51 protein-coding genes, 1 tRNA gene, 1 pseudogene and 1 riboswitch (2 of these 54 cut by a window edge) are annotated in these 57,032 nt (G+C 73.1%); of the genes and pseudogenes, 23 read left to right on the plus strand and 30 right to left on the minus strand.

Annotated features, from left to right (window positions below; genetic code table 11):
* The 3 genes from JEK78_RS02055 to JEK78_RS02065 form a co-directional block, all read left to right on the plus strand.
* On the plus strand, positions 1-47 hold the final stretch of the coding sequence (locus tag JEK78_RS02055; protein ID WP_200262381.1) for a hypothetical protein. It extends 136 nt beyond the left edge of the window; 47 of the gene's 183 nt are visible here — the last part of the coding sequence; its start codon lies beyond the left edge, outside the window; the stop codon is at positions 45-47.
* A 65-nt stretch (positions 48-112) separates the two neighbouring features.
* Complete coding sequence (locus tag JEK78_RS02060) at positions 113-310, plus strand: hypothetical protein (RefSeq protein ID WP_200262382.1); 198 nt, start codon at positions 113-115, stop codon at positions 308-310.
* A 77-nt stretch (positions 311-387) separates the two neighbouring features.
* Positions 388-582 (plus strand): hypothetical protein, encoded by a 195-nt coding sequence (locus tag JEK78_RS02065; protein ID WP_200262383.1) that lies wholly within the window; start codon positions 388-390, stop codon positions 580-582.
* A gap of 204 nt (positions 583-786) precedes the next feature.
* Here the strand turns inward: JEK78_RS02065 and JEK78_RS02070 are convergent, their stop codons facing one another.
* The 3 genes from JEK78_RS02070 to JEK78_RS02080 all read right to left on the minus strand — a co-directional run bounded on the left by JEK78_RS02070 (position 787) and on the right by JEK78_RS02080 (position 4,126).
* Positions 787-1,986, minus strand: a complete 1,200-nt coding sequence (locus JEK78_RS02070) for an MBL fold metallo-hydrolase (protein ID WP_200262384.1) — start codon at positions 1,984-1,986, stop codon at positions 787-789.
* A 189-nt stretch (positions 1,987-2,175) separates the two neighbouring features.
* Positions 2,176-2,961 carry an SGNH/GDSL hydrolase family protein gene (locus JEK78_RS02075; RefSeq protein WP_200263945.1) on the minus strand — a complete coding sequence of 262 codons (786 nt, stop codon included), beginning with the start codon at positions 2,959-2,961 and terminating at the stop codon, positions 2,176-2,178.
* A 181-nt stretch (positions 2,962-3,142) separates the two neighbouring features.
* Positions 3,143-4,126, minus strand: a complete 984-nt coding sequence (locus JEK78_RS02080) for a M23 family metallopeptidase (protein WP_200262385.1) — start codon at positions 4,124-4,126, stop codon at positions 3,143-3,145.
* A 4-nt stretch (positions 4,127-4,130) separates the two neighbouring features.
* A riboswitch (cyclic di-AMP (ydaO/yuaA leader) is annotated at positions 4,131-4,288 on the minus strand.
* A 475-nt stretch (positions 4,289-4,763) separates the two neighbouring features.
* Between JEK78_RS02080 and JEK78_RS02085 the strand changes: the two genes are divergently transcribed.
* Entirely contained in the window at positions 4,764-5,561 is a 798-nt protein-coding gene (locus JEK78_RS02085; protein ID WP_200262386.1) for a tyrosine-protein phosphatase, read from the plus strand.
* 24 nt (positions 5,562-5,585) lie between these two features.
* Here JEK78_RS02085 and JEK78_RS02090 read toward each other — a convergent pair whose 3' ends face one another.
* The 17 genes from JEK78_RS02090 to JEK78_RS02170 form a co-directional block, all read right to left on the minus strand.
* Complete coding sequence (locus tag JEK78_RS02090) at positions 5,586-5,705, minus strand: DUF6126 family protein (protein WP_200262387.1); 120 nt, start codon at positions 5,703-5,705, stop codon at positions 5,586-5,588.
* The gene (locus tag JEK78_RS02095) at positions 5,702-6,325 is read right to left on the minus strand and encodes an XRE family transcriptional regulator (RefSeq protein ID WP_242483233.1); all 624 of its coding nucleotides are present in this window, start codon (positions 6,323-6,325) and stop codon (positions 5,702-5,704) included. Before JEK78_RS02095 ends, JEK78_RS02090 begins: the two co-directional genes overlap by 4 nt.
* 115 nt (positions 6,326-6,440) lie before the next feature.
* Entirely contained in the window at positions 6,441-7,826 is a 1,386-nt protein-coding gene (locus tag JEK78_RS02100; RefSeq protein WP_200263946.1) for an aspartate aminotransferase family protein, read from the minus strand.
* Positions 7,827-8,426: 600 nt separating this feature from the next.
* The gene (gene hpnH, locus JEK78_RS02105; RefSeq protein ID WP_200262389.1) at positions 8,427-9,452 is read right to left on the minus strand and encodes an adenosyl-hopene transferase HpnH; all 1,026 of its coding nucleotides are present in this window, start codon (positions 9,450-9,452) and stop codon (positions 8,427-8,429) included.
* A gap of 5 nt (positions 9,453-9,457) precedes the next feature.
* Positions 9,458-10,099 (minus strand): 1-hydroxy-2-methyl-2-butenyl 4-diphosphate reductase, encoded by a 642-nt coding sequence (locus JEK78_RS02110; RefSeq protein WP_200262390.1) that lies wholly within the window; start codon positions 10,097-10,099, stop codon positions 9,458-9,460.
* Positions 10,099-12,111 (minus strand): squalene--hopene cyclase, encoded by a 2,013-nt coding sequence (gene shc / locus JEK78_RS02115; RefSeq protein ID WP_200262391.1) that lies wholly within the window; start codon positions 12,109-12,111, stop codon positions 10,099-10,101. Before shc ends, JEK78_RS02110 begins: the two co-directional genes overlap by 1 nt.
* Positions 12,112-12,227: 116 nt before the next feature.
* Positions 12,228-13,301 carry a polyprenyl synthetase family protein gene (locus JEK78_RS02120; protein ID WP_242483234.1) on the minus strand — a complete coding sequence of 358 codons (1,074 nt, stop codon included), beginning with the start codon at positions 13,299-13,301 and terminating at the stop codon, positions 12,228-12,230.
* Positions 13,302-13,357: 56 nt separating this feature from the next.
* Positions 13,358-14,812 (minus strand): hydroxysqualene dehydroxylase HpnE, encoded by a 1,455-nt coding sequence (hpnE, locus tag JEK78_RS02125; RefSeq protein ID WP_200262393.1) that lies wholly within the window; start codon positions 14,810-14,812, stop codon positions 13,358-13,360.
* A complete protein-coding gene (gene hpnD, locus JEK78_RS02130; protein ID WP_200262394.1) occupies positions 14,809-15,762 on the minus strand; it encodes a presqualene diphosphate synthase HpnD in 954 nt (317 codons plus the stop codon). The genes hpnE and hpnD overlap by 4 nt, the downstream gene beginning before the upstream one ends.
* Complete coding sequence (gene hpnC, locus JEK78_RS02135) at positions 15,759-16,667, minus strand: squalene synthase HpnC (RefSeq protein WP_200263947.1); 909 nt, start codon at positions 16,665-16,667, stop codon at positions 15,759-15,761. Before hpnC ends, hpnD begins: the two co-directional genes overlap by 4 nt.
* Before the next feature lie 359 nt (positions 16,668-17,026).
* A complete protein-coding gene (locus JEK78_RS02140) occupies positions 17,027-17,815 on the minus strand; it encodes an ABC transporter ATP-binding protein (RefSeq protein WP_200262395.1) in 789 nt (262 codons plus the stop codon).
* Positions 17,808-18,710, minus strand: a complete 903-nt coding sequence (locus JEK78_RS02145; protein ID WP_242483348.1) for an ABC transporter permease — start codon at positions 18,708-18,710, stop codon at positions 17,808-17,810. Before JEK78_RS02145 ends, JEK78_RS02140 begins: the two co-directional genes overlap by 8 nt.
* Before the next feature lie 123 nt (positions 18,711-18,833).
* Positions 18,834-19,706, minus strand: coding sequence for a glycosyltransferase (locus JEK78_RS02150; RefSeq protein ID WP_200263948.1), 873 nt, complete (start codon positions 19,704-19,706; stop codon positions 18,834-18,836).
* A 5-nt stretch (positions 19,707-19,711) separates the two neighbouring features.
* Positions 19,712-20,491: a CDP-alcohol phosphatidyltransferase family protein gene (locus tag JEK78_RS02155; RefSeq protein WP_200262397.1), complete on the minus strand. Its 780-nt coding sequence runs from the start codon at positions 20,489-20,491 to the stop codon at positions 19,712-19,714.
* The gene (locus JEK78_RS02160; RefSeq protein ID WP_200262398.1) at positions 20,469-21,530 is read right to left on the minus strand and encodes an iron-containing alcohol dehydrogenase family protein; all 1,062 of its coding nucleotides are present in this window, start codon (positions 21,528-21,530) and stop codon (positions 20,469-20,471) included. Before JEK78_RS02160 ends, JEK78_RS02155 begins: the two co-directional genes overlap by 23 nt.
* Entirely contained in the window at positions 21,518-22,270 is a 753-nt protein-coding gene (locus tag JEK78_RS02165; RefSeq protein ID WP_200262399.1) for a phosphocholine cytidylyltransferase family protein, read from the minus strand. Before JEK78_RS02165 ends, JEK78_RS02160 begins: the two co-directional genes overlap by 13 nt.
* A complete protein-coding gene (locus JEK78_RS02170; protein ID WP_200262400.1) occupies positions 22,267-24,069 on the minus strand; it encodes a DUF5941 domain-containing protein in 1,803 nt (600 codons plus the stop codon). The genes JEK78_RS02165 and JEK78_RS02170 overlap by 4 nt, the downstream gene beginning before the upstream one ends.
* A gap of 429 nt (positions 24,070-24,498) precedes the next feature.
* Here JEK78_RS02170 and JEK78_RS02175 point away from each other — a divergent pair, with 429 nt between their 5' ends.
* The 4 genes from JEK78_RS02175 to JEK78_RS02190 all read left to right on the plus strand — a co-directional run bounded on the left by JEK78_RS02175 (position 24,499) and on the right by JEK78_RS02190 (position 29,603).
* Entirely contained in the window at positions 24,499-25,425 is a 927-nt protein-coding gene (locus tag JEK78_RS02175; RefSeq protein WP_200262401.1) for a cation diffusion facilitator family transporter, read from the plus strand.
* A gap of 271 nt (positions 25,426-25,696) precedes the next feature.
* Positions 25,697-26,290 (plus strand): isopentenyl-diphosphate Delta-isomerase, encoded by a 594-nt coding sequence (gene idi, locus JEK78_RS02180; RefSeq protein WP_200262402.1) that lies wholly within the window; start codon positions 25,697-25,699, stop codon positions 26,288-26,290.
* Positions 26,291-26,405: 115 nt separating this feature from the next.
* A complete protein-coding gene (locus JEK78_RS02185; protein WP_200262403.1) occupies positions 26,406-27,170 on the plus strand; it encodes an enoyl-CoA hydratase-related protein in 765 nt (254 codons plus the stop codon).
* Between the two features lie 75 nt (positions 27,171-27,245).
* Positions 27,246-29,603, plus strand: coding sequence for a Tex family protein (locus JEK78_RS02190; RefSeq protein ID WP_200262404.1), 2,358 nt, complete (start codon positions 27,246-27,248; stop codon positions 29,601-29,603).
* A gap of 46 nt (positions 29,604-29,649) precedes the next feature.
* Here the strand turns inward: JEK78_RS02190 and JEK78_RS02195 are convergent, their stop codons facing one another.
* The 3 genes from JEK78_RS02195 to JEK78_RS02205 are packed head-to-tail and all read right to left on the minus strand — an operon-like array spanning position 29,650 to position 34,230.
* Positions 29,650-31,827 carry a 3-hydroxyacyl-CoA dehydrogenase NAD-binding domain-containing protein gene (locus JEK78_RS02195; protein ID WP_200262405.1) on the minus strand — a complete coding sequence of 726 codons (2,178 nt, stop codon included), beginning with the start codon at positions 31,825-31,827 and terminating at the stop codon, positions 29,650-29,652.
* A gap of 34 nt (positions 31,828-31,861) precedes the next feature.
* Entirely contained in the window at positions 31,862-33,076 is a 1,215-nt protein-coding gene (locus JEK78_RS02200; RefSeq protein ID WP_200262406.1) for an acetyl-CoA C-acetyltransferase, read from the minus strand.
* Positions 33,073-34,230 (minus strand): CaiB/BaiF CoA-transferase family protein, encoded by a 1,158-nt coding sequence (locus JEK78_RS02205; RefSeq protein ID WP_200262407.1) that lies wholly within the window; start codon positions 34,228-34,230, stop codon positions 33,073-33,075. Before JEK78_RS02205 ends, JEK78_RS02200 begins: the two co-directional genes overlap by 4 nt.
* 304 nt (positions 34,231-34,534) lie before the next feature.
* Between JEK78_RS02205 and JEK78_RS02210 the strand changes: the two genes are divergently transcribed.
* The 3 genes from JEK78_RS02210 (at position 34,535) to JEK78_RS02220 (ending at position 37,731) form a co-directional block, all read left to right on the plus strand.
* Entirely contained in the window at positions 34,535-35,713 is a 1,179-nt protein-coding gene (locus JEK78_RS02210; protein WP_200262408.1) for a saccharopine dehydrogenase NADP-binding domain-containing protein, read from the plus strand.
* A gap of 238 nt (positions 35,714-35,951) precedes the next feature.
* Positions 35,952-36,368: an SsgA family sporulation/cell division regulator gene (locus JEK78_RS02215; protein WP_200262409.1), complete on the plus strand. Its 417-nt coding sequence runs from the start codon at positions 35,952-35,954 to the stop codon at positions 36,366-36,368.
* 391 nt (positions 36,369-36,759) lie between these two features.
* Complete coding sequence (locus tag JEK78_RS02220) at positions 36,760-37,731, plus strand: acyl-ACP desaturase (RefSeq protein WP_200262410.1); 972 nt, start codon at positions 36,760-36,762, stop codon at positions 37,729-37,731.
* A 102-nt stretch (positions 37,732-37,833) separates the two neighbouring features.
* Here the strand turns inward: JEK78_RS02220 and JEK78_RS02225 are convergent, their stop codons facing one another.
* Together JEK78_RS02225 and ligD are read right to left on the minus strand one after the other, a co-directional pair.
* Positions 37,834-38,088, minus strand: a complete 255-nt coding sequence (locus JEK78_RS02225; protein ID WP_200262411.1) for a WhiB family transcriptional regulator — start codon at positions 38,086-38,088, stop codon at positions 37,834-37,836.
* 218 nt (positions 38,089-38,306) lie between these two features.
* A complete protein-coding gene (ligD, locus tag JEK78_RS02230; protein WP_200262412.1) occupies positions 38,307-39,374 on the minus strand; it encodes a non-homologous end-joining DNA ligase in 1,068 nt (355 codons plus the stop codon).
* 75 nt (positions 39,375-39,449) lie between these two features.
* Here ligD and JEK78_RS02235 point away from each other — a divergent pair, with 75 nt between their 5' ends.
* Positions 39,450-40,508 carry an ATP-dependent DNA ligase gene (locus JEK78_RS02235; RefSeq protein WP_200262413.1) on the plus strand — a complete coding sequence of 353 codons (1,059 nt, stop codon included), beginning with the start codon at positions 39,450-39,452 and terminating at the stop codon, positions 40,506-40,508.
* Between the two features lie 82 nt (positions 40,509-40,590).
* On the opposite strand, the gene JEK78_RS02240 is transcribed toward JEK78_RS02235, so the two are convergent.
* Entirely contained in the window at positions 40,591-43,299 is a 2,709-nt protein-coding gene (locus JEK78_RS02240) for an AAA family ATPase (protein WP_200262414.1), read from the minus strand.
* Between the two features lie 404 nt (positions 43,300-43,703).
* Here JEK78_RS02240 and JEK78_RS02245 point away from each other — a divergent pair, with 404 nt between their 5' ends.
* Both JEK78_RS02245 and JEK78_RS02250 read left to right on the plus strand, forming a co-directional pair.
* Positions 43,704-44,654, plus strand: a complete 951-nt coding sequence (locus JEK78_RS02245) for a beta-ketoacyl-ACP synthase III (RefSeq protein ID WP_200262415.1) — start codon at positions 43,704-43,706, stop codon at positions 44,652-44,654.
* 355 nt (positions 44,655-45,009) lie between these two features.
* Positions 45,010-45,097, plus strand: a tRNA-Leu gene (locus tag JEK78_RS02250).
* A gap of 92 nt (positions 45,098-45,189) precedes the next feature.
* On the opposite strand, the gene JEK78_RS02255 is transcribed toward JEK78_RS02250, so the two are convergent.
* Entirely contained in the window at positions 45,190-45,531 is a 342-nt protein-coding gene (locus JEK78_RS02255; RefSeq protein WP_200262416.1) for a hypothetical protein, read from the minus strand.
* A gap of 262 nt (positions 45,532-45,793) precedes the next feature.
* Here JEK78_RS02255 and JEK78_RS02260 point away from each other — a divergent pair, with 262 nt between their 5' ends.
* Both JEK78_RS02260 and JEK78_RS02265 read left to right on the plus strand, forming a co-directional pair.
* Complete coding sequence (locus tag JEK78_RS02260; protein WP_200262417.1) at positions 45,794-46,996, plus strand: cytochrome P450; 1,203 nt, start codon at positions 45,794-45,796, stop codon at positions 46,994-46,996.
* Positions 46,997-47,034: 38 nt separating this feature from the next.
* Positions 47,035-47,232, plus strand: a complete 198-nt coding sequence (locus JEK78_RS02265; RefSeq protein ID WP_200262418.1) for a ferredoxin — start codon at positions 47,035-47,037, stop codon at positions 47,230-47,232.
* Positions 47,233-47,411: 179 nt separating this feature from the next.
* Here JEK78_RS02265 and JEK78_RS02270 read toward each other — a convergent pair whose 3' ends face one another.
* Both JEK78_RS02270 and JEK78_RS02275 read right to left on the minus strand, forming a co-directional pair.
* Positions 47,412-47,945, minus strand: a complete 534-nt coding sequence (locus JEK78_RS02270) for a very short patch repair endonuclease (RefSeq protein ID WP_200262419.1) — start codon at positions 47,943-47,945, stop codon at positions 47,412-47,414.
* Positions 47,946-48,101: 156 nt separating this feature from the next.
* Positions 48,102-48,857 (minus strand): CDP-alcohol phosphatidyltransferase family protein, encoded by a 756-nt coding sequence (locus tag JEK78_RS02275; RefSeq protein WP_200262420.1) that lies wholly within the window; start codon positions 48,855-48,857, stop codon positions 48,102-48,104.
* Between the two features lie 108 nt (positions 48,858-48,965).
* On the opposite strand from JEK78_RS02275, the gene JEK78_RS02280 reads away from it, so the two are divergent.
* The 5 genes and pseudogenes from JEK78_RS02280 to JEK78_RS23745 all read left to right on the plus strand — a co-directional run.
* Complete coding sequence (locus JEK78_RS02280) at positions 48,966-49,937, plus strand: zinc-binding alcohol dehydrogenase (RefSeq protein WP_200262421.1); 972 nt, start codon at positions 48,966-48,968, stop codon at positions 49,935-49,937.
* A gap of 174 nt (positions 49,938-50,111) precedes the next feature.
* On the plus strand, positions 50,112-50,510 hold the full coding sequence (locus JEK78_RS02285) for a 6-carboxytetrahydropterin synthase (RefSeq protein WP_200262422.1): 399 nt from the start codon (positions 50,112-50,114) through the stop codon (positions 50,508-50,510).
* The gene (locus tag JEK78_RS02290) at positions 50,507-51,709 is read left to right on the plus strand and encodes a glycosyltransferase family 4 protein (RefSeq protein WP_242483235.1); all 1,203 of its coding nucleotides are present in this window, start codon (positions 50,507-50,509) and stop codon (positions 51,707-51,709) included. The genes JEK78_RS02285 and JEK78_RS02290 overlap by 4 nt, the downstream gene beginning before the upstream one ends.
* The gene (locus tag JEK78_RS23155) at positions 51,706-52,893 is read left to right on the plus strand and encodes a hypothetical protein (protein ID WP_242483236.1); all 1,188 of its coding nucleotides are present in this window, start codon (positions 51,706-51,708) and stop codon (positions 52,891-52,893) included. The genes JEK78_RS02290 and JEK78_RS23155 overlap by 4 nt, the downstream gene beginning before the upstream one ends.
* A 197-nt stretch (positions 52,894-53,090) precedes the next feature.
* Positions 53,091-53,825 (plus strand): annotated as a pseudogene (locus tag JEK78_RS23745) (lysylphosphatidylglycerol synthase transmembrane domain-containing protein); the annotation flags it as partial.
* Positions 53,826-54,148: 323 nt separating this feature from the next.
* On the opposite strand, the gene JEK78_RS02300 reads toward JEK78_RS23745, so the two are convergent.
* Positions 54,149-54,895, minus strand: coding sequence for a creatininase family protein (locus tag JEK78_RS02300; protein WP_200262423.1), 747 nt, complete (start codon positions 54,893-54,895; stop codon positions 54,149-54,151).
* A 98-nt stretch (positions 54,896-54,993) separates the two neighbouring features.
* On the opposite strand from JEK78_RS02300, the gene ribA reads away from it, so the two are divergent.
* On the plus strand, positions 54,994-55,653 hold the full coding sequence (gene ribA, locus JEK78_RS02305) for a GTP cyclohydrolase II (RefSeq protein WP_200262424.1): 660 nt from the start codon (positions 54,994-54,996) through the stop codon (positions 55,651-55,653).
* A gap of 191 nt (positions 55,654-55,844) precedes the next feature.
* Positions 55,845-57,032: the 5' portion of a tetratricopeptide repeat protein gene (locus JEK78_RS02310; RefSeq protein ID WP_200262425.1), read on the plus strand. 915 nt of this gene lie beyond the right edge of the window; the window shows 1,188 of its 2,103 coding nt (coding positions 1-1,188); its start codon is at positions 55,845-55,847; its stop codon lies off the right edge, out of view.

Genomic DNA, 57,032 nt, shown 5'->3' on the forward strand with positions numbered 1-57,032 from the left:
GGGGGCTGTCGTTCGGCGCGGCGGCGGTCGTGGAAGCCGCCGGCTGATCGGCGGCCGGTCCGAAGAGGGTCGGGGTCCCGCGGAGGGACTCGCGGCACCGAAAGGAGGAGTCTTGTTCGAGGACAGCGGGACCGCGTACGTGGCGAACGCGCCTTCCGGTTCGCTGGAGGAGCGGAACCAGGGGTATGTCGTACCCCGGTTCGTCTCCCCCGTGTCGGCGACACCGGGGGTCGTCGGATGTCTGGCCCTGGTGAGCGGAGTCGGCCTCAGCGTCGCGGGACTCGCCGCCTTGACGAATGCCGTCGGGTGAGTCCGTCGACGTGATCGGCGAGGGAGGACGCGAACCGTCGACGACGGTCGCGGAAAGTGAAGGGATGAGCAGCCTTGTTGGAAAAGGACACGATCGGGGATTCGTCCGCGGAGATCGCCGGCCCCTTGGAGGAGACCGCCCACGGGTGCGTCCTGCGTAAGGCGGTCACACCCGTGTCCGCGACGCCCGGTATCGCGGCGATCGGCACCGTGCTGGCCGTGGTCGGGCTCGGCACCATGGCGGCGTCCGCCGTCGTGGAGGCCATCGGCTGACCGAACGGGCCCGGGGCGGGGGACGTCTGCTGAGCCGGAGGCTCCGCCCTGGAGCCGGGCCTCCACCGGGACCCGGCGGGCCGACGTGCGCTCTCCGACCCGGGTTCGCACGTGCGTCGGCCCACGCCGGTCGAGGCATCCGGTCGGACCGGTCCGTAGGCCGCGGTCACGGCCGGTCGCCGACGCGCGAATCGCCCCTCGGCGTCAACGCCCCCCGGCGAGATCGAGATCCCCCTCGCTCCGGTCGGGCCCGCCCTCGGTCGCCGCGGGGTTCCGCCAAGGCCGCGACACGGGATCGGAGACCGCCCGCCACCACGCCTCCACGGGCAACCCGCCCGATGGTTCGAAGGGCTCGCCCGGTCGCGGGAACGCCGCCGCCTGGCCTGCCTCCTCGGCCGCGTCGCGCGTCCACTCGCCCGGCTCGGCCCAGGCGTGCGGCGCGAGGTTGAAGGTTCCCCAGTGGATCGGCAACAACACCCCGGTGTTGGTGGCCCCTCCCTGAAGATCGAGGTGAGCGCGGAGCCCCTCGTCGGGAGTCATGTGGATGTCGGGCCAGAATTCGGCGTAGGCGCCGATCTGGATCATGGTGGCGTCGAACGGTCCGTGCGCGGATCCGATGTCCCGGAAGCCGTCGAAGTAGCCGGTGTCGCCGCTGTGGAAGAGGCGGTGCTCCGCTCCGACGACGACCCAGGAGGCCCACAGGGTGTGCCCCGTGTTGCGCAGGCCCCGGCCGCAGAAGTGACGGGCCGGCGTCGCCGTGAGCGTGAGGTCGCCGACGTGGGTCGACTCGTGCCAGTCGAGTTCGCGGATCCGGTCGGCGGGGACACCCCAGTGTTCCAGGTGGGCGCCCACCCCGAGCGGCACGGCGAAGATCGCCTGGCCGTCGGCAAGCGACCGGATCGTGCCCATGTCCAGGTGGTCGTAGTGGTCGTGGGAGATGACGACCACGTCGACGGAGCCCAGCGCCGAGGGCGGGACCGGCATGGGGTGGAGTCTGCGCGGACCGATGAACGGGAAGGGCGAGCAACGCTCCCCCCAGACCGGGTCGAAGAGCACACGGCGATCGCCGATCTCGGCCAGCACGCTGGAGTGGCCCATCCAGGTGAGCCGGAGCCCGCTCTCGGCGGGCGTGGCGAGGTCGGCGAGCGTGGTGGTGTGGACCGGTATCGCCTCCCGGGGGGAACGACGACGTCGCGCCTCGGAGTCCAGGTAGAGCTTGGCGAGATCCCGCGAGGACGAGCCCGTCGGGCGGGTGCGCGCCGGGCCTCCGGGGTTCCGGAAGGCTCCGTCGGCGAAGTTCGGCGACCGACGGACGCGCGAGAGGCGCTCGCCTCGGGGTTCGACGCCCAGGGCCGCGGGGCGGGGCAGGCGGAACCCGGGGCTCGCGGGACGGAAGGCTGGCACGGTACCTCCAGGGCGGGTCGTACTGCTGGCGCGCACCCGGACACGTGTGCCGAGTGGGCACACGTGTCCGGGTTCGACCGAATGTACGCCAGAGGAGGAGTCCGCTGCCGAGTGGACCGAGGTCGCGGGTCGTTCGCAGGCCCGTCGCCGGAGCCTCCCGCGCCGCCGCGCGACCGCGCCGGGTGGTCGTCAGGCCACGGCGGCGATCCGGCTCCGGATGTCCTCGGGCGACACCGCGCCTTTCGGCGAGACGTGGTCGCCCGAGGACTCCCCTCGCAACCGACGCCCGATCCACGGGACGAGGTATTCGCGGGCCCACTGGACGTCGTCGCGCCGCACGTCCAGCGTGCCGCGAGGCGGAAGACGCGGCCAGGGCTGCTCCGGGTCGGCCGGGACAGGCAGGCCCAACGCCTGTCCGGCGCGGAGCGCGACCCGGGTGTGCCCCTCGGCCGACAGGTGGAGCCGGTCGGCGTCCCACGCCCTGCGGTCCTGGGTGCTTCGGAGCGACCACAGGTCCAGCACCGGGCAGCCGTAGCGGTCGGCGACGGCACGGACGTGTCCGTTGTACGTCGCGATCTTGCCGCGCAGGTGCCGCAGCACCGGAACGCCCCTGGTGTCGAACCCGGTAGTGACCAAGACCGTGCCCGCCGCGGCGGCGAGCGAGGCGATGGCCCGCTCGAAGCGGGCGGCCAGTTCGTCGGGGTCGCCACCGGGTCGGATGATGTCGTTGCCACCCGCGCAGAAGGAGACAAGGTCCGGTGCGAGATCGACGGCGCGCGGTACCTGCTCCTCCACGATCCGGTCCAGCAACCTGCCGCGCACGGCCAGGTTGGCGTAGGTGAACTCTCCCTCGGGCCGCCGGTCGGCGAGGAGGACGGCCAGGCGGTCGGCCCAGCCCACGAACGCCCCGTCGGGGCCGGGGTCGCCCACGCCCTCGGTGAAGCTGTCCCCCACCGCCACGTACGACCCGATCACTGCTCTGCTGTCGTTCTTCGAATCGTCTGACACTCGGACCATGATTCACCGAGAACCGCGACCTACGCGACCGTAGGCAGGGGGTGACACACGGTGAGAAGCGCCACTTCCGCGGCACGCGGCGGGCACGGCTACGGCCGGGCCCCGTGCGAGGCCCGGCCGTGAGCTGGTGGGACGCCGGTCAGAGGGAGACGCCCTGCGACCGCAGGAAGGCGATCGGGTCGACGTCGGAGCCGTAGTCCGGCGTGGTGCGGATCTCGAAGTGCAGGTGCGGGCCGGTCGAGTTGCCGGTGGAGCCCGAGAGGCCGATCTCCTGGCCCGCGGTCACCGACTGCCCCACCGACACGGAGATCGAGGACAGGTGCGCGTACTGGGCGTAGTGCCCCTCGTCGAGCTTGATGACGACCTGGTTCCCGTAGGCTCCCGCCGAGCCGGCCGAGACCACGGTGCCGGAGCCGACGGCCTTCAGGGACGTCCCGGTCGGGACGGAGAAGTCCGCGCCGGTGTGGTAGCCACTGGACCACAGGCTGCCGGCCTGGCCGTAAGCCGTGCCGACGGTGCCGCCCGGCACCGGGGAGACGAAGGCCGCGGAGTCGGCGACGCCCGCGGTCTGCGCCGGGGTCTCCTCCGCGGCGGGCTCCGCCGCCGGCTGCTCGGCCGCCTGGTCGGTGGATTCCTCGGCCTCCTGGGACGGCTCGGCCGTGGTGGGCGCGGCGGACTCGGTGGCCTCGGGGGCGGGCGCCTGGGCGGCGTCGGAGGAAGACGCGCCGTCCAGGGTGAGCTTCAGACCCGGGTGGATGAGCGAGGGGTTCTCGCCGACGGCCTCGCGGTTGTCCGCCCAGAGCCGCTGCCAGCCTCCCCGGACGTCCTGCTCGTGCGCGATCTTGGCGAGCCAGTCGCCGGAGCGCACGGTGTAGACGCGCTCGTGCGAGGACCGGTCGCCCTCTTCGGAGGCGCGGCGGTTGTCGCGCGAGGTGCTCTCGGCCCGGTCGCTCGCGCCGGAGTGGGCGACCTGACCGGTCGCGGGGGACTGCGCGGGGGCCGCGTGCGCGGTCACCGCCCCGACGAACGGCAGGGCGAGCGCGGCGCCACCGGTGCCGGCGACGACGATGGCACGGGTGAGACGGGTGGACTTGGTACGACGGTGCTTACCCCGGACGGGCATGGTGAGTTCCTCTCCGGCGCCTGCGAGGTGAGCTGTCGGGTGCGGACTGGAGATGTCCGGCCGTGCGCGGCACGACTTGACCCCTAGCCTGTTCCGGAGACCGGGACAGGCGGTGTTGCCTGTGGGTCCCCCGCTCCTGCCGGGTACGGGTGATGAGACGAGTTGGGTGGCGCTCCGGTCGGCGGCAGGATTAGGCGTCCGTCCGGATCGGTCGTGAACGTAAGGGACCGAAAGACACAGGAACAAGCCCGAGTCTCACAGGACACGGCCCGGACATGATCCAACCTCGACGCGGCCCGTCACACTCCGTCGACCTGCCCACCGCCCCGACCCCTCAACTCCCGCCGCCACCGCGCCTATTGCGTGCTCATGACAAGCAACGCACGGTCACCATATGACGCTCCTCACCCACTCCCGGCACACGCCCCCTCACTGTAGGGCGAGTTGACCCGAAAGGTTCAATTCAGACAGAACAACCAAAAGCCTTTCCGCTACCCAATAGGGGTGCGTGAAGCAGTCGCGGCGGTGGGGCGGAGCCGGGCGGGGAAGGGTCCCGCCCCGGGCGGCACATGCCGTATCGTCGAATCGGTGCCCGTCGGCCGGAACGCGCCGGCGGCAGGGAGAGGGAGGAGCCCCCTTGACTCAGCAGGTCCCCCCGACCGAGCCCGAACTCGCCGGTGTGCGCAACTTCCGCGACGTGGGCGGGCTGCCGACGACGGACGGCCGGAGGGTCCGGCACGGTGTCCTCTTCCGCAGCGGGCACCTGGCACACGCCACCGAGGCGGACGCCGCCTTCCTCGACTCCCTCGGCCTGCGCACGATCTTCGACTTCCGGAACGCCGCCGACCAGAAGCTGGAGGGGCCGGACGTCACGCTGCCCGGTGTGCGCAACGTGAACCTGCCGCTGTCCGACCCCGCCGAGGGCGCCGACTTCTGGAAACTGGTTCGCGACGGGGACCTGGTCCGGCTGCGCGAGACCCTCGCCGGCGGCAAGGGCGCCGACCGGATGATCGCCTCCTACCGGATGATCATCAAGGAGCGGACGATCGAACACTCCCGCGTCCTGCACGCTCTCGCCGAGGACGGCGTGCCCGTCCTGATGCACTGCGCGGCCGGCAAGGACCGAGCGGGCCTGTCGATGGCGGTCACCTTGTTGGCCCTGGGTGTGGAGCGGGAGGCCATCGAGGCGGACTACCTCAAGTCCGGCGCGGCGCACCGACGCTACCGGGTGCGCCTGGGCAACGCGGCCCGTCCCTCGGACGCTCTGGAGGTCATGGAGCTGCTCAACCCCTTCTTCGACGCGCGAGCGGAGTACCTCGCCGCCGCGTTCGACACCGTGGAGGAGACCTGGGGCGGCGTCGAGCCGTACCTGGAGCGGGGGCTGGGCCTCGCTCCGGAGACCCGGGCCCGGCTCCACGAGCGCCTCCTGGTCTGAGCGCTCCACCGAGTTCGGGGCGCTCTACTTCGCCCCCACCTCGAAGAGCAGATAGACGAAGGCGGCGAACACGTGCCCCACGGCGATGTAGATGATCAGGCGCACCCACAGGGCACGGGGGAACTTCTCCTCGAAGTCGCTCATGTCGCCTCTCCGGTGGTGTCCCCCAGGCACAGGGTGGCCGCGGGGCTCTGTAGCAGGGTGTGGACGAACAGCAGGTCCGCTCCGTCCGGGTCGGGGGCCACGATCCGGTGGGGGGTCAGGGACTCGAAGTGCGCGCTGTCGCCGGGATCGAGTCGGTGGACGGCGTCGCCGAGGCGCAGCGCGAGCCGGCCCCGCAGCACGTACAGCCATTCCTCGCCGGGGTGCACGCGGACCATGTCGCCCTGGGCCGCGTAGGGCACACGCACCCTCAGGGCCTGCATCCCGCGACCTGGCGCACCGGCCTGCCAGTACGTCCAGCCCCCGGCCGGGGCCGGCACGCTCTCCGCCGCGCGAACGACGGCCTGCCGGTCTCCGCCCCGCTCACCGAGCAGGTCGGAGACGGTCGTACCGTAGATCCGGGCCAGGCCGAGCAACATGGGGAGTGAGGGTTGGCGGCGCCCGGTCTCCAGGCGCGACAGGTGCGCGGGCGACAGCCCCGCGGCGCGTGCCGCCGACTCCAGGGTGAGCGCGGCTCGACGGCGGAGCTCCCGCAGCCGGGGAGCGACCGCGGAAGCCGACTCGGCAGGGTCGTCCGGCGATCCGGGTGCGGAAGGGTTCATGCGCTCCATTGGAACCCTTTCCTGCCTCGGAGGCAATTCGCGTGCCTCCGAGGCAAAGCGCGCTCGCGGCGCGGCCGGCCGCGCACTCCGGGCGGCCTCTTCGGCGGAGGTGCGCCTACCTCTGGGCCACCGCCTGCTTGACCAGCGTCCTCCCGAAGTCCCAGAGGAGGCCGGCGCCGTCGTGCGCGTCGTCCATGACCTCGACGAAGGCGCCGACGAAGCGCTCCACCTCGGGTTCTCCGATGATCAGCGGCGGGATGAGCTTGATCACCTCCAGCCGGTCGCCGGACACCTGGGTGAGGACTCGATGGCGCTGGAGCAACGGGGCGACCACCATCTGCGCGAAGAGCCCTCGCCGGGCGGTCTGGAGCACGGCCCAGCGGCTGCGGAGCCGCATAGACCTCGGCCTGCCGAACTCGATGCCGATCATCAACCCTCGGCCTCGCACCTCGGCGAGCAACTCGTAGCGGTCCACCAACTCGGCGAGCCGGGACTTCAGCAGACCCCCGACGGTCGCCACGCGCGAGACGAGTCGTTCGTTCTCGATCACCGACAGCACGGCGAGGCCCGCCGCCATCGCCTGCGCGTTGGACCCGAAGCTGGCGGAGTGGACCAACACGCGGTCGAGCGAGGAGTACACCTTCCTGAAGATCCACTCGCGTCCCAGGGTGGCGCCGATCGGGACGTAGCCGCCGGAGAGCGCCTTGGCGACACAAACCAGATCCGGCTCCACCCCGTCCTCGTGCTGGTAGGCGTAGAAGGCACCGGTGCGCCCCAGACCCGTCTGCACCTCGTCCACGACGAGCAACGCCTTGTGCCGGCGCAGTAGTTCCTGGGCGCCTCGCAGGTAGCCGGGGGGCGCCTCGTGCACGCCTTTGCCCTGGATCGGCTCCACGATCAGTGCGGCGACGTCGCCTTGGGCGAGTTCCCGCCCCAGGGCGTCCAAGTCGCCCAACGGAACGGGGGTGTCGGGGAGCAGGGGTGTGAAACCCCGCCGAAATCCGGGCTCGCCGTTGACCGAGAGCGATCCGGCGGTCAGCCCGTGGAACGCGTGCGCACAGTACAGGACACGTGGCCTGCCCGTGGCGTACCGGGCGAACTTCAGGGCGCACTCGACGGCCTCCGTGCCGCTGTTTCCGAAGAACACGCGGTCCAGGTGGGGGCTGTGTGCGAGGAGACGTTCGGCGAGCAGACCCGGCAGCGCCTGGCAGTCGAAGCGGGTCAGGTCTGGCAGCGAGGCGTCCAATACATCGTGGAGGGCCTTGCGGACGACCGGATGGTGCCGACCGAGGCCCATGACCCCGAACCCGGCCAGCATGTCCAGGTACTCGTTGCCCTCGGCGTCCCACAGTCGAGCACCCTCGGCACGCTCGTAGACCCGGTCGAATCCGATGGTGCGCAACAGCCGCGGAAGCTGCGCGTTGAGGTGGCGGCCGTGCAACTCGTACCCCTCGGCGCCGCGCTCGGCCAACAGCGCGCCGAGGTCGAACTCCTTGGTCATCATGCCCTTCCTTCGCTCTTCTCCTCGACCCGACGCCCCGGCCGGGTCGGGCTCGGCGCCGTCCGCCGCCTCCCGAGCGCTCGCCCCTCCGGCGCCGCGCGGACCGGCGCCGGCCGACCACGCGCACATGGAGACCGCGCCGGGGCCGTCCCGAGGGGACCCTTCCCTCCGGACCGGCGCGCGGAACGGCACGTGACCCACCGGGGGGGCTTCAGGCCCGCGACGAGGGAGGGCGTAGAGCCCGCGAAGTACGCCGGCGGTCTCGTGCCGAGGCACCGGAGGCGTCACCCCCTCGGTCGAGGCGGGCTGCCGACGCCTCCCGGCGGGGGTCCCGGACGCCGTCGCGTGCCGGGCCCGCGTGCGCGGACGGATACGACGCGCGGAAGCGGTCGTGGCCGCGGCGGGGCCCCGGCCGGCACACGCACGACCCGCCTCGCGTCGCGGAGCGGAGGGCGTTCGGCCGGGTGCGCGATCTCGGCGGCCGGGCGAGGCACCCCTGCCGGCGGGGCAGGGGCCCGCCGGGTCCCTCGGCGAGGTCGGCGCCGCGCCGTCCGACGCGCCCGGCTCAGCGCCCCCTCGCAGGGGGCGGCGGTCACGGGGTCACGTGCGCCCCTTCGACGAGACCGTCTCCCGCATCGCCCGCAACGATTCGCGCAGCGACCCCATGGTGGCGAGCACCGCGGTGGGCTCGTAGCCGCAGTGCGCCATGCAGTTGGCGCATCTCGGGTCCTTCCCCCGGCCGTAGCGGTCCCAGTCGGTGCTGTCGACCAGTTCCCGGTAGGTGGAGACGTAGCCGTCGCTCATCAGGTAGCACGGGCGTTGCCAGCCGAACAGCGAGTAGTTGGGAATGGCCCAGGCCGTGCAGGGAAAGTCGACCTTGCCCTCCAGGAAGTCCAGGAAGAGCGGGGAGTGGTTGAGGCGCCAGCGGCGGCGGTTCCCTCCGGCGAATGCCTTGCGGAACAGTTCCCGGGTCTGTTCGACGCCGAGGAAGTGTTCCTGGTCGGGCGCCTTCTCGTAGGCGTAGGCGGGCGAGATCATCATCTCGTCCACCGCCAGGTCGTCGTTGAGGTAGTCGAGGACCTCGATGACCGTCTGGGGCGTGTCGGTGTTGAAGAACGTCGAGTTGGTGGTGACTCGGAAGCCACGCTCCTTGGCCTCCTTGATGGCGGCCACCGCCTCGTCGAACACGCCTTCCTTGGCCACCGACTCGTCGTGGCGTTCGCGCAGGCCGTCGATGTGGACGGCGAACGCGAAGTACCGCGAGGGGGTGAACTTGTCCATCTTGGCGCGGAGCAGCACGGCGTTGGTGCAGAGGAAGACGTACTTTCTGCGATCGACCAACTCGCTTACGATCTGATCGATCTGAGGGTGCATCAGTGGCTCTCCGCCCGCGATCGAGACCATCGGGGCTCCGGACTCCAGAACCGCGCCGACGGCCTGCGCCACCGGCATGCGTTGCTTGAGCACGCCGGCCGGGTGTTGGATCTTGCCGCAGCCCTCGCACTTCAGGTTGCAGGCGAAGAGCGGCTCCAGTTCGACGATGAGCGGGAACTTGTCGCGCCGACGGATCTTCTGTTCGGCCAAGTAAGTAGCGACCTTGATGGACTGACGCAGCGGCATGGCCATCGGGCTCACCTCCTGGGGAGCGGCAGGGAACGGTGCCATTCGAGGAATGCGGGAAGGACGGAACGAAGAACCCGGAAAGCCGATATTCCACCGCGCACCGTGCCGATCCGTACGAGCTCGTGTTCCGGAGCGTCCACGACCACCCGGACGGCCGCAACGGCGCGCGCGCCCGTGCGCACGGCGCACAGGAGCGTGGCCGCCGACTCCATGTCGACCGCGATGGCACCGGTCGCCCGGAGGGCTGCCCGGCCGGGCCCCCGGACGACGTGGTCGGAGCCGGTCAACGGGCCGGTGTGGACGGCCCGGCCCGGCGCCAGCCGGACCAGTTCCCGGACCAGGAGGTCGGTGCCGACACAGGCGACGCCGCCTCGCGGATCGCGGGTCTCCTCCGCGACGACCAGATCGCCGGGGTGCATGCCGGGCACGAGTCCGGCGCAGAACCCGGTGGCCAACACGGCGGCTCCGGTCGACGCCGGTTCGGCCAGGGCCCGGGCGACGGTCCGTTCGGCCGCCCGGGGCCCCATCCCGGTGCGCACGACCGTGCCCCGGATTCCCGGCCCCGCGCCGCCGGCCGCGCGCAGGGCGAGGCGCTCGATCCCGAGGGCACAGGCGATCAGCAGCGGGGCCGGGGAGGCCTCCCCGGCCATCAGCCGCTCTTGGACGCGCGAGCCGCGCTTCGCTCGGCGGACCGCAGCACGGCCGGTTCGCCGTGCAGGTACCTGCCGAGCGCCGTGAGGGGGAACACCTGCCGGTAGAGGTGGTAGTTGATGGAGAAGTCCCAGGGGAAGCCGGTGCCGGTGAAGTACGGCTCGTCCCAACTTCCGTCTGCCCGCTGGGTCGCGACCAGCCACGCCACCCCGCGCCGAACGGCGGCGGACTCCCGCTCGCCGGCGGCCAACAGCGCCATCAGCGCCCACGACGTCTGCGACGCCGTGGACGGGACGCCCGCGTCCCACTGGTCCTTGCCACGGTAGGAGCGCAGGTCCTCGCCCCACCCACCGTCGTCGTTCTGGACGGACTCCAGCCAGGCCACGGCGCGCCGGATCGCGGGATGCGAGACGGTCAGGCCGGCCGCGACCAGCGCGGGCACGACGGACCCCGTACCGTACAGGTAGTTGACCCCCCAGCGTCCGAACCAGGAGCCGTCCGGCTCCTGTTCCGCGAGCAGCCAGGCGACGCCACGTCGGGTCCTGGGGTCGTGGGCCAGGCCCTCGACGGCGAGCATCTCGACCATGTGCCCGGTCACGTCGGCCGAGGGCGGGTCGACGACCTCGCCGAAGTCGCAGAACGGCAACCGGTTGGGGAACGAACTGGTGTTGTCGACGTCGAACGCCCCCCAGGCGCCGTTCCGCGACTGCATGCCCAGGCCCCAACGCACGCCGCGGGCGACCGCGCGCTCCACCCGGTCCGGGTCGGGGTGGCGCACCCGACGAAGAGCCAGCACCACCTCCGCGGTGTCGTCGAGGTCCGGGTAGTTGTCGTTGTGGAACTCGAAGGCCCAGCCGCCGGGGGCGAGCCCGGGTCGCCGAACCGCCCAGTCGCCCGGACGCAGCACCTGCTTGCCGAGCATCCAGTCCGCGGCCCTCACCAATCGCGGGTGGTCAGCGGGAACCCCGGCGTCGACGAGCGCGACGGTCGCCAGGCAGGTGTCCCAGACGGGCGACTGGCAGGCCTCGATCATCCGGGCGCCGTCCTCCCTCCACACCGCGAACCGGTCCAACGATCTCAGCCCCTCGCGCATCACCGGGTGTTCGAGGTCGTAGCCGAGAAGACGCAGCGCGATGAGCGAGTACACCGCGGGCGGCTGGATTCCACCCCAACAGCCGTCGTTCTCCTGGCGCTCGACGATCCAGCGGGCCGCCCCGCGCATCGCCGCCCGCCGCACCGGCGGAGGGACCACTCGACGGAGCGCGTGCAGCCCCTTGTCCAGGCGCTGGAAGGCACCCCGCCAACTCACCGCCGGCGCCAACGGCCGGGCGGGGGCGGGGCTGTCCGGGTCGGTGTGGAGCTCGTCGAGCGCGAAGGGCGCGGGACACACCGGGCGCTTCGCCGAGACGATCGTCAGAGGGACGATGGTCTGCCGGGCCCAGCAGCCGAAGTCGTAGATGTTGAGCGGGATCCAGCGGGGGACCCAGAGGAGTTCGGGAGGAAGCTCGGGCAGGTCCTGCCATCGCCACCAGCCGAAGAGCGCGAGCCAGATCCTGGTGAAGACCCGGCATTCGGCGATCCCGCCGCGCGCGCGGATCCAGGCCGCGGCCCGCGACATGTGCGGATCCTCCGGGTCGTCGCCCGCGAGCCGCAGGGCCACGTACGCCTCGACGGTCGTCGAGAGGTCGCCCGGTCCGCCGTGGAACGTCGCCCAGGTGCCGTCCTCGCGCTGTCGTCCCCGGATGAAGAGGGCGGCCGCCCGGGTCGTCTCCTCGTCGAGGACGCCGAGGAAACGCCGAAGGAGGAGGTCCTCGGCGTCCATGGTGACGTTGGTCTCCAGATCGCCCTTCCACCAGCCCTCGGGCTCCTGCCGGGAGAGCAGGAACTCCGCGGCCCGCCGGACGGCGTCCGCGGCGGCGGGCCGGACGGGAGCGGTGCTGTCGTTCTCGCCGGTCACGGGGGCACGGGGCGGGATGGTGGCCCCGGCGCTTCCGTCGGTCGTCGCTGTCATGGCTTCCCCTTCGTGCAGTGTGCAAGTGGTGCGTCTGCTGTGGGTCCGCCGTCGGCCGGTGCGCTTGCCCGCGTCACCGGCCGGCGACTACGCGAGGGGTATCAGGCCGATGGTGATCATCTCTTCCGTACGACGACGAAGTCGGCGAGCGCCGCGAACCGGTGCCGGACCTCGGCCGGCATGTCGACGGTGTCGAGGGCTTCGAGGGCGATGGCGTGCTGACGGCGCGCCTCCCGCGCGGTCCAGTCCCGGCCGCCCGCCTCCTCGATGAGCGCGGCCCGCGCCGCGAACTCCTCCTCCGAGAAGTCCGCGACGCCGGGCTGGTCCGCGTCGGAGGCGAGGATCCGGCCCAGCCGTTCCGCGGCCGGACCCTCGGCGGCGAGCGCGGCCACCACCGGCAGGGACTTCTTCCGCTGGCGCAGATCGCTCCACGCGAGCTTGCCGGTGGCCGCCGGGTCGCCCCAGATGCCGAGGAGGTCGTCGACGGCCTGGAAGGCGAGGCCGAGGTGGTACCCGTAGCGCTCCAAGGCGTCGGCCGTGTGCTCGTCCGCGCCGCCGAGGACAGCGCCGACGGAACTTGCGCAGGCCAGCAGGGCTCCGGTCTTGTTCCCCTCCATCTCCAGGCACTCCTCGACACTGACGCGGTCGCGGTGTTCGTAGGAGATGTCCTGGGCCTGCCCGTCGATCAGGGCGCGGGTGGCGGAGGTCAGCCGTCGCACGGCCCGGGCGGCCTCCGTGGTGCCGTCCTCCAGCAACACCTCACCGGCCAGGGCGAACAGGGCGTCACCGACCAAGATGGCCTGCGCGGGCCCGTGCAGCTTCCAGACCGTGTCGCGGTGGCGGCGCTGCTCGTCGCCGTCCATCAGGTCGTCGTGGAGGAGGGAGAAGTTGTGCACCAACTCCACCGCCACGGCTCCTGGCACGCCGGTCTCGGCGGGGGCGCCCGCGGCTTCGGCGGAGAGCAGCGCGAGCGCGGGGCGGACCGCCTTGCCGCCGTCGCCCTCGACGGGGTCTCCGTGCTCGTCGATCCAACCGAAGTGGTAGGCGGCGACCGTGTCCATGGGGGGCGCCAGCCGGTCGACGGCGGCCCGCAGCACCGGCGTGGCCAGGGTCCGGCCGCGCTCCAGCAGCGCGGTCACGTCCACGCCGGTCCGTGGGTCGGCCGTCTCGGCCGGGGACGCAGTGGGCACAGTCTCTCCTTCAGTCGCGGTGCCGGGAGCACGGGCGCTTCCCCGCGGACCGGGGTTCACGCCGCCTCCTCGAAGTCGGGGAGCGGTTCTCGGGACCGGCCCAGCGCGGCGAGAGCCGCCGCCGCCGCCGTGACGCCGCTGCGGACCGCGCTTTCCATGGTCGCGGGCCAACCGGTGGCGGTCCACGCCCCGGCCAGACACAGACCGGGGGCCCTGGTGCGAGCACCGGGCCTGAGGCGCTCGACGCCCGGCGCGGGCGCGAAGGTCGCGGTGCGCTCCCTGGTCACGAAGAAGTCCACGACCTCGGCGCTACGGGCTCCGGGCAGCACCTTGCGCAGCTCCGGCAGGTACCGGTCCCGCAGCGCGGCCACCGGTCGGTCGATCTCGTCCCGCGCGGCGGACTGCGACAGCGCCAGATACTGCCCCCGCCTCAGACCCGAGGCCGAGGTCCGGTCGAAGACCCACTGCACCGGTGTCCCCAGGGCGGCGAGGAACGGCGCCTCCAGGACCTTCCGGTCGAAGACCACGTGGACGTTGAGGATGGGCGACGTGCCGATCCTCGACAGCCGGCCGGGCTCCTCGACGGCGCCCTCGGGCAGCAGCCCGAGGGCCTCGCGCTGCGGCACGGCGAGGACCACGGCGTCCGCGAGGATCTCGCCGTCGGGAACCCGCACCCGCCAGCCCCCGCCGTCCCGGGCCTCCAGCCCCACGACACGCGTACGCGTCCTCGCGCGCGCGCCCACCGACTCCAGCGCCCCGCGAGCCAGCCGGTCGTGCAGTTCGCCCAGCGGCACGCGCGCCCAGCCGATGTCGGCGGCCCCGGGGTCGGACAGCAGCCCGGTCCTGAAGACCATCGCGGCTAGTGACAGCGAGGTGTCCCGCGCCGCCGCGTTGAGCGTGGCGACCCCGACCAGGTCCCAGAGGGCCGCGACGGCACGGTCCGACTGCCCGTGCGCGGCGAGCCAACTGCCGAAGTCCCGCGTGTCCAGGGCAGGGTCCCGCGGATCCAGCCCCTTGAGGGCGAGGGCGGCACGCCCCACGCGTGCCCGGTCGGCGAGCGAGAGGTGGGGGTAGGCGGCGAGGCTGCGGCCCAGGTGCAGGGGGACCGGGAGGCGGTCCCGCCGCAGTCTCCCCAGCCTTCGCCCCTCGGGGCGGGCGACGTCCACCACCGGCACGTCGAGACGCGGTTGAAGCGGCGCCAGCCCGTCGCCCCCGACGCGGCGCAGAAACCAGCGGTAGGCGGTACAGCAGCGCAGGTACACGTGTTGGCCGTTGTCGACGCTCAACTCGCCGCGACGGAACGAGCAGGCCAACCCCCCCAGCCTCGGGCGACTTTCCAGCAGGGTGACGCGCAGCCCCGCGTCGCCGAGGGCCAACGCCGCGGCCGTGCCGGCCAGGCCGCCGCCGACGACCACCACGTGACCGGCGGCCGAGCCGGGGGAACCGGAGCCGGCGCGCCCGGCACCGGACGCGTCCGGCGTGGCGGCGCTCCGGTCGCGGACCGGGGTCATCGCGCTCCCCTCCGGACGGTCCTGCGCGCCATGTGCCTGGCGTCGAGTCCGGACAGCCCGCGTACGGCGACGAGGGCCTTCTGCCGTCCGGGCAGGGAGACCCGACCGCGAAGCACGGCGGCGGGGTCGCGCTCGATGCGGTCCAGAAGACGGCGGTAGATGCCCGCCATGGCGGCCACGCACGCGCCGCTGCGGCGATCGAGCAGGGGGAGCAGCCGGTAGCCCTCGGCGAAGAGGGCGCGGGCGCGGCGCACCTCGAAGCGCACGAGGCCGTCGAAGTCCGAGCCCTCCGGCGGGAGCGGGCCCGCGAACCCGGCGGAGCAACCGAATTTCGCCAGGTCGTCCCCGGGCAGGTAGACACGTCCGTCCTCGGCGTCCTCCCGGATGTCGCGGAGGATGTTGGTGAGTTGCAGCGCCAGGCCGAGCGTGTCGGCGTACTCGGGGGCCCGCTCGGCGCCACGGGCGCCTCGCTCGGTGCCGAAGACACCCAGGCTGAGACGGCCGATGGCCCCGGCCACGCAGCGGCAGTAGGCCCTGAGGTCGCCCCAGGTCTCGTAGGTCTCGCCCCGGACGTCCATCTGGACTCCGTCGATGAGTTCGTCCAGGCCGCCGAGCGGGATCGGGAAGGCCCGGGCCGCGTGCGCGAGGGCGACCGCGACGGGGTCGGTGTCGTCCTCCCCGACGGCCCCGTCCCGGACGCGTCCCAGCAGGGAGCGGGTCTCCTCCAGACGCGCCGCCTTGACCTCGGTGGGGAGCGGGCCGTCGCCGATGTCGTCGACCCGGCGCGAGAACGCGTACAGCGCCGACATCGCGCGGCGCTTGGGCGCCGGCAGCAGCCTGATGCCGTACGCGAAGTTGCGCGCCTGCTGCCCCGTGACGGTCTCGCAGTAGCCGTAGGCGGCGAGTACCGGCGCGGACACGTGTACGGGCGGCTCCACGGCCCGGATCACCCCTTCCCTCGCAGGATCGCCCCGGTCTCGCGCAGCAGCGCGGCCCTGCCCGCCTTGGGAGGGCCGGGGAGCACGTCGTATCCGGCGGCGGCGACGGCCCGCAGGGCCGCTCGACCGCCGGCCACGAAACCCGCGAGCAGCAGGCGCAGCCTGCCTTGGACACCGCGTACCAGCGGCACCCCCTCACCGAGGAGTTCCTCGGCGAGGCGCGCCTCGTGGGCGATCAGGGCGCGTACCGGGGCGCCGGCCGTCCGGGCCGCCAGGTCGGCCTCCTCGACGCCGAAACGCTTCATGTCGTCCGCGGGGAGGTAGATCCTGTCGCGCCCGAGATCCTCCGTGACGTCCTGGAGGTGTTCGACGATCTGGAGCGCGGTGCAGACGGCGTCCGAGCGACGCACACGCTCGGGTGTGTCCGTTCCGGTGACCGCGAGGACGAGGCGACCGACCGGCTGCGCGGACAGGCGGCAGTAGGCGAGGAGGTCGTCGTGGGTCCGGTAGCGCCTGACGGTCTGGTCCTGCCGGTTGGCCGCGACGAGGTCGAGGAACGGCTCGGGGGCGAGGCCCCGGCGGCGGACGGTGGGCAGCAGCCGGCGCAGCAGCGGATGGCGCGGCGGCTCACCGTTCGCGTCGAACACCCGACGCAGGTCGGTCTCGAAGGCGTCGAGGAGTGCCGGTCGGTCGTCTGCCCGCTCCGGCGCGACGCCGAGCGCGCGGGCGTCGGCACCGCCGGGTGCCAGGTCGCCGTCGCCGATGTCGTCCACGAGCCGGGCGAATCCGTACACCGCCATCAGATCGTGGCGCCAGGCACGCGGGAGGAAGAAGGGAGCGACGGGGAAGTTCTCGTGCGCGGCCTTGGCGAGGGTGTGGTGTCCGGGGTCGGCGGCACGCGCCGCGCCGGCCTTCATCGCCGACTGCCCGGGGGCCGGACGGCGCACGCTGAGCGGCGGTGGGGGGTATCCGTAGCCATTGCCGTCACATCTTCCGTTCTACACTGCCGACCCAATACACACTATTTCGGACACGCCGCCCGGCCGACCGTGCTCCCGGCGCGACTCGGGGTGGGCAGGCGTTATCGCCCCATGTGCCGCGTTCGAGGACCGGTACAGCTTACGTCGTGGTGTCGACGGTGGGCGCGCGGGGCACCCCGCCCGGCCACCCCCACCGCCCTGCCGGCCTCAAGTCCGTTCCGGGCGCGACTCGTTGCCCCGTCGAAGCCGGCGGTTCGGGCACGGAGGCGGTGCGGTCGCGGCGGTCGCCGCCTCGGTCACTTGGCCGTGAACTTCTCGTACTCCTTGAGGACCTCGTCGGTCGGTCCGTCCATCCGCAGCTCGCCCCGCTCCAACCACAGCACACGGTCGCAGGTGTCGCGGATGGACTTGTTGTTGTGACTGACCAGGAAGACGGTCCCGGCCGATTCCCGCAACTCCCTGATGCGCTTCTCCGAGCGCTTCTGGAATTTGCGGTCTCCCGTGGCGAGCGCCTCGTCGATCATGAGCACCTCGTGGTCCTTGGCCGCCGCGATGGAGAAACGCAGGCGAGCCGCCATGCCGGAGGAGTACGTGCGCATCGGCAGGCTGATGAAATCGCCCTTCTCGTTGATGCCGGAGAAATCGACGATGTCCTGATAACGGGCCTTGATCTGCTCACGGGACATCCCCATGGCAAGCCCGCCCAGTATGACGTTGCGTTCGCCGGTCAGATCGTTCATCAGGGCAGCGTTCACGCCGAGCAGGGACGGCTGACCCTCCGTGTAGACGCGGCCCCGCTCCGCCGGCAGCAGGCCGGCGACGGCCCGCAGCAGGGTGGACTTGCCGGAGCCGTTGGAGCCGATCAGTCCGATCGCCTCGCCCCGGTAGGCGACGAAGGACACCCCTCGCACCGCGTGGACCTTCCGTACCCCTCGGGCCGCGTCGTCGGAGCGCCGCCGGAGTATCCGGCTCAGAGCGGCGGTGGCGCTGCCCCGCCCGCCTCCGGCGCCGTTGACCCGGTACACGATGTGCAGTTCGTCGGCGATGACGGTGGGCACCCGCCCGCCCCTCTGGGTCTCAGCCACGGCCGTACCTCTCCTCCGCCTTCCAGAAGTACACGAAGCCGCCGACGGCGACCAGCACGGCCCAGCCGAGCGCCCCGGCCCAGGCGTGCGCGGGGAGGTATTCCTCGCCGTAGCCGTCGATCAGGGCGAAGCGCATCAGGTCCATGTAGATCGCCGCGGGGTTCCACTGGAGCACATCGCCGAGCCAGGCGGGCTTGTCCCGCAACATGATCGGGATGGAGAACATCACGCCCGACCCGTACATCCAGGTACGCAGGACGAAGGGCATCAGCTGGGCCAGGTCGGGGATCTTGGCGCCCATCCGCGCCACGATCAGCGCCAGGCCGGTGTTGAAGAGGAACTGCAGGGCCAGCACGGGTACGACGAGCAGCCACGACGGTCGGGGGTAGCTTCCGAAGCCGACGGCCACCGCGACCAGGATGACCATCGAGAAGAGCAGTTGCTGGAGCTGTTGCAGGGAGAAGGAGATCGGCAGTGAGGCACGGGGGAAGTGCAGCGCCCTGACCAGCCCGAGGTTCCCGGAGATCGCCCGGACACCGGCCAGCACCGAGGACTGGGTGAAGGTGAACACGAACACCCCGGTCACCAGGAACGGGATGTACACCTCCCGCTCCAGCCCCCGGTCGGCGTTCAGGATCAGGCCGAAGATCAGGAAGTACACCAGCGCGTTCAGCAGGGGCGTGACCACCTGCCACAGCTGGCCGAGCTTGGCCTGGCTGTACTGCGCGGTCAGCTTCGCCCGGGAGAAGGCGAGGATGAAGTGGCGCCGCCCCCAGAGCTGCCGGACGTACTCGCCGAGGGGCGGGCGGGCACCGCTGACGGACAGGCCGTGCGCGGCGGCGAGGTTCGCCGCCCTTCGGCTCCCGCCGGGCACCGTGGGCGCGGTCGTCGTGATCGCGCCGTCGTGCGTTGTCTCACTCACCGTGGAAACTTTCGTCTTCGAGATGCGCGGCCAGTGCGGGCATGGCCGACCCGCGAACCGGGGTCGGCCCTCCCCGAACGCCCGAACACGAGCTTGTCAGATCACCGGCGGCCGGCCCAGTCGGGTCAGCCGCCATACCGTACGCCACTTCATCGGACGGCGATCACCGCAGGGGGTGGTCCAGCCCTCGCGGAAGCCGCCCAGCCACGCCTTGAGGGCCGGGCGGGTGGGACGGCGTACCAGGGTGAGCAGCGCCCACACCGCGAGGTAGACGGGGACCAGCGGGGCGGGCAGGTTCCGGCGGGCCAGCCACACCCGGTTGCGGGCCACCATGCGGTGGTAGACCCCGTGCCGGGAGGGGTCCGTCGTGGGGTGGTGCAGCACCATGTCGGACCGGTAGTCGATCATCCAGCCCGCGTCGAGGGCGCGCCAGGCCAGATCGGTCTCCTCGTGGGCGTAGAAGAAGGCGTCCGGCAGCCCGCCGACCTGTTCCAGGACCCGGGTGCGCACGGCGCAGGCCCCCCCGAGGAAGGTCGTGACCCGGGAAGAGCGCAGGGGGTCGTCGGCGCGCAGTCGGGGGACGTGCCGCCGCTGTGTGACACCGGTCGCCGGGTCGGCGATGCGGAAACTGACGATGCCGAGCCGGGGGTCGGCGGTGAACGCCGCACGGCACAGCTCGGCGGTGTCGGAGCGGGCCAGCAGCCCGTCGTCGTCCAGGAAGAGCACGATGTCGACGTCGCGGCCGGCGGGCCCGAAGGCCTCCACCCCGACGTTGCGACCGCCGGGGATGCCGAGGTTCTCGGGCAGTTCGACGGTGCGGACGCCCTTGGGGACCTCGGGCACCGGGGAGCCGTTGCCGACGACGACGACATCGACGGGGTCGCCCTCCTGCCGGGCCACCGAGTCGATCAGGGATCGGAGTTCATCGGGCCGGTTGCCCATGGTGATGACGACGGCCCCGATCCTCACCGCGCTCACCGCAGCCTGCTGGAGGCCAGGACGGACACCAGGTGCAGGAGGGTCTGGAGCAGGGCGATCCCCGCGAGGACCGCGACGCCGAGGCGGGTGAAGAACAGTCCGCCGTGGACGGCGTCCGCGATCGCCAGCGCCAGGATCAACAGGGAGGCCTCGATTCCGAGGATCAGCCGGTGGAACTTCAGCGCGGCGGCGGCCCGGCGCGCCAGGGCCATCCCCGACGAGCGCGGTTCGGCCGCAGACTCCCGGACCGGGGGAAGGCCGACCTGGTGCCGGGCGACCCCGACCAGGTCCGTCTCCGCCTTGATCAGGACGGCGCCCAGGGCAGCCAGGGTGCCCAGGAAGGCCCACAGCCACTCGACACGGCCGGCGCCCCACACGTCGGCGGCCCGCAGCCCGAGGCCCACCAGGACGGCCGCGTCGGTCAGATAGGCCCCCACCCGGTCCAGGTAGACGCCGGAGGTGGAGTACTGCGCCCGCCAGCGGGCGATCTCGCCGTCGACGCAGTCCAGCAGGAGGTACAGCTGGACCGCGAGCACTCCCAGCACGGCCCCCGGCACACCGGGCACCAGCAGCGCGGGGGCCGCCAGGACACCGCAGACCGTCATCAGAAGCGTGAGCTGGTCGGGCGTGACCCGGGTGTTCACCAGGAGACGATCGACGCGCAGCGACACCTCCCGCATGTAGAGGCGCCCCGCCCAGTGCTCGCCGCTGCGGCGGTCCTTGACCCCCGCGGGGTGGACGACCGGGCGGAGTTCAGCTACCGATGGCCTTGACATAGTCGGCGTAGACGTCCTTGATCTCGTCGGTCTTCAGGGCGAGGTGCTCCAGGATCGTGTAGCGGCCGGGCCGCGTCTCCGGGGCGAACTCCACGGCCCGCACGAACTCGTCCGCCGAGAAGCCGATCTCCTCCGGCCGCACCGGCAGCCCGTGCCGACGGAGCACCTCCGCCATGTACGCCGACTCCTCATGGGCGCCGCGCAGGAACATGGCGAAGCAGGCACCCAGCCCGCACTGCTCGCCGTGGGCGGCGGCACGCTGGGGGAACAGCAGGTCGAAGGCGTGGTTGATCTCGTGGCAGGCACCGGAGGAGGGACGGGAGTCCCCGGAGACGGACATGGCCACGCCGCTGAGCACCAGCGCCTCGGCCAGCACCTGGAGGAAGTCGTTGTCGCCGACCCCGCCGGGGTGGCGCAACACGGCCTCGCCCGCCTGGCGGGCCATGGCGGCGGCGAGGCCGTCGATCTTCTCACCGGTGACGCGGTTGGCCAGTTCCCAGTCGGCGATGGCCGACACGTTGGACACCGCGTCGCCGATCCCGGCCCGGACGAAGCGTGCCGGGGCCTCGCGGATGACGTCGAGGTCGATCACGACGGCGATCGGGTTCGGCACGCCGTAGGAGCCGCGGCCCGCGTCGTTGTCGAGGGTGGCGACCGGGGAGCAGAGTCCGTCGTGGGCCAGGTTGGTCGGAACGGCGACGAGAGGGAGGCCGACGCGGGCGGCCGCGAACTTGGCGCAGTCGATGATCTTCCCGCCGCCGAGTCCGACGACCGCGTCGTACCGGCCGCTCTTCATGGCACCCGCGAGCCGGATGGCGTCGTCCAGTGTGCCCCCGCCCACCTCGTACCAGGTCGCGCCCGGCAGGGACGGGGCAAGACGCTCCCGCAACCGCACGCCCGATCGACCGCTGACGGCGACGGCCAGGCGGCCGGAGTGCGAGACGCGCTCGTCCGCGAGGACGCAGCCGAGGTCGTCCAGGGCGCCTGGGCGGATGTCCAGGACCACCGGTGAGGGGATGAGCCTGGTCAGTACCGGCATGCGATCTCCCGACCCTTCGCGAGATCGTCGTGGTTGTCGATCTCCACCCAGTCGACGTCGCCGATCGGCGCCACGTCGATCCTGAAGCCTCGGTCCACCAGCTCCTGGTAGCCGTGCTCGTAGAACTGCTGGGGATCGGCCTCCCAGACGGTACGGAGCGCGTCGCCCAGTTCGGCGGCGGCCTCGCCCTCGATCAGGGTGACGCCGATGTACTCGCCGGTCGCCTCTGCCGGGTCCATCAGCTTGGTGATCCTCGTCATCCCCCGGGCGGGGTCGACGACGACCTTCATCTCCTCCTCGGCCAGGTCCTTGACCGTGTCAAGCGCGAGAATGACGCGCTTGCCCTCGCCCCGGGCGGCCAGCAGGGTCCGCTCGACGGAGACCGGGTGCACGGTGTCCCCGTTGGCGAGGATCACCCCGTCCCGCAGGGCGTCCCGACCGCACCACAGGGAGTAGGCGTTGTTCCACTCCTCGGCCTTGTCGTTGTCGATCAGGGTGAGCTTGAGACCGTACTTCTTCTCCAGGGCCTCCTGGCGCTCGTACACCGCTTCCTTGCGGTAGCCCACGATGACGGCGACCTCGTCCAGTCCGACCTCGGCGAAGTTGCCGAGGGTCAGGTCCAGGACGGTCGGACCGTCGTCCGTTCCCTCCGGCCCCACCGGAACCAGTGCCTTGGGCAGCGTGTCCGTGTAGGGGCGCAGGCGGCGTCCGGCGCCTGCCGCCAGCACGAGGCCGATCATGCGGGTTCTCCTTCGTCGTGTACGGCGGGCACTCCGTCCTGATGGGCGGAGACCCAGAAGCGGATGCTCTCGACGAGCACCAGCGAGGCCACGGCCACGGCGAGGGCCGTGAGCGCGAGCGTGAACTGCGCACCGGTGAGCGAGGCCGCGAGCACGGCGACCGCGAGTACGCGACCCTCCTGCCCCCCGATCGCCCGCACGAGCCACCCCGGGGGGGCTCCCGAGCCGCCGCGCAGGCGGTAGACGGTGTCGTAGTGATGGTAGGCGACGGCCGCCACCAGCCCGAAAGCCGCCGGCAAGGCGCCGTTCACCTTCGCGTGAGCCGCGAGCGCCAGCACCGTTCCGTACTCGGCGGCCCGGAAGACCGGGGGGACCAACCAGTCCAGGGGACCCGTCAGCGGCCGGGCGATCACGACCGCCGAGGTCACCGCGTAGCACGCGGCCAGAACCGCGGGCAGCGGACTGCCGTGTCCGGCCACCGCCGCGACGACGAGCAGCGGGACCGCGCCGACGAGCGCGACGGCGGTCCCGCCGGCGATCCGCCCGAGGCCGCGCGAACCGCGCAGCCGACCCGCCAAGGCCTCGGCCACCGGACCCGAGTCCGTCAGATCCGCCAGGACCCCCGCCGCGCGCTCGGATCGGCGGGGACCTCGCTTCGTGGAGCGCAGGACGCGCCCGGCGGTCGTGTAGAGCGCCGCGAGGGCGCTCAGGGCGAGCAGCACCCAGAACGTCACCCGGGGGGTGGTGAGCGCCGTCAGCACGGCGATCAGGGCCCAGCGCTCGCCGATCGGGAGAACGATCATGCGGCGGGCCCACACGGTCCATCCGATGTCGTCGAGCCGGCCGGACAGCGCCGCCGCGGCCCCCGCACCGACCCCGTTCTTCGCGTCCCGGCCCGCCTCGGTGAACGCGAAGTCGACGGCGTGCCGGCAGGTCTGCAACGCCATCGCCGCCAGGGCCAGGGCCCACACGTCGTCGCCGGAACGAGCGGCTCCCAGCGCGAGACCGGCGTAGAAGACGTACTCCTTGGCGCGGTCGAAGGTGGCGTCCAGCCAGGCCCCGAGGGTGGAGTAGCGCAGGGCGTAGCGGGCGAGCTGGCCGTCGGCGCAGTCCAGGACGAAGGAGAGGAGCAGCAACAGGCCGGCCGCGACGTACCCGCCGCGGGTTGCGCTCGCCGCGCAGCCGGCCGCGACGACGGCGGTGACCAGCGACGCCGTCGTCACCTGGTTGGGGGTCAGCCCGCGCCGCGCGCACCAGCGGGCCACGTGACGGGAGTAGGGGCTCACGCAGAAGGTCGTGAAGAAGCCGTCGCGCGACTTCACCGACGCGCGCAGACGGACCGCCTCCTCGTCCACCGCGGCCACCGACCGCCGCGCCTCGTCGCGGGCCCGGGGCTCGTCGGCCACAGCGGCGACGAGACTGCCCAGCTCCGGGCGGTGCACCTCGGCGCCCCCGTCGGCGAGGGCGTCGGCGAGGACGTCGGGCAGACCGCTCCCGGACGCGGCGGGCGAGGCGACCGCGCGAGCGAGGTCCCGCCGACCGGCGGGGCGCGCCGTCACGGCACCCGAGACCGCCGCCAGCGGGAAACGGGGGTCGGTGAGCGCCAACCGCAGGGCGTGCAGATGGCCCACGAAGCGGGTGTCGACGACGGCGACGCGTTCCCCCTCCGGTGCCTCGGTCAGCCGGGCGGCGACCTCGGATCCGTCGGCCGCCCGGACCACCTCGAAGCCGAGCGACCGCAGTTGGGCCTCGACGGACGAGTCGGGCACCGGTGGACCGGTGAGGATGGCGGTCGGCAACCGAGCCTCGCTCCCTGGGACCGGGCGACGCACACCGGACCCCTAGCAGGTGGAACGCCCGGGCCTCGAGGCTCCCGGGCGGCATGTCCGCAGAGATTAGCGGACGCTCCGAACGGCCTGTTCACCGGCTGTTGTCGCGCGGTACGGCACCGAGTGACGCGTTCCTCTCCGCGACGTGCTCGCCTCTCCACTCACCCGATGGCCGCCGCGGCGTCGGCGAGCGCGCCCCCCGCGGAGGGACGGCGCGACGCGGACGCCGTCGCCTCCGCCGCCGCCGTGACATCGGGAGGGGCGGACCCTCCGATTCGCGATGTACGCAGGTCAGAGCACATGACAACGGTGTTCGTCATCGCGTTGCCCGATACCCCCCACCCGTAGTTCACTGTGCCGCGGGACGGGCCGTGACGGATCACTGGGAGGCGGGGCTTCATGGGGGCTGTGCACGGGCACGGCGCGGTGGGCGGCGGGACGGCCGCCCTGGCGCACCGCGGCAGACTGCGGGCGGCCTTGGCGATCACCTTGTCCGTGATGGTGGTGGAGGTCGTCGGCGGCGTCCTGGCGGGCTCCCTGGCCCTGATCGCCGACGCGGCGCACATGGCGACGGACGCGGTGGGCCTGGGCATGGCCCTGTTGGCGATCCGTTTCGCCAACAGGCCACCGAGCGAGCGCCGCACCTTCGGATACGCGCGCGCCGAGATCCTGGCGGCGCTCGCCAACGGCCTCCTGCTGTTGGGCGTCGGCGGATACGTGCTGGTGGAGGCCGTCGGGCGGCTCGTGACACCCACCACCACGCAGGGCGGGACGACGATCGTCTTCGGCGCCGTGGGGTTGGCGGCCAACGTCGTGTCGCTGGCGCTGCTGACGCGCGGGCAGCGGGAGAGCCTCAACGTGCGCGGCGCCTTCCTGGAGGTGGCGGCGGACGCCCTGGGCTCGGTGGCCGTGATCGTGTCGGCACTGGTGATCCTCGCCACGGGGTGGCGGGCCGCCGACCCGATCGCCTCGCTCGCCATCGGCGTGTTGATCGTGCCGCGCACGGTGCGATTGCTCCGGGAGGCCCTGGAGGTGCTCCTGGAGGCCGCGCCCAAGGGCGTCGACATGGCCGAGGTCCGGGCGCACATACTGGGCCTCGAAGGAGTGGAGGACGTCCACGACCTGCACGCCTGGACGATCACCTCGGGCATGCCGGTGCTGTCCGCGCACGTGGTGGTGCGGCCCGAGGTGCTCACCGCGGTCGGGTACGAGAGGATGCTGCACGATCTCCAGGGGTGTCTGGTCGGCCACTTCGACGTCGAGCACTGCACCTTCCAGATGGAGCCGCGTGGGCACGCCGAGCACGAGGCGCGCGCTTGCCACTGAGGGGCCCCGACACAACGGAGGCACATGGCCGCCCGGCCCCGCGGAAGGGACGGCCGCCGCGCGGGACGACACGGACGGAATCCGGGCCCCGGCTGGTTTCGCGACCCGGGGCAGGGAATGATCGTCGCTCGGGCCCCGGTGTCGGGCTCGGCCCGACGGCGCCCGTGAGGTCGCCGCCGCGCGCGGGACATGCGGGCACGGCGTGAAGGGCCGTGAGCGCCGCGGGAGTACGGCACACTGGGGGGCGCGAGGACCGATGCGAAGGATGGGTATGCCGATCACACCTGCAACCGCGACGCACAGTTCGTCGAACGGAACCGCGGACGCGATCCTGCTGGAACTGGTCGACGAGGACGGCACGACGATCGGCACGGCGGAGAAGCTCGACGCCCACCGCGCGCCGGGGCGACTGCACCGCGCCTTCTCGGTCTTCCTCTTCGACGAGCAGGGCCGGCTCCTGTTGCAGCAGCGAGCCCTGGGCAAGTACCACTCCCCCGGTGTCTGGTCCAACACCTGCTGCGGACACCCCTATCCCGGCGAGGCGCCCTTCGCGGCGGCGGCCCGGCGCACTCACGAGGAGTTGGGTGTGTCGCCCTCGCTGATGGCCGAGGCGGGCACGGTGCGGTACAACCACCCCGATCCGGCCTCGGGGTTGGTGGAACAGGAGTACAACCACCTGTTCGTCGGGTTGGTGCAGGCGACGCCGCGACCCGACTCGGAGGAGGTGGCGTCGACGGCCTTCGTGACGGCCGAGGAACTGACCGCCCGACACGCGGCGGATCCCTTCTCGGCCTGGTTCGCGACGGTGCTCGACGCGGCCCGCCCGGCGATCCGGGAGCTGACCGGGGCGTCCGCCGGCTGGTGAGCCGCGCCGGCACCGGTCGACGGACGGGTGCCACGAGGGCGGCCTTCCCCCGCCCGGGCTCCGGCGGGGCCACCGCCCTGGGCCGGCCCGAGGGTCCTGCGGATACCATCCCGCCATGGAGGCCCGGTTGCGGTATCACGTCGCCGATTCGGTGGCGACCGTCGTCATCAGTCATCCCGCCCGACGCAACGCGATGACGACCGACATGTGGAGGGCACTGCCCCCGTTGCTGGACGATGTCGCCTCGGACTCCGCGGTCCGGGCGCTGGTGCTGACCGGTGAAGGAGGCACGTTCTGCGCGGGGGCGGACATCTCGACCCTGGTGCCCTCGGTCGAGGAGGCGCAGCGGCTGGCGTGCGCCGCCGAGGAGGCGCTCGCCGCCTTCCCGAGGCCGACGCTGGCCGCCGTGCGCGGCCACTGCGTGGGCGGCGGCGCACAGCTGGCGTCCGCCTGCGACCTGCGGTTCGCGGCGTCGGACGCGCTCTTCGGCGTGACCCCGGCGAAGTTGGGGTTGGTCTACCCGAGGTCCGCGACCACCCGGCTGGTGGCCCTGGTCGGGCCTGCGACGGCGAAGTTCCTGCTGTTCTCCGGGGAACTCGTCGACGCGGAGCGGGCGCTGCGCACCGGACTGGTCGACGAGGTGCTGCCCGACGACCTGCTCGACGCACGGGTCGCCGAGTTCACCCGACTGTTGGCCTCCCGTTCGCTGCTGACGCAGTCCGCGGCGAAGGAGTTCGCCGACGGTCGTGCCGACCGCGAGGCCCACTGGGCCGAGCAGGCACGCGACCGCGAAGAGGCGAGGGAGGGTGTCGCCGCCTTCCTGGAGCGCCGCGAACCCCGGTTCACCTGGGGTGGCACCGTCGGCTCCGACTCGGAGTGAAGGGGGCGTCGCCCGCGTCGACCCGTTCCTGACTCGCCGGCGCGGCGCTTCCTGCCAGAATTGCCGCGCAACCTCATGGAGAAGGCGGTAAGGGACGTGTCCACACCGGGGTCCGGCGGGACCATCGCACCAGGGTCGATCGAGGGCAGGATCGCCGAGGAACTCGGCGTGCGGGAGCGGCAGGTGAGGGCCGCGGTGGAGCTGCTGGACGGCGGGGCCACCGTGCCCTTCGTCGCCCGCTACCGCAAGGAGGCGACCGAGTCCCTCGACGACGCCCGGTTGCGCGCCCTGGAGGAGAGACTGCGCTATCTGCGCGAGTTGGAGGACCGGCGCACGGCGATCCTGGAGTCGGTGCGCGAGCAGGGCAAACTCACCGACGAGCTGGCCGGGCGAATTCGGGGGGCGCTGACCAAGGCCCGCTTGGAGGACGTCTACCTCCCATACAAGACCAAGCGGCGGACCAAGGCGCAGATCGCCCGTGAGGCGGGCCTGGCACCGCTGGCGGAGGGGCTTCTGGCCGACCCGGGCACCGACCCGCTCACGGCCGCCGCGGCCTTCGTCGACGCCGAGGCGGGCGTGGACACGGCCCAGGTCGCGCTGGACGGTGCGCGGGCCGTTCTCGCCGAACGGTTCTCCGAGGACGCCGACCTCATCGGCGAGCTGCGCGAGCGCATGTGGGAGCGGGGCAGGCTCCTGGCCAAGGTGAAAGCAGGGAAGGAGGAGTCCGGCGCCAAGTTCGCCGACTACTTCGACTTCGCGCAGTCGTTCGGCACACTGCCGTCCCATCGCGTCCTGGCGATGCTCCGCGGCGAGAAGGAGGACGTCCTCGACCTGACGCTGGAGCCGGAGGAACCCGCCGAAGGCCCGTCGTCCTACGAGCGGATCGTGGCCCGGCGGTACGGCGTGGCGGACCGCGGCCGGCCCGCGGACCCGTGGTTGGCGGACACGGTGCGCTGGGCCTGGCGCACCCGCGTCCTCGTCCGTCTCGGCGTCGACCTCAGACTGCGACTGCGCACGGCCGCCGAGGACGAGGCGGTGAACGTCTTCGCGGCCAACCTGCGCGACCTGCTGCTGGCGGCTCCCGCGGGCGCCCGCGCCACCCTGGGCCTGGACCCGGGGTTCCGTACGGGCGTGAAGGTGGCCGTGGTGGACGCCACCGGGAAGGTCGTCGCCACGAAGGTGATCCACCCGCACGTCCCCGCCAACCGGTGGTCCGAGGCGATCTCCACGCTGGCCGGGCTGGCGAGAGAGCACGCGGTCGAACTCGTGGCGATCGGCAACGGGACGGCGTCCCGGGAGACCGACCGGCTCGCGGCAGACCTCCTTTCCCGGCACCCCGAGCTGGGACTGACCAAGGTCATGGTGTCCGAGGCCGGCGCGTCGGTGTACTCCGCCTCGGCCTTCGCCTCCCGCGAGTTGCCGGACCTGGACGTCTCGTTGCGGGGTGCGGTGTCCATCGCGCGGAGGCTTCAGGACCCGCTGGCGGAGCTGGTCAAGATCGACCCGCGCTCCATCGGCGTCGGCCAGTACCAGCACGACCTGTCGGAGACCAAGCTGTCGCGCTCGCTGGACGCCGTGGTGGAGGACTGTGTGAACGGGGTCGGGGTGGACGTCAACACGGCGTCGGCACCGTTGCTCTCCCGGGTGTCGGGCGTCAGCCCCTCCCTCGCCGAGAACATCGTCGCGCATCGCGACGCCAACGGGCCCTTCCGGTCGCGGGCCGCGCTGAAGGGGGTGTCGCGCCTGGGGCCGAAGGCCTACGAGCAGTCGGCGGGCTTCCTGCGGGTCCGCGACGGAGAGGATCCCCTGGACTCCTCCAGCGTCCACCCGGAGGCCTACCCGGTGGTGCGCCGGATGGCGCGGGCCGTCGGAGGGGACGTGGGGAGGCTGATCGGCAGCGCGGAAACCCTGCGGTCGCTCCGGCCGGCCGACTTCGTGGACGCGGACTTCGGCCTCCCCACAGTCACCGACATCCTCGGTGAGCTGGAGAAGCCCGGACGGGACCCGCGACCCGCCTTCCGGACGGCGGGCTTCAAGGAAGGGGTCGAGAAGCTCTCGGACCTGAGCCCCGGCATGGTCCTGGAGGGTGTGGTGACCAACGTCGCCGCCTTCGGCGCCTTCGTGGACGTGGGGGTGCACCAGGACGGCCTGGTGCACGTCTCCGCCATGTCGAGGACGTTCGTCAAGGATCCGCGCGACATCGTGAAGTCCGGGGACATCGTGCGGGTCAAGGTCCTGGATGTCGACATCCCCAGGAAGCGCGTCTCGCTCACCCTCCGCCTGGACGACGAGGCCGCGGCGCGACGGGAGCCGTCGGAGGAGCGCGGGGCGGGCGCCCCCCGGCAGCGGCGGGACCGTCCGGCCGGAAAGCGGCGCGGGCCGGCGGCGGACGGCGCCATGGCGGAGGCGCTGCGCCGCGCCGGGCTGGCCTGACGGGCCCACCCCCGGACCAGGGGGTGGGCCCGATCGGTCCCACCCCTCAGTCGGTGAACCCCTCGCCCCGCTCGGCCTTCTCCACCAGCAGCGCCGGCGGGGCGAAGCGGTCGCCGTACCGCTCGGCGAGTTCCCGGGCCCGGGCGACGAAGCCGGCCGGACCACCGTCGTAGCCGTTGACGTACTGGAGCACGCCGCCGGTCCAGCCGGGGAAGCCGATGCCGAGGATCGACCCGATGTTGGCGTCGGCCACCGAGGTCAGAACGCCCTCCTCCAGGAGGCGGACGGTGTCCAGGGCCTCGGTGAACAGCATCCGCTCACGCATGTCGCGGAAGGGGATGCGGCGGCCGGGGACGGTGAAGTGCTCCCGCAGCCCGGGCCAGAGCCGGGTGCGCGCGCCGTCCTCCGCGTCGTATTCGTAGAAGCCGCCGCCCCCGGCCCGGCCGGTCCGACCGAACTCGTCGACCATCCGGTCGATGACGGACTCCGCGGGGTGCGGGGTCCAGGTGCCCCCCGCCTCCTCGACGGCCCTCCGGGACTCCGCCCGGATCTTGCGGGGAAGCGTGAGGGTCAGCTCGTCCATCAGCGCGAGGACCTTCGCCGGGTATCCGGCCTGGGCCGCGGCCTGCTCCACGGAGGCGGGCTCCAGCCCCTCTCCGATCATGGCCACGCCCTCGTTGATGAAGTGGCCGATGACCCGCGAGGTGAAGAAGCCGCGCGAGTCGTTGACGACGATGGGCGTCTTGTCGATCTGCCGGACCAGGTCGAAGGCGCGGGCCAGGGCCTCGTCACCGGTGCGTTCACCCTTGATGATCTCGACCAAGGGCATCTTGTCCGCGGGGGAGAAGAAGTGCAGCCCGATGAAGTCCGCCTGGCGTTCGACCCCTTCGGCCAAGGCGGTGATGGGCAGCGTCGAGGTGTTGGAGCAGAGCAGGGCGTCGGGGGCCGACACCTCCTGGATCTCCTGGAACACCTTGTGCTTGAGCGCGGCGTCCTCGAACACCGCCTCGATCACGGCGTCGCAGCCCGCGAGGTCGGCGATCTCTGCGGTGGGGGTGATCCGGTCGAGCAGCGCGTCGGCCTTCTCCCGGGTCGTCCGGCCGCGGGCGACGGCGGCCTCGCACCTCTTCTCGGCGTACGCCTTGCCCTTCGCGGCGGCCTCCGGAGCGACGTCCTTCAGCACCACCTCGATACCGGCGCGGGCGCACGCGTAGGCGATGCCGGCACCCATCATCCCGGCACCGAGCACGGCCACCCGCCGAACGGCCCGGGGCTCGACGCCCGCCGGCCGGTTGGCGCCGGCGTTGACCGCCTGAAGGTCGAAGAAGAACGCCTGGGTCATGTTCTTCGCGGTCTGGCCCGTCGCCAGCTCGACGAAGTACCGGCTCTCGATGGCCTGCGCGGTCTCGAAGTCGACCTGGGAGCCCTCCACGGCGGACGCCAGGATGGCGCGCGGCGCCGGGTAGGGGGCGCCGTTGGTCTGCTTGCGGAGGTTGGCGGGGAAGGCCGGCAGGTTGACGGCGAACTTCGGCTGGGCGGGGGTACCGCCCGGGACGCGGTACCCGGGACGGTCCCAGGGCTGGGCCGCCTCGGGGTGGGCGTCGATGAAGGCACGGGCCCTGGCCAGCATCTCCTCCTCGCTGTCCACGACCTCGTCGACCAGGCCGTTGTCCAGGGCGCGGCGCGGAGTGTGACGGGTGCCCTGCAACAACACCTTCAACAGCGCGTCGGCGATGCCGAGCAGCCGCACGGTACGCACGACCCCGCCGCCGCCGGGCAACAGGCCGAGGGTCACCTCGGGGAGGCCGATGCGGGATCCGGGCGCGTCCAGGGCGACGCGGTGGTGACAGGCGAGGGCGATCTCGTAGCCGCCGCCGAGCGCGGCGCCGTTCAGGGCGGCGACGACGGGCCTGCCCAGCGTCTCGATGCGCCGCAGGTTCCGCTTGACGGCCATGCCCCCGTCGAAGACCTCCTGCCCGTGCTCCGGTGTGACGCGGATCAGGTCGCGGAGGTCGCCGCCGGCGAAGAAGGTCTTCTTGGCGGAGGTGACGATGACCCCGCGAACGGAGTCCCGCTCGGCCTCCAGGCGGTCGGCGACCGCCGCGAGCGAGTCGCGGAACGCGCGGTTCATGGTGTTGGCGGACTGGTCGGGGTCGTCCAGGACGAGGGTGACGACACCGGTGTCGTCCCGCTCCCAGCGGATGGTGGTGGATTCGGTGCTCATGCGGGTGTGCTCCAGGTGATCCGTCGGGAGGGGGTCAGAGGCGTTCGACGATGGTGGCGATGCCCATGCCGCCGCCCACGCACAGGGTGGCGAGTCCGTAGCGCTCTCCGCGCCGCTCCAGCTCGTCGACGAGCGTGCCGAGGATCATCGCGCCGGTCGCGCCAAGGGGGTGGCCCAGCGCGATGGCGCCGCCGTTGACGTTGACCTTGTCCAGGCTCAGCCCCATGTCCCTCACGAAGCGCAGGACGACCGCGGCGAACGCCTCGTTGATCTCGACGAGGTCGATGTCGTCGATGGTGAGACCGGCCTTGGCGAGCGCCTTGCGGGTGGCGGGGGCGGGCCCGGTGAGCATGATGGTCGGCTCGGACCCGGACACCGCGGCCGAGACGATCCGGGCGCGCGCGGTCAGGCCATTGCGCTCGCCGGCCTCCTGGGAGCCGATGGCCACCAAGGCGGCGCCGTCCACGATCCCGGAGGAGTTGCCCGCGTGATGGACGTGGTCGATCCGCTCCACCCAGTGGTACTTCTGGAGCGCGACGGCGTCGAAGCCGCCCAGTTCCCCGATGTCGGCGAAGGACGGCTTCAGCTTCGCCAGGGAGTCCGCCGTGGTGCCGGGACGCGGGTGCTCGTCGTGGTCGAGTACGGTCAGGCCGGCGCGATCGCGGACGGGGACCACGGACCGGTCGAAGCGGCCCTCCTTCCACGCGGTGGCCGCGCGCTCCTGGGACAGGGCCGCGTACTCGTCGACCTCGCGGCGCCCGAAGCCCTCGACGGTGGCGATCAGGTCGGCGCCGATGCCCTGGGGCACGAAGTCGGTCGCCAGGTTGGTCATGGGGTCGTTGAACCACGCGCCGCCGTCGGAGGCCATCGGTACCCGGGACATGGACTCCACACCGCCGGCCAGGACCAGGTCCTCCCAGCCGGAACGGACCTTCGCGGCGGCCATGTTGACCGCCTCCAGGCCGGAGGCGCAGAAGCGGTTCTCCTGAACCCCGGCCACCGTGTCCGGCAGCCCGGCGGCCACGGCCGCGATCCGGGCGATGTCGGAACCCTGGTCGCCCACGGGTCCGACGACGCCGAGCACGATGTCGTCGATGGTGCCCGGGTCGAGTCCGGGGAACCGGGAGCGAAGCTCGTGAAGGAGCCCGACGACGAGGTCGACGGGCTTGGTGCCGTGCAGGGCACCGTCGGCCTTGCCGCGTCCTCGGGGGGTGCGGATCGCGTCGTACACGTACGCTTCGGTGGTCACTGGGGGGCCTTTCGGTGAGGGTGGGAGGCTCGGGCGGCGAGCCCGGGCACGGCCCAGTCGCGCGCCACGGCCTCGGCGTCGGCGCCGGGACGGGCGGGGGCGGAGCGGATGGTCGTGGGCGTCCGGGAGAAGCGCGGCGCCGGCGCGGGCTGGGTGAGCCCGTCGTGGTCCCGGAAGGTGCCGCGAGCGGACAGATGGGGGTGAGACGGGGCCTCGCGGAGCGACAGCACCGGCGCCACGCACGCGTCGGAGCCCTCGAAGACGTCCGTCCACTCCGCCCGGGTCCGGGCCCTGAACCGGCGGGCGACCGCCTCCCGCAACTCGGTCCAGCGAGCGGTGTCGCCGTGGGCCGCGGCCAGGTCCTCGATCCCCAGGAGGGCGGCGAACTCGTCGTGGAAGCGGCGCTCCAGGGCGCCGACCGCCATGTGACCGCCGTCGGCGGTCTCGTAGACGCCGTAGAAGGGGCAGCCGCCGTCGAGGAGGTTGGCACCCCGCCTGTCCTGCCAGCCACCCGCGGCGAGCATGCCGTGGATCATCGTCGAGAGGTGGGCGGCGCCGTCGACGATGGCGGCGTCGACGACCTGCCCGGTCCCGTCCGCGCGCGCGTGGTGCAGCGCGGCGAGGACACCGACGACCAGGTAGAGCGAACCGCCGGCGTAGTCGCCGAGGAGGTTGGCGGGCACGGCGGGCGGCCCCCCGGGAGCGCCGATCATGCCCAGGGTTCCGGTGACGGCGATGTAGGCGATGTCGTGACCCGCGCGGGGCGCGAGAGGGCCTTCCTGGCCCCAGCCGGTCATCCGGCCGTAGACGAGCGAGGGGTTGCGGGAGAGACACGACTCGGGTCCCACACCGAGCCGCTCGGCGACGCCCGGCCGCCAGCCCTCGATCAGGACGTCCGCGCGGTCGACGAGTTCCAGGACGAGATCGGCCCCGCCGGGTTCCTTGAGGTCGACGACCACCGAGCGCTTGTTGCGGTTGGTGGTGTCGAACGCCGGGTCGAGGGCGAGATCGGTCCCTCCCGGGCGGTCGACCCGCACCACGTCGGCGCCGAGATCGCCCAGGAGCATCGCGGCGAAGGGCCCCGGGCCGATGCCCGCCAGTTCGACGACGCGCACGCCGGCGAGCGGGCCGTGCGGTGACGGTGCCGTGGCCATCCAGCCCCCAGGGGTGTGACGCGACCGGTCGAACACCGGCGATGCTAGGAACGGCTCGGGGCGGGCACAAGAGTCCGCCCCGGATCGACGAGCAAGCGCTCAGTCAATTGTGCCGCGTCGACGGTCGGATCGCGCGGCCGCCCCCTCGCGCGTGGCGCGCGACGCGCCCCGGAGCGAGCCCGCCGTTCACCTTCCGGTCATTCCGGCGCACACCGCGCGACCTCACGGGACCGCGGACGCCGCTCCCTCCCGCCGCGCTAGCCTCGGCGACCGACAACGGCGCGCCAACAGACCGGAGACTGTCATGAGCAAGCCCAACAAGGAGGGACGTCGCCACGACGTCGTCCTCTTCGGAGCGACGGGGTTCGTCGGCGAGTTGACCGCCCGCTACCTGGCCGCCCACGCCCCGGAGGGGCTGCGCTGGGCCGTCGCCGGACGCGACGAGGACCGGCTCCGCGCGCTCCTGGAAGAGATCGCTCCGAAGGGCGGCGTGGACGTGGTCCGCGCCGACGCCACCGACCCGGCGTCACTGCGGGACCTGGCCGAGGGCGCGCGAGTCGTCGCCTCCACGGTCGGCCCCTACGTGCGCTATGGCGAGGGCCTCGTGGCCGCCTGCGCGGAGGCCGGGACGGACTACCTCGACCTGACCGGTGAACCGGAGTTCGTGGATCTGACGTACGTCCGTCACGACGCCCGCGCGCGGGAGACCGGGGCACGGCTCGTGCACGCCTGCGGCTTCGACTCCGTCCCGCACGACCTGGGCGCCTACTTCACCGTCCGCCATCTCCCCGAGGGGGTGCCGCTCGCCGTGGACGGCTTCGTCTCCGCCGACGCGATGTTCTCCGGCGGCACCCTGGCCTCCGCCCTGGGCCAGTTCGCGCGCCGGCGGGAGATCGCCGCCGCCGCGCGGGAGCGGCGGCGGCACGAGCCCCGGCCGACGGACCGCCGCGCGACGACGCCGACGGGCGCGCCGCGCTTCGCCGGGGAGATCGGCGCGTGGGCGTTGCCGCTGCCGACGATCGACGCGCAGATCGTGCGACGATCGGCGAAGGCACTGGACCACTACGGCCCGGACTTCCGCTATCGACACTACGCCGCCGTGCGCCGGCTGCCGGTCGCCGTGGGCGGCGTGCTCGGTCTGAGCACCGTCGTGGCGGCGGCCCAGGTGCCCCGGGCGCGGCGGTTCCTGTCGAACCGTCTGAGGCCGGGCGATGGCCCGAGTCCCGAGAAGCGGGCGAGGAGCTGGTTCTCGGTCAAGTTCGTCGGCGAGGGCGGCGGCCGGCGGGTCTTCACCGAGGTCTCCGGAGGCGACCCGGGGTACGACGAGACGGCGAAGATCCTCGCCGAGTCGGCCCTGTCCCTGGCCCTGGACGACCTGCCCCCGGTGTCCGGACAGGTCACGACCGCGATGGCGATGGGCGAGACGTTGATCGAAAGGCTCCGGGCCGCCGGCTTGCGGTTCCGCCTGGTCGCCGAACGCTGAGGCCCCGAACCCGGTCGACCCGGGTCGACCGGGTTCCGGCCCTTCGTCCGGCGGACCGGCGCCCTCGGTGGGGAGTCGCGGCGACACGGACGTGGTCGCACGCGACCCCGGCAGCCTCGTGACACACTGCGAATGTGACCGAGGTCACAGCCGAGCGTGCGCACGGATCACCTCGTTCCGTCGTCTTCCCCGGTGCCCCGACGTCACCGCCGTCCAGCCGCTACCAGGGAGCAAGGCGTTGCCCACCGTCATCGAGCAGCCCGTCGAAGCACGACTCGTCGCCGCCGCGCCGCGCATGCCGAACATCCCGGCGACACTGCGCTACGACCGCGACGACCCGTTCGCGGTGCGCATGACCTTCCCGGCGCCCGCCACCCTGGAGGGCGTCGAGGTGTGCTGGACTTTCTCCCGAGACCTGCTCGTCGCGGGCCTGCGGGCACCCGAGGGCCACGGGGACGTCCGGGTCCGCCCGTACGGATACGACCGGACGGTCCTGGAGTTCCACGCGACCGAGGGAACCGCGGTGGTCCACGTCCGCTCCGGAGACCTGCGCCGGTTCCTGCACGCGACGGCCGGCCTGGTACCCGACGGCATGGAGCGACTGCACGACGTCCTCGACCGGGAACTGGCCGAACTGACCCGGGGAACCCGCTGACGACCCGATCGACGCCGCCCAGCGCGCGGCGGTGACGTGTGGGCGGACCACCGCCTGACCCGACGATGGCGGCGCTTTGATCGCCACCGGCCGAAGAGGACGGCCGCGCGCCGGAGACCCACGGGCCCCTCGCCGCCCGGAGGACCGCCCAAGCCCTCACCCCGGGCCGGGCCGCCGCGCCCACCGCCACCATCGACGGCCCGAAACACGCCCACCCCCCGGACCTGCCAGGTTCGGGGGGTTCGGCGTATCGGGCGGCGGCCGGGAAGGGTTCCTTACCTCACGCTTAACCTACGGGCTCGTAACCTACGCAGACGTAGCCTACGATCCCGTAAGTTCCGTGCGGATCGCGCGCCGCCCGTTCCGTCGCTCGTCCCCTTCTGGAGTTCCCGTGACGATCACCTCGCCGCACCTCGGCAGCCCCGCCGTCTGGACCGACGCCCGGCTGCTGCACGCCCTGGAGGAGGTGGTCGAGAGCGAGCTCAACCGCCATCTGAAGGTGGCGAAGGACTGGATGCCGCACCAGTACGTGCCCTGGAGCGAGGGCCGCAACTTCCCCGGCCAGTTCGAGGACGGGGAACCCTGGGCCAAGGAGCAGTCGAAGGTCACCGAACTCGGCCGGATCGCGCTGGTGGTCAACCTCCTCACCGAGGACAACCTCCCCAGCTATCACCACGAGATCGCCACCCTCTTCGGACGGGACGGCGCGTGGGGCACGTGGGTGCACCGGTGGACCGCGGAGGAGGCGCGGCACGGGATCGTCATGCGGGACTACCTGCTCGCCTCCCGCGCGGTCGACCCCGACCGGCTGGAGCGGTTCCGGATGGCCCACATGAGCGAGGGCTTCGAGTCGGACAACGGGCACTCGATGCTCCACTCGGTGGCGTACGTGGCCTTCCAGGAGTTGGCCACCCGGATCTCGCACCGCAACACGGGCCACCACTCGGGCGACCCGGTGTGCGATCGGATGCTGGCCCGGATCGCCACCGACGAGAACCTGCACATGATCTTCTACCGCAATCTGCTCAAGGCCGCCTTCGAGATCGCCCCCGACCCGACGATGCGGGCCGTGCGGGACGTCGTCGTGGGCTTCCGGATGCCCGGGCACGGGATCCCGGGCTTCGAGCGAGCCGCGGCGCAGATGGCGATCGGCGAGGTCTACAACCTGCGCATCCACCACGACGACGTACTGCAGCCGGTGTTGCGCTTCCTGAAGATCATGTCCATCGACGGCCTCGGAGCCGAGGGTCGCGAGGCCCAGGACGAGCTCGGGCGCTTCCTCGGCGGCCTCGACACGGAGGCGGCCCGCTTCGACGAGCGACTGGCCGCTCGCAAGGCGCGCGTGGCCTCCCGCAAGGGCTGAGCGCGGCCGGAGCCCCTTGCCCCCGCCCGGCCGGGAGCCGCGGCTCTCGGCGGGAGAGCGAGGAAGGTGACCCGGCTCGCGGCCGCCCTGGACTTCGAGCGCTCAGGCGGCCCGCGCCGATTCGCGCCTGATCGCCAGGCGCTCGGTCTCCGACAGGCCGCCCCACACCCCGAAGCGCTCGTCGCGTTCGAGCGCGTATTCGAGGCAGGTGGACCTGATCGGACACAGCCCGCAGATCCGCTTCGCCTCTCGCACGGAGCTGCCCGGCTCGGGGAAGAAGAAGTCCGCGCCGGTCTGCGCGCACAGCGCCGCGTCCTGCCAGGCCGGAACGGGTTGGGTGTCGGTGTCGATCTGCATGACGGAGATCCTGCCCAAGCGGTCGAAACGTTCGCTCAACGTCTCGTCAACACGGGGAGGGGCGGTGCCGACGCGGCCCTCGACACCGGAGTCTGACCCCACGGTGCCGGGGAACGACGACGGCGCGCCGCGCGCCACCCGAGACGCCCTCCGCTCCGGTCCCGATCAACGCTCCCGTGGGGGCGACGGGGGTCCGAGGACCCGCGCGGCGGCCGTGCTCACGAGGGACGGTCTCGCCCGGCGGAACGAGTGTCGGCCGCGCGGCCCCTCCCACCCTCGCGATCCCGCGCCTTGCTGGGGCGAACCCGCCGGGGCTCGCCCGGCATCTTGGGATGCTCGGGAGGGTAGGGGAGGTCGCCGAGCCCGTGGTCGTGTTCGTCACGGCGAGCCGACTCCAGCAGCGCGTCGAGGGAGTAGGCGTGGTCGTCGATGTCCGCGTGCACGTCCCCCAGCGCCGCGAAGCGCGCGGCCATCGTCGTGAGGTCGAAGTCCTCGGGAGCGGCGGCCTCGATCTCCTCCCATCGCAGGGGCGCGGAGACCGGTGCGTGAGGTCGGGGACGCACCGAGTAGGCGGAGGCGATGGTCCGGTCCCGGGCGGTCTGGTTGTAGTCCAGGAAGACCCGACGTCCCCGCTCCTCCTTCCACCACCGTGTGGTGACCCGCGTCGGCATCCGCCGCTCCAACTCCCGCCCCACGGCGATGGCCGCCCGTCTGACCTGGGTGAACGTCCAGCGCGGCTCGATGGGAACGAAGACGTGCAGACCCCTGCCGCCGGAGGTCTTGGGCCAACCCCGCAACCCGCCGAACTCCTCCAGCAACGCGCGCAGTTCCACCGCGGCGCGGACGGCGTCCCGATAGTCCGTCCCGGGTTGTGGGTCGAGGTCGAGCCGGAGTTGGTCCGGACGGTCGACATCGCCGCGACGCACCGGCCACGGGTGGAAGGTCAGCGTCCCGTACTGGACGGCCCACAAGACGGCCGCCGGTTCGGTGGGGCACATCTCGTCGGCGCCGCGACCGCTGGGGAAGGCGATGTGCGCGGTCGGAATCCAGTCGGGCATCCCCTTGGGTGCCCTCTTCTGGTAGAACCACTCCCCCGTGACGCCGTCGGGGTGACGCTCCAGGGTGGTGGGGCGCTCCCGCAGGGCACGGAGCACGCCCGGGGCGACCGCCTGGTAGTAGCGGGCAACGTCGAGCTTGGTGTACCCGCGCTCGGGGAAGAAGACCTTCCCGGGACTGGACAGGCGTACGGTCCGGCCGCCGACCTCCAGTTCCACCGACTCGCCCATGGCGGCAACGCTAGACCTGGGGGCCGACCGCCGCATATCGGGTGAGAAGCGGGGTTCGCGGACACAATCGGCTCCATGGACCTTCCCGTGATGCCCCCGGTCAAGCCGATGCTCGCCAGAGCGGTGTCCGAGATCCCGCCCGGCATGCAGTACGAGGCGAAGTGGGACGGGTTTCGCGTGATCGTCTTCCGCGACGGCACCGAGGTCGAACTGGCCAGCCGCACCGGCAAGTCGTTGACCCGGTATTTCCCGGAAGTGGTGACCGCGGTGCGCGAGAGGTTGCCCCGGCGCGCGGTGGTGGACGGTGAGATCGTGATCGCCCGGGAGGGCGGGCTCGACTTCGACGCGCTGACGGAGCGGATCCACCCCGCGGACTCACGAGTGCGCGCGCTGGCGGAGCGCGATCCGGCCTCGCTGGTGGTGTTCGACATCCTGGCCCTGGCCGACGACGCTCTGGGGGGCCTCCCGTTGTCCGAGCGACGGGCGTCGCTCGCCCGGGTTCTGCGGGGGGTGGCACCACCCGTGCACCTGGCGCCCGCCACGACGGACGTCGAGGTGGCCCGGCGCTGGTTCGAGCGGTACGAGGGGGCGGGTCTGGACGGTGTCGTGGCCAAACCCCGGGACCTTCGCTACCGCCAGGGCGTGCGGGCGATGTTCAAGGTGAAGCACGAGCGCACGGCGGACGTGGTCGTGGCGGGCTACCGCTTCCACAAGAGCGGACCCGTGGTCGGCTCGCTCCTGCTCGGCCTGTACGACGAGCGCGGCGACCTGTGGCACGTCGGGGTCAGCGCGGCCTTCCCGATGCGCCGACGCGCCGAACTCGTGGCGGAGCTGGAACCATGGCGCATGCGGGACGCGGCCGGTCACCCATGGACCGAGGGGGCGACGTCGGGCGTCACGCGACTGCCCGGGACGCCGAGCCGCTGGTCGGGCAAGAAGGACCTGTCCTGGGTGCCGCTGCGCCCCGAACGGGTGTGCGAGGTGGCGTACGACCATCTGGAGAAGGGAGCGCGCTTCCGCCACACGACCCGGTTCCGCCGCTGGCGCCCGGACCGGGAGGCGAGCGGCTGCACCTACTCCCAACTGGAGGAACCGGCGCGATACGACCTGTCGGAGATCCTCGGCGGCGGGTGAGCCCGAGGGAGCCGGCCGCCAGGCGCACGAGCGCCCGAGGCGCGGACCCGGTCGCATCCGACCGCGTCGGACCACCGGTCCCTCAGTTCCCGTCGCCGACGCCCCGGACCGGCAGGCCCCCCGACGCGAGCGCCTCCCGCGCCCGGGCCGCCAGTCCCTCCGCCCCGCACCAGGTGGCCAGCTCCAGACCCCGCTCCAGCGCGTCCGCGGAACGGGCGATGATCCCGTACTCCACGCGGGCGGCGGCGCACTCGTACCGGCACGGCGAGGTCTCCAAGTAGGAGAGCGCCTGGGCTGCCAGACGGACCGCCCGCCGACCGGTCTCCAGAGCCGCGGCGCAGCGCAGGGCCTCCCCGATCGCGGTGTCCGTCCCGAACCGCTCGGCGCGTCGGCGCGCCTCCGCGGCGAGTCGGGCCGCCCGGTCGGGGTCGGCACCGGCCAGGGCGCGGGCCAGTTCCACCGCCCAGGGGGCCATGACCGGATTGTGGTGCCCTCGGGCCGCGGCGGCCTTGGAGGCGGCCTCCAGCTCGTTGAGCCCGTCGTCGGAGCGTCCCACCGCGAGCAGCAGCGCGCCCCGGACCGTGCGGGGATCGGGGAGGACGATGGTGGACGGGTAGGGCGGAGCGAAGCCGTACTGCTCGGCGGTGGTGCGGGCCTCCTCGACCCGCCCTCGGGCCATCAGGGTGTCGATCAGGTTGCAGGTCGCCGACCAGTACAGGGGCAGGCCGCGGCCGACGCGTTCGGCCAGGCGCAGCGACTCGCGGAGCGCCGACTCCGCCTCCCGCAACCGCCCTCTTCTGCGGTGGGCGAGGCCCACGTAGGCGTGGGCGAGAGCGAGGTGGCCTCCGCTCCAGCCTGCCGCCTCGTACGAGCGCAGGGCGTCGGTGAAGAGTTCCTCGGCCCGATCCAACCGGTCGCTGTAGAGGTAGGCGCTCGCCAACATCATCAGCAGTTCCAGACCCCAGTCGGGATCGGTCCAGCCGAGGCCGGGCGCGAGCCGCCCGTCGACGAGGGCCCGATCGCAGGTCTCGACGACCTCCTCGGCGTTCTCCCCGTGGGTCATGGCGTCGAAGGCGCGAAGAATGAGCAGCGCGCGTTCGGCGTTGTCCCGGCCGGCGCGTCGGACGGCCAGCTCCTTGAGTCGCTCGGAGCGGCCGGGGGTGGCCGTCTCCCCGGCGTGGACGCCCTCCCACATGTATCGGACGGCCTGGAGGCGCAGCCTGGCCGGTCCCTCGGGGGTGCGGGAGGCCTCGGTCTCGACGGTGCGCACCGCCTCCTCCAACTGGTCGTTGTGGAGGAGGGCCTGGGACAGCCGGAAGACGGCGTCGGCCCGCAGTTCGCCGTCCAGTCCCGGCATGCCGAGCGCGGCTCGCAGATGGTCGATGGTCCGGGCCGGGGCGGTGAGCAGGCTCGCGCGGCCCAGCTCGTACAGGACCCTGGCGTGGTCCTCGGGCCGAGGCGGCTCCTCCAGCGCGCGTTCCAGGCAGCGGCGGGCGGCTTCGGGTGCGCCGACCCCCAGGTGTTCCCGGGCGGCCTCGCGCAGGCGTGCGACGACTTCCTGGTCGTCGTCCGGGTGGACCAGGAGGAGGTGGCGGGAGGCCGCGGCGGCGCCGAACCCGGAGTCCGCGACGACCTGCGCGGCGATGCCGTGCATGGCCCGGCGCAGGGCGTCCGGAGCCGAGTGGTAGACGCCGTTGGCGATCAACGGGTGCACGAACTCCAGCTCGCCGTCCGGGGACAGGAGCGAGTCGGCGGGGTCGGGACGGGTGAGGATGCGGTCGGCGCACAGGGACTCGGCGCACCGCCGTGCGTCGAGCGGGTCGAGGGTGGCCAGCCGACCCGCCATGCCGACGGTGATCCCGGTGCCCAGAACGGAGGCGGCCCAGGCGAACCTCGTGGCGTCGGGGCCGAGCCGCTCCAGCCGAGCCACGAGCCCACCGCCGCGTGCCGCGTCGTTCAGCTCGCGCAACCGACCGGCGCGGGCCTCGACAGGCTCCAGGGCGCTGTCCCGGACCTTGGCGAGCAGTTCGACGGTCTCGTACGGGTTCCCACCGGTGACCCGCCACACCTCGCGACAGAAGGCCGTGTCGGCGTCGGGGCCGAGCGTGGCACGGGTGAGGCCGGCCGCCGCCTCCTCGGTCAGCGCGCTGAGGGCCGCCGCACGGTGGTGGGCCGCCGCGGCGACCGCGTCCAGGAACCGGGCCCGGTCGCCGGCGGCCCCGGACGGCCTGCCGGCAATGACCACCAGTACGGGCAGCTCGTCCAAGAGTTCGACGAACGCCGCCAGCCAGCGCAACGTCTCCGGGTCCGCCCAGTGCACGTCGTCGAGGAGCAGCACCAGGGGCCACTCCCGGCGGGCGAGTCTGCGCACCACGGCGACCAGTCCGTCGCACACACCCTGCGGGTCCGCGTGTCGGACGCCGGGCGCCGCGATGCCGAGCGCCGGTCCGGCGATGTCGTACCAGTCGCCCAGATACTCCCGGGCCTCCTCGGGAAGCATGGGTACGAGCGCCGGCTGGAGCAACTGCCGCACCACGTTGTACGGGACCGACGCCAGGGTCTCGCCGCCCCGGGCCGACCAGACGGTGCAGCCGCGTGCCTCGGCTGTCCGGCGGGTCTCGGCGAGCAGCGCGGTCTTGCCCAGCCCGGCCTCGCCACTGAACACCAGCAGGCCGCCGGACGAACCGCGGTCGGCGCGCAGGGCGTCCACGGCACGGGTCACCACACCGACCTCGGCCTCCCGCTCCCACAGGGAAGCCGTGGCGTCGGCCGGGGGCCGTACCTCCGTCATCCCGTCCCTCCCCAAATCACCCAAGGACTGACGGATTCGAGCGTAGACCCGCGGACGCTCCCGCGGTGGTGGTCCGGGCCGGGTCTTGCCGTCGGCGGCGACATCGGGTATCACCGCCTCGACCTCGGGCCGGGAACGACGCGAACCGTCGAAGACCGACCGCGCGGGGGGCCGGGCGGCCCGGCGAGAAGGCCCCGCGAGAGGGAAAGCGCCCGGCGGGGCCTCGCCGGGAGGCGAACGGGGCGGAGGGACGGGAGGGATGGAGGCGGCGGGCGTTCCCCTCCGCCTGACCGAAGCCGACAAGTCGAGCCACCGATTCCTGTCGGTTCGCCTGCCCGAGTACCCGCGGGTCACTGTCCAGACTGGTGGTTCTCGTATCCGAGGCACCCAGGGGGATGTCGTCCATGCTCGGTTCACGCGTCACGGCCGTCGGCCACTACCAGCCCGCCCGTGTCCTCACCAACGAGGATCTGGCCGGGATGGTCGACACGAGTGACGAATGGATCAGAACCCGTGTGGGCATCCGCACCCGCCGGATCGCCGGTCCGGACGAGCCCGTGGACGAGCTGGCCGCGCAGGCGGCGGCGAAGGCCCTCGCCGGTGCGGGGCTGGCCCCGGCGGACATCGACTACGTGCTGGTAGCCACCTCCACGGCGGTGGACCGCTCGCCGAACACCGCCGCGCGCGTCGCCGCCCGGCTGGGCATCCCACAGCCGGCCGCGCTCGATCTGAACGTCGTGTGCGCGGGCTTCACCCACGCGCTCGCCACCGCCGACCAGGCCGTCCGAGCCGGCGCGGCCCGCCGGGCACTGGTCGTCGGAGCGGACAAGATGTCGGAGGTGACGGACTGGACCGACCGCACCACGTGCGTGCTCGTCGGCGACGGGGCGGGAGCCGTGGTGGTGGAACCCTCCGACGCGTCCGCCGAGGGCCCCGGCATCGGACCGGTTCTGTGGGGCTCGGTTCCCGAGATGGGCCACGCCGTGCGCATCGAGGGCACGCCGCCGCGCTTCGCGCAGGAAGGCCAGAGCGTCTACCGGTGGGCGACGACCCGACTGCCCGCCATCGCGCGGCGCGCCTGCGAACAGGCCGGTCTCCACCCCCGGGACCTCGCCGCCGTGGTCCTGCACCAGGCGAACCTGCGCATCGTGGAGCCTCTGGCGGAGAAGATCGGCGCCGTCGACGCCCTGGTGGCCCGGGACGTCATGGAGTCCGGCAACACCTCCGCGGCCAGCATCCCGCTCGCCTTCGCCAAGATGGTGGAGCGGGGCGAGATCTCCACCGGGGACCCCGTCCTGCTCTTCGGATTCGGCGGGAACCTCTCCTACGCCGGTCAGGTCGTCCGCTGCCCCTGACGGTGTTCGGTGCCGCCACACCGCCGAGGTCGCCCGGGCCGAGGCCCCCGCCTCACACCAGGCCCTCGCTCGCCGCGCCCGAGGGGAGCCGTCCCACCCGGACCCGGCAGCGCCGCGCCGCCCGTCGGGCCAGACCATCGAGACGGAGTTTCCGAGGCACACGCTCCCGGGCGCACCGCGGGTCACCCTCCGACTGTCCGGGCATCACGGTACGTGAGAGCGTCTCGGCACTCGACCGAGCGGCTCACCAGGCTTCGTCCGGGTGCGGAAAGCGCAGGTGAAGGGCGCTGCGAAAGCTTGATATGGTGGACGTCGTCGCCGCGCGAATGGCTCTCGCTCGGGCGACGGACACCTTGTCCGGGTGGCGGAATGGCAGACGCGCTAGCTTGAGGTGCTAGTGCCCTTCAATGGGCGTGGGGGTTCAAGTCCCCCCTCGGACACCAGCCGGCAAAGACCCCAGTTCGTCTGGGGTCTTTCTGTTTCTCCGGCTGCGGCGTGACCGACCACGTGACCAACAACCGAGCGAACTTCCTGGTCAGACCAGGGATGACAGGCCGAGACGGCCGGCGCTCGAGGGGACCGGCTTCTTCGCTCCCTCGGCACGGCGCCTGCCCATACCGCGCCATGGTGAGCCCGGCGAGTGGTGCCGGGCGTCGGCCGAGACCTCTCCCGGGATCTCCTGGTTGCCGCGATCATTGGTGATCTTCGACTCTCGCCGGTCGTGCGGCCGGAAGCTCTCCGTCGGGGTGCGGGCGGTCGCGCGCCGTCCGCAGGCGGGCCGGCACCTTCTCGGGGTCCCGAGGACGCCGAGTGCCGTCGTGTTGTGGGCAGGGGTGCGGGCGACCAGCGTCTCGCCGAGGGCGCGGGGCGCGCCCATCGCCTGACTCGATGCCCAGCATGAGGAGAACGCGTTTGATCGGCGCCCCGGGCATCCCACAGGATCGGTCCGAGTCCACCGCGCGGCCCCGGGGGTTGGCGTCACCGGTCGCCGCCTAAGGGGGCGCGGGCACGCCGTGGGCGAGCCGTCGGCGTGCCCTCCCTCGGTGCGGCGAGGCGGCCGGGCGGTGGCCCTCCGCCGGTGCCGGGCGGAGCGGCGAGCGCTCGTTCGACACCGCGCGTACCCCTCGAAGGAGGCTGCCTTGACCGAGACCACGTACGACGACCTTCCACCGCAGGGCCACGAGGGCGCGGACCCGCTCGACCTCCCCGCGCTCCTCGACCAGTGGCGCGAGGAGCAGCCGATCCGCCGCATCTCCGTGGTGGGGGGCGGCAGCGCCTGGCTTGTCACCCGCTATCAGGACATCCGGGACGGCCTCGGCGACCAGCGGTTGAGCGCCGACCGCAACAGACCGGGCTTTCCTCATCTGCGGATCGACGAACCACCCATGCCGAACGGGACCTTCAACCACTACGACGAGCCGGACCACAACCGGGTCCGCAGGATGCTGGCGAAGGCGTTCACTCCCAGGAGCGTCGAGGCGCTGGAGCCGGCCATCGGGAGGATCGTCGACGAATTGCTGGACTCCCTCGCCGAGCTGCCCCGTCCGGTGGGATTCCACGAGCACTTCGCGCTCGCCCTGCCGAGCCTGGTGATGTGCGAGGTCCTCGGTGTCCCGTACGCGGACCGGGAGGTGTTCCAGAAGAACACCCAGGACATCCTGGACATCGGCCGTTCGGGCGCCGACGTCACCCGGGCCTTCGAGGAGATGCTGTCCTGGCTGGAGGAGTTCCTGGAGGCCAAGGGGCGAGACCCTCAGGACGACCTCATGAGCGAGATCGCGGTGCGGCGGGTCGCCACGGGCGAGATCGCCAAGGACGAGGCGGTCGGCGCCATCTCGATGCTGCTCCTGGCCGGGCACGAGACCACGGCCAACATGCTCAGCCTGGGGGTACTGAGCCTGTTGCGCGCTCCCGACCAGCTGCGGCGCCTGCGTACCGACCCCGGCGTCGTGCCCGGCGCCGTCGAGGAGATCCTGCGCCACGTTCCTTTCCTTCAGACCGGTCTGCGCCGCATCGCCACGGAGGACGTGGAGATCGGAGGGGTGACCATACGACGTGGGGAGGGGGTCGTCCTGGCCATCCACGCCGGGAACAGGGACCCTCGGGTCTTCGACGACCCCGACCGGCTCGACCTGGGCCGTGAGATCCGCAACCACCTCGCCTTCTCTCACGGCATCCACCAGTGCATCGGCGCCACGCTCGCCCGCGCCGAGTTGCGGATAGCGCTGCCGGCCGTGTTCGCCCGCTTCCCCGGGCTGCGGATCGCCGTGCCGGACGCGGAGATTCCCTACCGCCCGAACACGCTGTTCCTCACGCTCGACGACCTCCCGGTCACCTGGTGACCGCGCGGGGAGCGGGAGACGGAGGCGAGGGAGGTCGCATGCGGATCCGGATCCACGAGGACAGGTGTATGGGGGTGGGCCGGTGCGTGGAGACGGCCCCGGAGGTCTTCGACCAGGACGCCGAGGATTCCCTGGTCGTGCTGGTGGATCCGACCCCGCCCGCGAGGCTGCGGGGGGCGGTGCTCGACGCCGCCCAGGCCTGCCCGGTCGCCGTGATCACGGTGCGCGAGGACTGACGGAGCCCCCGTCCCGGGTTTGCTCGAAGGCGGGCGGCGAAGTGGCCGGGGGCGGCTCCGTCGGGCCCGCCCCGGTCGGGCCGCGCCGGTGTGGCGGCCCGACCGGGGAAGGGTCCGAGCGGAGGACGCGTACCGGCCAGGAGGCTCGGTCGGGGGCCCACTCCACACGATCCGGGTCGTCAGGACCGCTCGGACGACACGTGCGCGGTCGCGGGGTGATCGCCTCGGGACGTCGGAGAGCCGGGGTCCCTCCCGCCGAGACCGGACGATCCGGTGCCGCGGCATGGCGCCTCGCGGCGTCGTCGGACGACCTCGATCACGCGGTCCGCCGCCGCCTCGGCGCGCTCGTGTTCCCACACCCGCAGAGGCAGCCAGCCCGCCGCCTCCAATCGGGCGTCGGTGTCGAGGTCTCGGGCCCGATTCTTCTGGATCTTCTCCTTCCAGAACGCGGCGTTGTTCTTCGGCCAGGTCGCGTGATCGGGGCACCCGTGCCAGAAGCAACCGTCGACGAAGACGGCCACCTTGGCGGGCCCGAAGACGATGTCGGCCTCCCGTCGGACCTCGCGTACCGGCCGTCGGTGCACCCGGTACCGGAGCCCGGCGGCGTGCAGCAGGTGCCGCAAGGCGATCTCCGTCCGCGTGTCGCGACTCTTCTGGCGACTCATGCGCGCCCGCGTGGCCGGGGAGGTCTCCAACCGCCTCGTGTCGTCCATGCCCCCATGCTGCCGTACCGGGAGCACCGGATGGCACGGACCGCCGGGAGCGTCGAGGGGACGCCGGGGCTCCGCCAGGCGGGGTGCCTCGGCGGGCGCGGTCCGCGTCGTCGAGGAGCGGTCGCCCCCGTGCCGCGTGGTGGGACCCACGCGGGGTCAGTGAGCGACCAGCTCACGGGTGTCGAGGGAGGGCACCGCGGTGCGGGAGGTCCGCCACAACCATCGCACGTCCCGTCCGAAGGACCAGAGCAGCGAGGCCAGCGCCGCCAGGACCACCCCCGTCTCGACCGGCGGCGGCAGGACCCGCGCACCCGCGACGAGCAGCAGGACCCCTTGGAGGGCGGCCACCGTCTTGCGGGCCGTGCTCGGCGGCAGCGGGGCGTTCAGCCACGGAAGGAAACGGGCCGAGGCGACGAAGACGTAGCGCATGGCGCCGATCAGCAGCACCCAGGGGCCCAACCGCGTCGCCACGTGGACGCTGAGCACCAGGATCAGGAAGGCGTCGACCTCCATGTCGAAGCGGGCCCCCAGCGGGGTGCAGGTGCCCGTGCGACGGGCCACCCTGCCGTCGACACAGTCCAGGAACAACGCCGGCGCGGTCAGCCCGACCAGCAGCGCCGCCGACGGAGCGTGCCAGAAGGAGTCGGCCACCATCGCCGTGACCGCGCCGACCAGGGCCGCCCGGCCCAGGGTGACGCGGTTGGCGGCGCCGAAGGCGAGCGGGCGGGCACGGCGCAGGGCCCGGGAGAGCGTCGCCCACACCGCCAGGGCGAAGCCGAGGCCGGTCAGCCACCCCACCGGGCCCATGCCCACGGCGGCGCTCAACGACCCCAGCAGGACCACCTGCGCCGCCGCACCCGCTGCGATCTCCCGCCGGACGGGACTCGCGTCGTACATGTCGTTCAGGGCCACCGAACACCCTCCGGCCGAGTGACAGAGTCGATCAAGGCCGCTACGTTGTCCGCGACCCGCGCACCCCTCGGTACGCGGCCGGCCTACCGATCGTTCAGGAGAAATCCGTTGAAGCGCACCGCTGCGGCCTTCTGGCTCGACTCGCCCGGGCGAGGGGTGATACGACACGTGGACCTGGCGGATCCGGGCCCCGGCGAGGTCGTCGTCCGCGCCCTGTACTCCGGCGTGAGCCGCGGCACCGAGACCCTCGTCTTCGACGGCCGGGTGCCGGAGAGTCAGCACGCGGCGATGCGGGCCCCCTTCCAGGTGGGAGACTTCCCCGCACCGGTGAAGTACGGCTACCTGAGCGTGGGCGTGGTGGAGGAGGGGCCCGAGGCGCTGACCGGCCGGACGGTGTTCTGCCTGCACCCCCATCAGACCCGCTACGTCGTCCCGGCGGCGGCGGTCGTGGAGGTGCCGGGCTCCGTGCCGGCCGGCCGCGCCGTCCTCGCCGGGACGGTGGAGACCGCCGTCAACGCCCTGTGGGACGCCGCACCGCTGCTCGGCGACCGCGTGGCCGTGGTCGGCGCGGGTATGGTCGGCTGCGCGGTGGCCGCGCTGCTGGCCCGCTTTCCCGGAGTCCGCGTGCAGTTGGTCGACGTCGACCCGAGCCGTGCCTCGGTGGCGGAGGCGCTCGGCGCGCGCTTCGCGACCCCGGAGAACGCTCTCGGCGGCCTCGATCTCGTCGTGCACGCCAGCGCCACCGAGCGGGGCCTTCGTCGATCGCTGGAACTGCTGCGCCCCGAAGGGACGGTGGTCGAGCTGAGCTGGTACGGCGACCACCCCGTCGCCCTGCCGCTCGGCGAGGCCTTCCACTCGCGCCGGTTGACCCTGCGTGGCAGCCAGGTCGGCACCGTGTCGCCCCGGGCCGCCGGCCGGGATCACGCGGACCGGATGGCCCTCGCCCTCGATCTGCTCGCCGACCCCACGCTCGATGCCCTGATCACCGGGGAGTCGTCGTTCACGGAGTTGCCGGAAATCATGCCGAGGCTCGCCTCCGGCGCGCTCCCGGCCCTGTGCCACCGCGTCCGGTACCCCTGAGGGGGCAGCGGGCAACGGCTCCCGACCCCGCCGACACGCGACCTCTGACCAGTCCGAACCTCTGAGGCCCGATGGCGAGGACGCTGAACGCGAGGCCGGGTGTCGTCGTACTAGACGACGTCCCGCGCACCGACCGGCGGGGGATCAGACGCGCCACACATGGAGGGTCGTCCGTTGTTCAGCATCACCGTCCGCGATCACATCATGATCGCCCACAGCTTCCGCGGCGAGGTCTTCGGACCCGCGCAGCGCCTGCACGGAGCGACGTTCCTGGTGGACGCCACCTTCCGGAGGGAGCAGCTGGACGACGACAACATCGTCGTCGACATCGGACTCGCCACTCGTGAACTGAGCTCCGTGGTCGGCGACCTGAACTATCGCAACCTCGACAACGAGCCCGACTTCGCCGGGGTCAACACCTCGACCGAGTACCTGGCCCGGGTCGTCGCCGACCGACTCGCCGAGCGCGTCCACCGGGGCGCGCTCGGCGAGGGGGCCAAGGGCCTGGCCGAGTTGACCGTTACCCTGCACGAATCCCACGTCGCCTGGGCGAGTTACGAGCGTGCGCTGTGAGTGAACTGACCCTGGAAGCGACCGCGTCGACCGGTTCCCGGACCCGCCTCGGCTACGTGCCCGCCCAGGCGTCCACACCGAGGAACGGCGAGATCATCCCCATGTCCCTGCGCTCCGTGCACTTCGTGATGCCCGGCGGGGTCGACGACCCGGCCGCGCCGAGCGGTGGCAACGCCTACGACCGGCGGGTCTGCCTGGACCTGCCCGGGTTCGGATGGCGCGTGCGTCGGACGATCGTGCCCGGCTCCTGGCCCCGACCGGACGAGACCGCGCGGACCGCGCTCGCCCGCGCGCTGCGCCGACTGCCCGACGGGGCCGTGGTGCTGCTGGACGGGCTGGTCGCCTGCGGAGTGCCCGACATCGTCGTCCCGGAGGCCGCGAGGCTGCGGATGGCCGTCCTGGTGCACCTCCCCCTCGCCGACGAGACCGGACTCGCCCCGGATCGCGCCGCGGACCTGGACGCCCGGGAACGCGCTGTGCTGCGGGCCGTCCCGGCCGTCGTCGCCACCAGCGACTGGGCGGCGCGCCGCCTCGTCTCCCACCACGGGCTCGACCCCGCCAGAGTGCACATCGCCGTGCCGGGCGCCGACATCGCCCCGATCGCGCCGGGGACGGACGGCGTCTCCCGGCTGCTGTGCGTGGCGGCCGTCACGCCCCGCAAGGGCCAACACCGGTTGGTGCGGGCACTGGCCGAGGTCACCGACCTGCCGTGGACCTGCTCCCTCGTGGGCGGTCTCGGTCAGGACCCGGGGTACGTGGAGGCGCTGCGCGAGCGGATCCGGGAGCACGGCCTGGAGGACCGGCTGGAGTTGTCGGGTCCCAAGGCCGGGGCCGACCTCGACGCCGCCTACGCGTCCGCCGACCTGATGGTCCTCACCTCCTACGCGGAAACCTACGGGATGGCCGTGACCGAGGCCCTGGCCCGCGGCATCCCGGTGCTCGCCACCGACGTCGGAGGGCTCCCGGAGGCGATCGGCCGAGCGCCCGACGGCGGAGTGCCCGGCATCCTGGTGCCGCCGGAGAGCCCCGGAGCCCTGGCGGCGGAACTCCGGTGCTGGTTCGGTGAGGCGGACGTGCGTCGACGGCTGAAGGCCGCCGCGCGTGGCCGACGGGCCGCCCTCGGCGGCTGGGCCTCCACCGCGCGAAGCCTGGCCGGGGTCCTCCGCCGACTGCCTGACGAGTCACGGGGGTCGGCGTGAGGAGCACCGAGACCGACGCCACCGCAGGTGCCCCCACGCGGGTCGGGCGCGCCGAACCGGCGCCGGCCTCCGCGGCCCGTTCCGTGGCGTCGGGACGGACACGGCACGCGACCGGACCGGGAGAGGCCCAGGAGGCGGGGGCGGTGTCCCGGGCCGACCACGCCGCCCCGGGTGGGCCGACCCCCGGCGACACGGGGCGGGTGGTCCCGGGCCCGGACGCGGCTCGGGACGTCATCCCCGGGGCCGGGCCCACCGGACGGCACGGCCCGCCCGAGGGAGGGCGGGAGAGCCGCGAGGCGACGGGCCGCGCCGCCGACGAGCACGGCACCTGGCGTCCGCCCGCCGGCGAGCCGGCCGACCCCCCGCGGTACGCCCCGGAGTGGCTGCGGTTGCGCGAGCCCGCCGACGCCGACGCCCGTTCGAGGGAGCTTCTCGGGCCACTGCGGCGCCGGCTCGCCGAGATGCCGTCGGACGGACTCGTCGTCCACGACCTGGGGTGTGGCACGGGGTCCATGGGCAGATGGCTCGCTCCGCTGATCGACGGAGCCCAGCGCTGGATCCTGCACGACCGCGATCCCTACCTGCTGCACTTCGCCGCGGCGGACGCCCCTCGACGCGCCGCCGACGGCGGTCCGGTCACCGTCGAGACACGGCGCGGCGACCTCGCCCGGCTCACGCCGGACGCGTTGCGGGGGGCCTCCCTCGTCACGGCGTCGGCCTTGCTCGACGTGGTGACCGCCGAGGAGGCCGACGCGCTCGCCGCCGCGGTGGTCGGGGCGGGCTGTCCCGCGCTGCTGACGCTCTCCGTGGCCGGACGGGTGGCCCTCGACCCGGAACATCCGCTGGACGCGGAGTTGGCGGAGGCGTTCGACTCCCATCAACGACGCGACGGACTGCTCGGCCCGGAGGCGACGGACAGCGCGGCGGAGGCGTTCGAGCGGCGCGGGGCGACGGTGCTGACGCGGCCCAGCCCCTGGCGGTTGGGGCCGGAGGAAGCGGCGCTCACCGCGCAGTGGCTGCGCGGGTGGGTGGGCGCGGCCGTGGAGGAGCGCCCGGGGCTGCGCGGCGCCGCCGAGCGGTACCTCGCCGAGCGGCTGGCCGCCTGCGCGGCGGGGCACCTACGGGTCGTCGTGCACCACCGGGACCTCCTCGCTCTCTGCCCGACGCGGGGAGGGGCGGGGTGAGCGCGCGGACCGTGCGGGAGCGGCGGGCGGTGCTCGTGCCCGGCCCCACCGCCGCGCGGGCCCGCGCGCCTCGTGCGGGGTGCGCCCACGCCGCCGGGGCGCGGTCGCGCCCTCCGGGTGCGGGCCTCCGAGTCTCGCGGTGGCCGCGGGTCGTCCGTTCCCGTCTGGGGGGCGTCGTCGGCGCCGCGATCCTGGGCGTGGTCGTCTGGCGGCTCGGCACCGGGGCGCTCGTGGACGGCCTGGCCCGGATCGACGCCGGGGCGCTGCTCGCCGCGCTGGGCATCGGTGTCGTCACCACCGTCTTCAGCGCGTGGCGTTGGACGCTGGTGGGGCGCGGTCTGGGTCTTCGCGTGCCGCTGCGGCCGGCCGTCGCCGACTACTACCGGGCGCTCTTCCTCAACGCCGCGCTGCCCGGGGGCGTCCTGGGCGATGTGCACCGCGCGGTCCGCCACGGGCACGGCGGGGAGCGTCCGGGGCGCGGGGCGGCGGCCGTGCTCCTGGAACGCGTCGCCGGGCAGCTGGCGCTCCTCGGTGTCGGGGCGGTGGTCCTGTTGTCCCTGCCGTCGCCGGTCATGACGGGCGTCCGGCAGGTGGCACCACTGGTGGTGGCGGGGCTCGCGGGCGCCGTCGCCGTGGCCGTGGCACTGCGTCCGCACCGCTCGTCGGCGGCGAGCGCGGGCTCGCTGCGCGCGCGGCTGGGCACGGCGCGGGCGGGCCTGATGCCCCGGCGGGGCGGTGCGGCCGTCGCGCTGTCCTCCCTGGTCGTCCTGGCCGGCCACCTGACCATGTTCGTGCTCGCCGCCAGGGTCGCCGGCACCACGGCTTCCGTGGCCGCGCTGCTGCCGCTCGCGGTGCTGGCGTTGCTCGCCATGGCGTTGCCACTGAACGTCGGTGGTTGGGGCCCTCGGGAGGGGGCGACCGCCTGGGCGTTCGGCGCCGCCGGTCTGGGCGCGGGCCAGGGCCTGACCGTGGCGGTGGTCTACGGGGTGCTGTGCCTCGCGGCCAGTCTGCCCGGCTCGTTGGTGCTCCTCGCCCGCCGGGGCGCGTGGCGGGGGGCACGCAGGGGTGCCGCCCGGACGGTACGGCGGATCGCGGGGCCGCCACCGAACGCCGCCGGCCCGGCGAGGCCGCCGCGAGAGGGGTCGGCTACGGCTTCCGGGCCCGGGACCAACACGTTCGACGGCACCGACCGAGCGGCCTTCGCGGCGGGAGCGACGGGCGGCGCCCCGGTGCCGGGACGGCCGAGCGTCGGCGCTCAGATCTCCTCGCGGGTCACCACGTCCAGGCAGGCCCCGAAGGAGTCGACGAGACTCGCGAGCAGTTCCTCGCCTTTCCGCGCCGAGGCCAGCGAGGGCCGGCCGACGACCCCGGACCGGGTGTAGCCGGACATGCCGAGGGAGAGCAGATGACGCCGATCGTCGGCGACGAAGTCGGACTTCTCGTATCCCGGTCGGAGGGCCTCGGGGTGGCTGTGCAGCAGCAGAGAGGTCTCGATTTCCCCCGCGTGCATGTCACTCGACAGCGAACCGACCACACCCGCCCTCTCGCGGGCCGCCTCCCAGTCCTCCGGGGCGGGGAACAGCGCCATCCGCTCACCGCGCGCGGAGGCCTCCTGCACCACGTTGCCGAGGACGTAGTTCCCGCCGTGGCCGTTGACCAGCACCAGGGCCTCGACGCCCGAGGCTCTGAGCGAGTCGGCGATGTCGCGCACCACGGCGTGCAGGGTGGGAGCGGAGACGCTGACGGTACCCGGCCAGGCCGCGTGCTCGTGCGAGCAGGACACGGTCACCGGGGGCAGCGAAAGCACCGGGTGAGCCGCGGCGATCTCCCGGGCCACGGCGCACGCGACCAGGGTGTCCGTGGCGAGCGGCAGGTACGGCCCGTGCTGCTCGAAGCTGCCCACCGGCAGCAGCGCGACCTGTCGCGCCCGGCCCGCCCCCCGCTGCCGCACGTCCTCGGTGGTGTCCATCGGCAGCACGCCGGCGATCCGCGCCCCACTCATTCGTACTCGGCCTTCCCTCGCGATCGACGAACTCCCGGCGAGGACGACCTCGTCGAGCGGCACCCGTCCCGGAATCCCCCTGACGAACTCGGAAGATCATGACAGAGAACATCGGCGTACTCGGTACGAAGTCACCCCAGCGCACCGACGTGGAGCGCGTCGTCAGCGCCCCCCTGCCCACGGTGCACGGAAAGTTCCAGGCGGTGGGATACTACGACCACCAACGGGGCGACGAACACGTCGCCCTCGTCCACGGGGACATCGGGACGGAGAGGGTGCTCACCCGCCTCCACTCCGAGTGCCTCACCGGGGACGCCTTCGGCTCCCGCCACTGCGAGTGCGGCGACCAGTTGGACGCCGCCCTGCGCGCCGTCGTCGACGAGGGCGCGGGCGTGGTCGTCTACCTCCGCGGCCACGAGGGCCGCGGCATCGGCCTGCTCCCCAAGCTCCGGGCGATGGCGTTGCAGGCGGACGGCCTCGACACGGTCGAGGCCAACCTCGCGCTCGGCCTTCCGGTGGACGCCCGCGACTACGAGGCCGCCGCGCGGGTCCTGTCCGACCTCGGCATCGCCTCCGTGCGGCTGATGTCCAACAACCCGGCCAAACGAGAGGCCTTGACGCGCCACGGCATCGAGATCGCCGAGCGGGTGCCGCTGTTGATCCCACCGTGCGACGGCAACATCACCTACCTGCGGACCAAGCGCGAGAGAATGGACCACGACCTGCCCCATCTCGACGCCATGGCGCGCCCGTCCTGAACCCCGCTCGTCGCACGGGCCGCGGAGCCGCGCCACGGCCCCGTCCCGGCCCCCGCCGTGCCCGAGGTCGTCACCGCCGTGGCCGGGGCCACCGCCCGTCGAGGGCCCGTGGCAGGTGTGAGGGAGGGCGTAGGCGACACGCGGGACTAGGGTGTCGGGCAGCGTCGAGTCGTGGACGGGGGAGCGCCGGGATGCTGGATCCGATCTCGCTGGGGGCGATCGCGGCGGTGTTGGGGGCCGTGGGGGCCGGCATGGCGAACGAGGCAGGCCGATGGGCCTGGGAGTCGGCGGGCGGCCTGGTCCGCAGGATCGCCGGCCGGGAAGTTGTCGCCCCCGCCACCCGGGAGCAACTGGAGGACGTGGCGCGGCTGGTCCACGAACGAGTGCGGGACGATCCCGAACTGGCCCGTGCCTGGCTGCGGTTCGCGGAAGGGGTGCGCGGCCGGCACTCGTCATCCGGCGTCGGTCGCCGCCGCCCCGGCCTGCCGCCGGGCCCCCGGTCCTTCACGGACCGCGGCAGTGCCCTGCGCCTCCTGGACGGCGAGGCGACCCGAGCCCACCGGGGCCGGCCCAGGATCGCGGTGGTCCACGGACCGGAGGGCATCGGCACCAGCTCTCTGGCCCTCCATTGGGGTTGGCTGCGCGCCGATCGCTTCCCCCACGGCCAGCTCTACGTCGACCTGCGCACGCGCGGCCCCGCCGAGGCCACCTCGACGTTCCTGCGGCTGCTCGGCGTTCCCGAGGAGGAGATCCCCCCGACGGTCGAGGACCGCTCCGCGCTTTTGCGTGACTGCCTGACCGACCGGCGCTCGCTGCTGGTCCTCGACCACGCGGAGTCGGCGGCCCAGGTCCGGCCCCTGCTCACCGCCGCTCCGGGGGTGTTCACCCTGGTGGTCGCCCGGCACCCGCCGGCCGGCCTGGACGCCCTGCGGGTGCCGGTCGGACCGCTCGCCCGTCGGGACGCCGTGCGGTTGCTGACCGACCTGGCGGGCAAGCGGACCGTGGCGGCGGCCCGGGCGGCGCTGCCCGGCGTCCTGGAGCGCTGCGGTGGATCGCCCTACGCGCTGCGGGCCGCGGCCACCCACCTGCTCTCTCCGGCGAGCCCCGCGGCCCGCCCTCCCGGGACGCCCGGCGACCATCCCGTGCACACCGCCGCGATGGACTCCTACCGGCGTCTCACCCCCGGTGCGGCCCGCCTCTACCGGCTCACCGGGGTACACGACTGGCCCGCCGTGGACGCGGCGACGGCCGCTCGGGCCGCCGACGTTTCGGAGGCCGAGGCCAGGCGGCACTTGGCCGAGCTGGTCGACGCGCTCCTGATCGAGACCTCGGAGGGGGGCCGCCATCGCTTTCGCCCCGCCGTTCGGACGCACGCCGCC

Origin of the sequence: Streptomyces sp. HSG2 (genome assembly GCF_016598575.1) — a bacterium.
Lineage (GTDB): Bacteria > Actinomycetota > Actinomycetes > Streptomycetales > Streptomycetaceae > Streptomyces.

Coding starts and splice junctions, on each gene's coding strand:
- JEK78_RS02195 (WP_200262405.1), bottom strand. CDS start 31,827: ATGAGCACCGAATCCACCACCATCCGCTGGGAGCGGGACGACACCGGT.
- JEK78_RS02080 (WP_200262385.1), bottom strand. CDS start 4,126: ATGCCCGTCCGGGGTAAGCACCGTCGTACCAAGTCCACCCGTCTCACC.
- shc (WP_200262391.1), bottom strand. CDS start 12,111: ATGACAGCGACGACCGACGGAAGCGCCGGGGCCACCATCCCGCCCCGT.
- JEK78_RS02270 (WP_200262419.1), bottom strand. CDS start 47,945: ATGGACGACACGAGGCGGTTGGAGACCTCCCCGGCCACGCGGGCGCGC.
- hpnE (WP_200262393.1), bottom strand. CDS start 14,812: ATGACCCCGGTCCGCGACCGGAGCGCCGCCACGCCGGACGCGTCCGGT.
- idi (WP_200262402.1), top strand. CDS start 25,697: ATGCCGATCACACCTGCAACCGCGACGCACAGTTCGTCGAACGGAACC.
- JEK78_RS02255 (WP_200262416.1), bottom strand. CDS start 45,531: ATGGGCGCGCCCCGCGCCCTCGGCGAGACGCTGGTCGCCCGCACCCCT.
- JEK78_RS02090 (WP_200262387.1), bottom strand. CDS start 5,705: ATGAGCGACTTCGAGGAGAAGTTCCCCCGTGCCCTGTGGGTGCGCCTG.
- JEK78_RS02300 (WP_200262423.1), bottom strand. CDS start 54,895: ATGAGTGGGGCGCGGATCGCCGGCGTGCTGCCGATGGACACCACCGAG.
- JEK78_RS02210 (WP_200262408.1), top strand. CDS start 34,535: ATGAGCAAGCCCAACAAGGAGGGACGTCGCCACGACGTCGTCCTCTTC.
- JEK78_RS02235 (WP_200262413.1), top strand. CDS start 39,450: ATGGACCTTCCCGTGATGCCCCCGGTCAAGCCGATGCTCGCCAGAGCG.
- JEK78_RS02245 (WP_200262415.1), top strand. CDS start 43,704: ATGCTCGGTTCACGCGTCACGGCCGTCGGCCACTACCAGCCCGCCCGT.
- JEK78_RS02205 (WP_200262407.1), bottom strand. CDS start 34,230: ATGGCCACGGCACCGTCACCGCACGGCCCGCTCGCCGGCGTGCGCGTC.
- ribA (WP_200262424.1), top strand. CDS start 54,994: ATGACAGAGAACATCGGCGTACTCGGTACGAAGTCACCCCAGCGCACC.
- JEK78_RS02185 (WP_200262403.1), top strand. CDS start 26,406: ATGGAGGCCCGGTTGCGGTATCACGTCGCCGATTCGGTGGCGACCGTC.
- JEK78_RS02155 (WP_200262397.1), bottom strand. CDS start 20,491: ATGTCAAGGCCATCGGTAGCTGAACTCCGCCCGGTCGTCCACCCCGCG.
- JEK78_RS02110 (WP_200262390.1), bottom strand. CDS start 10,099: ATGGCCGGGGAGGCCTCCCCGGCCCCGCTGCTGATCGCCTGTGCCCTC.
- JEK78_RS02165 (WP_200262399.1), bottom strand. CDS start 22,270: ATGATCGGCCTCGTGCTGGCGGCAGGCGCCGGACGCCGCCTGCGCCCC.
- JEK78_RS02265 (WP_200262418.1), top strand. CDS start 47,035: ATGCGGATCCGGATCCACGAGGACAGGTGTATGGGGGTGGGCCGGTGC.
- JEK78_RS02160 (WP_200262398.1), bottom strand. CDS start 21,530: ATGCCGGTACTGACCAGGCTCATCCCCTCACCGGTGGTCCTGGACATC.
- JEK78_RS02190 (WP_200262404.1), top strand. CDS start 27,246: ATGGAGAAGGCGGTAAGGGACGTGTCCACACCGGGGTCCGGCGGGACC.
- JEK78_RS02095 (WP_242483233.1), bottom strand. CDS start 6,325: ATGAACCCTTCCGCACCCGGATCGCCGGACGACCCTGCCGAGTCGGCT.
- JEK78_RS02240 (WP_200262414.1), bottom strand. CDS start 43,299: ATGACGGAGGTACGGCCCCCGGCCGACGCCACGGCTTCCCTGTGGGAG.
- ligD (WP_200262412.1), bottom strand. CDS start 39,374: ATGGGCGAGTCGGTGGAACTGGAGGTCGGCGGCCGGACCGTACGCCTG.
- hpnH (WP_200262389.1), bottom strand. CDS start 9,452: ATGGCCATGCCGCTGCGTCAGTCCATCAAGGTCGCTACTTACTTGGCC.
- JEK78_RS02100 (WP_200263946.1), bottom strand. CDS start 7,826: ATGACCAAGGAGTTCGACCTCGGCGCGCTGTTGGCCGAGCGCGGCGCC.
- JEK78_RS02225 (WP_200262411.1), bottom strand. CDS start 38,088: ATGCAGATCGACACCGACACCCAACCCGTTCCGGCCTGGCAGGACGCG.
- JEK78_RS02175 (WP_200262401.1), top strand. CDS start 24,499: ATGGGGGCTGTGCACGGGCACGGCGCGGTGGGCGGCGGGACGGCCGCC.
- hpnC (WP_200263947.1), bottom strand. CDS start 16,667: ATGAAGGCCGGCGCGGCGCGTGCCGCCGACCCCGGACACCACACCCTC.